Below are 57671 nucleotides of genomic sequence, written 5' to 3' on the forward strand. Positions count from 1 at the left end.
TGCGCCGTCGCGTCGAGCGCCTGGCGGATCGCTTCCACTTTGGGCGCGCCGGCCGGATCGGCGAGCGTCTTCTGCAGGTCGTTGAATTCGCTGGCGTGGGCTTCGAGCTGCTCGTACATGTCGATCTCCTGGTTGTCCTGGTTGAAGCGTGGCGGTGTGCCGTTGATGGGTCAGCTCGACGGACCGCGCGGCTGGGCCGGCGGCAGTGTCGCGGGATTGGGCAGCGGCACGACGCTGGCCGCGCTGCGAGTGACGGTGTCGTTGTCCACGATCGAGGCGTTGGCGGTGTTTTGCGTGTTGCTCGTGGTGGTTTTGCCGTTCGGCGCCGCGTTCGTGTTCGCGGCGGTTGTGTTACTGGCATGGCCGGCCGCGTTCGCATCCGCAAGCGCCGCGTCGCTTGCACCGCTTGCGCCTGCTGCATTCGCATTCGCAGCCGCATCGCCGTCCGACGCCGGCGTGTCGATTGCGTAGATGTGTTTGACGCCATCCGGCGTTTGCGCGTAACGGACGTCGTCGGAGGAAATCATTTCGGAGTACGACGCCGCCGCTGGCCCGGCCGCCATGACGTTGGAGTTTTCCGCGGCCTGCACCACGATGTTCTTCACGTTCGGATCCAGATCGGCCCGCACGCGCGCGAGCGCCGTATCGAGATCCGCGCGGCTGCTGACCGCGCCGGTCACCGCGAAATTACCGTCGCCGAGATAGCGCACGTGCGCGCCCGCCACGCCGAGCGAATCCTCGATGCTGCGCGCGTCGTTCTGCGCGACGTCGTAATTGCGCGAGATGCCGGTCGGCGAAATGCGCGCGAACAGATTGCGCACGGCGTCGTCGTCGGCGGGGCTCGTGACCATGCCGGTCACCACCACCGTGTTGCCGACCGCGTGCGCCTGCAAGCCGGTCACATGGGCCGCGGCCAGCCCTTCGTTGACGCGCTGCGCGCGGTCGTCGGCATTGCGCGGCAGCGCGGCGCGGCTCATCTGCGTCGTGGTCAGCAGCGAACCCGCGACGATCACGATGCCGAGCACGAAGCACGCGACAACCGCGCCCACATAGCGGCGGCGCTTCTTGCGTTCGGCGGCGAAGCGCGCTTCGGCGGGACGCGTCAGCAGCATCGACAGCAGGTCGAGATCGGACGGCCACACGGCGTCGTCCGCGCCCACGCACAGAATCATGTCGTCGAACTGCATCGGCACGAAGTCCACCAGCAGCACCACTTCTTCGCCGGCCACCGGCGGCGCGGCCTGCCCGTCCGCGGTGTCGGCCATCTGCACCGCTGCGGCGACGCGCTGTGCGCTGACCACGCCGCTCGCGTCGACGTGCAGCAGCGCATCCGCGCCACGCCAGTCGGTGAGGCGGATGTCGGCATCGTCGTCGGCGCCGACGCGATGCGTGCCCGGCGTGAGCTGCAATTGCGCTCCCGCGTGGACGCCCGTCAGTATCCGCAGCAGTTTCATCGTGCTCGCACAGGGTGGGTGGGAGAAGCGCCGGAGAAGCGCGCGGCTTGCGCGCTCAGGCCGGCTCGATCGACCTTAAATGTAGCCGCGCGATGTGGCGTGTCAGCGAACGGATGCGAAGGCGCCGCATGCGATGCGAAGCCGCGCGGCAAACCGTTTAGCGACGATTGTCTGGAAAGGCGCGGCGTGGTCCAGGCGGGCTTCCCGGGGCGTCGGATAGGGACGGCGGTGCGTCGCCGGCGCCGTGCGGGCTCCCTTCAGCGGCGAGGCGACGGGATGCACCAGACGCACCAGACGCGCCCGAAGCCGAAGCCCGCCCAAGCACCCCGCCGCGCAGCCCGCACAACGTATCGATCGAGCGCCCGAGCTGCGCCGCGTTCGACGGCTTATCCGCATGCAGCCACAGCAACGGAAACAGCAGGTTGAAACGCTGCACGCGCTCGGGCGGCGGCAGACGCGTGACGGCTTGCCCGGACGCACTGCCCGCGCGCTCACGCAGCGCGGCCACGCCCGAACTCGCCCCCGGCTGCGCGGCGGCAAGACTGCCGATGCGCTGCTGCACACTGAGCAGATCGATCGACTGCTCGAGCACGCGCGCGTCGAGCGGCATCTGCGGATTGGCGGCCAGTTGCTCGCGCAAGCTCAGCATGTCGTTGCGCCATGCGTCGCGCACCGCCGCCGCGCGCGCGCTTTCCTCGCCCGGCTGCGCGTACTGCGCGGCGACCGCGTCGAGCCGGCCGGACGGCGGCGGTGGCACGGAGCCGCGATCGCCGCGCGCCTTGATCCCGGGCGCCGCGCCAGTGCCGTGCTCGTCGCTGTGATCGCCTTGCGAATGACCGCCGCCGCCCCCGCGTCCGCCGCCGTCGCGGTTGACCTTCTGGCCTTCCGCGTGATGCGCTTCGGCGTCGTCTGGGCCGTCGTCGTCGAGACCCGGGCCGTTGCTGCGCTGTTTCTTGGCGGCGCGCCGTTTGCGCGCCAACTGGTCGGCCATGCGCTTCGCGCGCACCGAACTCACCGAGGGTCCGCGTTGCGCGTCGCCGCCATAGGTGAAAGTGGTGGTGCCGCGATACAGCGCCGCGAATTGCGCGCCGTTACGCGCGCCTTGCGCGTTGGCCGATTTCTGCTGCGCCTCGGCCGTGCGCTGTGCGTGGGCCGCCGCTGTGTCGCTGCCCTGATGGGAGATTCGGCTCATGTCGCGCGCCTCGCAAAGTGGCCCGGTTCAACGGCGGGCCTGCACCGCTTCAGAGCGGCACGGCCGCCTGCATCAACTCGTTGGCGAAGTGCAGGATCGCCGCGCACGAGAGCGGCGCGGCGACCACGATCACCACCGTCACCGCGATCAGCTTGACCGCGTGCGACAAGGTCTGATCCTGCATCGACGTGATCGCCTGCAGGAACGACACGCCGAGACCGACCACGGCCGCGACGATCACCGCGGGCAGCGACACGGTCAGGCACAGCAGCATGCCTTCAGTGGTGAAGCGGATCAGCGAATCGATTTCCATCTGGTCTCCCGCGCTATTTGTAGGACATCACGAGGCCGTGAATCAGCGTCGACCAGCCGTCCATCACCACGAACAGCAGCAGCTTGAACGGTATCGCGACGTTGGTCGGCGTGACCTGGTTCAGGCCCATTGCGAGCAGCACGTTCGCGATGATCAGATCGATCACGATGAAGGCGATGTACAGCAGAAAGCCGATCTTGAACGCGTCGGTCATTTCCGTCAGCGTGAAGGCGGGCGCGAGCACGATCAGGTCGTCTTCCTTGATCTGCGCGGCTTCTTCCTTCGGCCACACCACCGAAGCCGAGCGCAGAAAGAAGCGCTTCTCGCGCTCGTTGGTGTGCTTGACGAGAAACGCGCGGAACGGCTCGCGCGCCGCGCCGAACGCCTGTATCAGCGCCTGCGATGGTTGCGAGGCAAGTTGCTGGCCTTCGAGCGTCTTCGCGGCGAGCATGCCGATCGGCGCCATCACGTAGATGGAGACGAGAATCGCGATGCCGTTGAGCACCATGTTCGGCGGCACCTGCTGCACGCCGAGCGCATTGCGCAACAGACCCAGCACGACGACGATCTTCGCGTACGAGGTGACCACCATGGCGACGAAGGGCAGCAGGCTGATCGCGACGACGACCAGCAGCAGCCCGGTGATATCACTGAATTGGACCATGCCTGTGCGCCATGCGAATGATGCGGATACCGAGATGTTCGCCGACCGTCACCAGCTCGCCATAGCCGATGGTCTGTCCATGCGCGACGAGCCGCAACTGGGCATCCGCCACGGGAACGGGCAGTTCGAGCACATAGCCTGGGCCGAGCGCCGACAGTTGGGCGAGCGGTAGGGCCACCGTGTCGATCTCGAACTGCACCGGCAGTTCGAGTTCTCCGATCCGGATCGGATCGGCGGGATCGTCGATGGCGAGCCCGGCGTCGGCGCTCGCCGGGTCCAGCTCTTCTGACATGTTCGGCTCCTTGACGATGACGAGCGCGTGCCCGTCGATTTCCACAGCGGCGCACACGCGGGTGAGCCCAGGGGTGCCCCACGCGGCGACGGCACGCGGCCGAGCGTGAGACGCGGATGAGTCGTCCGATGCGCCGAGCAGCGCCGCATCGAGCGAAGGGAAGGCGGCGCGCAGCAGCACGTCGCCGGGTTCGAGCGCATTCAGCGTGTCGACCGGCAGGCGCTTCACGCCGAGGATCAGGCTGCCCGGCACGTCGAGGTCGGCGCTCGCGTGTGCCGACGAATCGTTCGATGCGAATGCGCCTGGTGTCGGGTTCAGCGCCTGGGTCGCGTCGGTATCGCCGCGCAATAGCCGGTCGAGCAGGTCGTAGCATGCGGGCTCGGCGAGAACGGCAGCCTGATAGCGGCGCTCGGCGAGTACGAACGAGAGCGCGACGACCGGTGGCATAGTGGCGTGGGCTTCGCTCGTGAGCTTGCGCATCGAAGCCGAAGTCGAAGCGATATCGCACAGGCGCGCCCGGCGCACGGCAACCACACGCGGATCCTTGAAGCCGGCGCCGGCGAGCCGCTCGAACAACGGCGCGAGCACGACGCCCGCGACGGCCTGCCGCAAGGCGACATCGGCGGGCGGTTTGGTGCTCAGCGCGTCGCTATCCGGCCATGCCGCGATCGACAGCGCCGGATAGGCGCGCAGATCGAGCGCCACACGCAGACCGGCTGTCGTGCCGCCGTCAACCGGGGCGAGCGTGAGTTCAATGACGCCGGGATCGGCGCAGGCGGCATCGAACGCATGGGCATCGGTCAACGCCGCGCGCCATTCGGTGATGCCGAGCGTCGCACGCAGATGATTGGCGACGCGCGTATCGCAGATCGTGCGCGTAATGCGCGCGTCGCTGTGGGACACGACCGGCATGCGGAACGGCACGATCATTCGCCGATGCGCGAGCTCCGCCGCGCCGCGCGACGGCTCGCTGACCGATGCGCGTTCACGCACCGCGCGCGGGTCGGTCACGGCTTCGTCTTCAGTCGTCGGCTCGTCGAGCGGATAGGTCATGCGCAGGGAATCTGTCACCAGACAGTGAGTTCGATTTCGCGGGCTTCACCCCACGCGCGCAGCAAGGTGTCGAGTTCTCGTTCGAGCAGTGCGCTATGTTCCAAGAGTAATTGCCGCGCCGCCGTATCCGTCGTGTCGAACCGAAGCTGCAGACTGAAACGCGAAAGCGTCAGATACAGCGTGGTGTGCGGCAACAGTTTCTGATCGAGCGGCAGTTGCACTTCCCAATTGCCTGCTTCCGCGATCGACGGATCGCCGCAGAACGCACCGATCTCGCGCGCCAGCGAGCCGAGCAGCTGCACGAAGCGCTGTTGTTGCCGATACACGGCGGACACGACCGGTTGCGCGGCATCGGCGACACGTGCGCCGATCGCGAGGCGTTCGGGCGAAAGCGTGAGTTCGGTATTTACGCCTGAGCCCGTGCTCTGTTCAGCAGCATCGTGACCGGCGTCGCCTTCGTGCGGGAAGAACGGCTGCGGCGCGGCGGGCGCCGATGCGGTCTCTGCGTCTTCATTGGCATCCGCATGACTGCCGCCTTGCGAGCCCGCGTGGGCATCGGCATCCGCGTTGTTGTTCAGCCGATGCAACGCGCGGCGGCGGCCGAGCAACGACGCGTAGTCGAAGCCGCGGCCACGTGAAGCGGAACGCGAAGCGGCGTCTTCCGGTGTGTCGTTATCCGCTTCGCCCGGAATCACACGCACGTGGCGCGAAGCGATATGCGTCATCGCCGCCGCCTCAGATCGACACGCGGCCGAGCGGCCGCAATTCGACGTGCTCGCCGAGTTCCTGATACGAATACACCGCGAGCCAGCTGAGACGCGCCTCGATCATGCGCCGCACGTAACGGCGAATATCCATCGAGGTCACGAGCGCCACGCCCTCGCGCGGCACCGCGCCGACGAAGGACTGGATCTTGTCGATCAGCAGCGCGGCTTCATCGGGCGGCAAGGCGAGAAAATTGCCGGTCGGCGTCTGTTTGATCGACTGCCGGATATGCTGCTCGACCGGCATGTCGAACAGCACCGCCGACAAGGTCCGCTCGCCGCTTGCGGCCCGATGCGCGAGAAAGCGCGAGAGATCGCCGCGTACGTACTCGGTCAGCATCAGCATGTCTTTCTCTTTCGGTCCCCACGCGATCAGACTTTCCATGATCGTGCGGACATTGCGAATCGAAATCTGTTCTTCGAGCAGACGTCGCAGCACGTCGGCGATACGCTGCGGCGGCAGCACTTTCTGCACTTCGGCGACCAGCCCCGGATAGTCACTCGCGAGCTGGTCGAGGATCCATTGCACTTCCTGAATGCCGAGAAAGAGCGGTGCGTGGCGCCGCATCAGCGCGACGCAGGCGTGTGCGATGGCCTGCTCCGCGCGCCATACGGGTGTTTTCGGCGGCACCGAGCGTTCTTCCAGCCAACGCGTCGGCGTGCCGCTCGTGTCGATCGGCGGCCCCGGCTCGCATTGCGCGACGAGCACCTCCAGCGCCTGGCTCTCTTCGCTAGTGAGCGTCACCGGTGCCGCCGAATGCGCGAGCCGGCTCGCTTCGGGCAACATCACTTTGCCGGCGGGGAGTTCAATGGTGAGTTGCGGAACGTCGTGAACGAGGATCTGGCAAGTGGACGCCGGCAATGCGGCATACGTCCACATCGTGATGCCCGGAAACGGCAGGCCGAGTTCTTCCTGAAGCCGCGCGCGTTCGGTCTCGAACGACTTGTCGAGCGCGGGCATGGTGAGCCGCGCGACGAGATCCGGCGCGATCCGCACGCCGAGCGGGCAGGTGAACTGCGGCGCACGCGCCAGAATCGCGGGCACGTCGATCTTCGCGCCCGAGCGTTGCATGGCATGCAGCGACTCGCGTTCATGGCTGCTCTGCTGTGGCTTCCTCGTGTTCAAACGCCACGCGGTAAACGCCAGTGTGCCGGCGAGCAGCAGGAACAGTGCTGCGGGAAAACCAGGCACGGCAGCGAAACCGAGCAGCAGGATGGCCGCGAAGTACAGCGCGCGCGAACTGGAACCGAGCTGGCGGCCGATCTCGTCGCCGAGCGAACCGGGCTTGGCTTGCCGCTCGTCGGCGACGCGCGTGATCATCACACCGGCTGCCACCGAGAGCAACAGCGATGGAATCTGCGACACCATCGCATCGCCCACCGAGAGAATCGAAAAACGGTTTGCCGCTTCGCCCGCGCTCATGTTGTGATATGCGACGCCGACCGCAATACCCGCCACGATATTGATCATCGTGATGATCAATCCGGCAATCGCATCGCCCTTGACGAACTTCATCGCGCCGTCCATGCCGCCATGCAACTGGCTTTCGACGGCGAGCGTCGCGCGCTTGCGGCGGGCTTCCTCGGCGGTCAGCAGATTGGCGCGCAGGTCCGCGTCGATACTCATCTGCTTGCCGGGCAGCGCGTCGAGCGTGAAGCGCGCGCCGACTTCCGCGACGCGTTCCGAACCTTTCGCGATCACGATGAACTGCACGGTCGTGATGATCACGAACACCACCAGCCCGACCACGAGATTGCCGCCCACCACGAGTTCGCCGAAGCTCTCGATAATGTGGCCCGCCTCGGCATGCAACAGAATCGACTTGGTCGACGCGATGTTCAGCGACAAGCGGTACAGCGTCGTGAACAGCAGCAGCGACGGGAACGCGGAAAGCGACACCACGTCCGGCACGTACATCGTTACCATCAGCAGCGTCACGCTGATCGTGATGTTCACGCCGAGCAGAATGTCGATCAGCGTCGGCGGCAGCGGCAGGATCATCAGCGAAATGATCGCGACGATCAGCGCGACGATACCGATTTCACCGCCGGCAGGGAGTTTCAGCGTCTTCAGCATGGTGGGTCTCGTCAATGGAGGGCGGGCGGCGGAGTCGTGGTGTGGGGCGAAGTGCCGTCGTCGGGTGCGAGTGCGCCCTCGTTGCGCCGCGCGCCGATCGATTCGACCCAGCGCAGAATGGCCGCGACCGTCTCGAACAGTTCTTCGGGAATCGGCTCGTCGAGACCGACCTTGTACAGCGCGCGCGCCACCGGCGGGTTGCCGATGATCGGCACGCCCGCATCGCGCGCCGCGCGCCGCAGCGCGGCGGCGCTCTCGTCCATGCCTTTGGCGATCACGCGCGGCAGCGGGTGTTCCTCGGGGGCGTAGCGCACCGCGACCGAATAGTGCGTGGGATTCACCACCATCATGTTGGCCATGCCCACTTTCGACTGCGGCGGCGCATTCAGCATTTCGCGCGCGAGCCGCCGCCGTTCACCCTTGATGCGCGGATCGCCTTCCTGATTCTTGTGTTCGCGTTTGACCTCGTCCTTGGACATCTTCATCTTCTTGAGGAACATGAAACTCTGCAGCTTGACGTCGGCGGCGCCGACCAGCACGAACACAGCCGCGGCCACCATGAAGACCTTGAGCAGCAGATCCCAGAACATGCGCACCAGTTCCGGCAGCGGCTGATAGAGCGAACCGACGATCAGCGGAAACAGCCACTTGATGGTCTGCCACATTACGCAGAACACGATCACCGCCTTGACGATCATCTTCGCGCACTCGATCAGCGTGCGAACCGAGAAAATCCGCTTGAGGCCCGCCATCGGGCTGACGGCTTTCGGGTCCGGCGTTACCGGCTTGGTGGCGATCTGCATGCCGACCTGGCCGATCGAGCCGGCAATCGCGGCGAGCGCCGCGATGCATACGCACGGCACGATCGCCGACAGCGCGAGGCCGCCGATCTTGTACAACTGCGTCTGCATATTGGTGAGCGAATGATCGCCGTTGACGAAGCCGGTGGCGATCGTCACCGCCTCGCGCATGGCGTCGCTGAAGTGGCTCGCGCCCGCCATCAGCAGCAGCACCACCGCCGACATCGAGATCGAATCGGTCAAATCGCTGCTGCGGGACACCTGGCCTTCCTTGCGCGCGTCCCGCAGCTTTTTCTGTGTTGGCTCTTCGGTCTTTTCGTCGCTCATGTCGGCTCGGTCGCGATGTGAGGAGGGCAGCGCCTCATAGTCCGCCTGACGATAGCGCCCGCACCCGCCTCGCGTGCCGGGCGAGGCGAAGCGGGCGCCCGCATTACGAAGCGCTTTGATTCGCCGCCGGCACGCAATCCGCACCGGGATCGCGCCGTTGACGCGCGAGCATGGACAGCGCTGTTAGGCAACCGGCACGGCTTCGCATCCGTTGCGGCCACTTCGCATTCGACGGCTTGCCGCCGCGCGGCGGTTGCTATGTTTGCGTCATCCTTCCCGACCGGCTGCGAACGGCACGGTCGACCTCAACGCTTCTGTCAGGAGCCCATCGCCATGACCGTCAGCACGCCGGATTACCTGAATTGCAGCCCCGATGTCGTCGGCGGCCTGATCGAAACCGTCTCGACCGCGTTGCTCAGCAACTTCCCGAAGGTGTCGGCCGACCCGTACGACATCGAGCTCGTGCTCGACGCGCTGCGCGTGCTGCGGCCGCGCGTCGCCGAAATCGATACGCTCGACGGCATCCTGCACATGGTGCGCGGCCATTGGGACGACGCGATTCACGTGCTGCGCCAGGTCGGCGAAAACGCACCGCGCTTCGGCTATGCGAAGGCGCTGCTCGCGTTTTGTCTGTCCGCGAAAGGCGACCCTGACTGGAAACAGTGCGCCGCCGAAGCCATGGAAAACAATCCGACGCGCGACACTCAATCGCTGGTGCGCGCGCTCGAAGCTCGCGAAGACCTGCTCAACGCGATGAAGGTCAAGCGCGCGGGCGGCCAGTTCGTCACGCCGAAGTCGTGCGAGGCGCTGGCTGAATTCGACGCGGAAACCGCCGAGGGTGCGCAGTCCGCCGAACCCGCGACCGCAGCGGCGCCCGCACCGGCCGCGGCCGCGCCGGTCGATTATGCGCACCAGTCGTTCCTGCGCGCCTGACCACGGAGCCGCCCATGACCGTCAATGCCACCACGACCGCCTTGCAGGCGTCGCTCGAGCAGATGTCGCAAAGCGCGGGCGCCGCGCCGGCCGCGCAAACCACGCCTGAACTGGCGGACAAGTTTCAGTCGCTGATGCAGAAAGGACAGATGAGCGCGCCCGCCACGCCGCAGCAGGACGGCACGGCGGTTGCCTCGAAACTGGTGGCGGCGCAGGACGCCGAGTTGCAGCACACCGTCAACGACGCGCTGCAACTCGCGCAGCAGGCGCCGACCATGTCGATGAACGAGATGAGCGCGGGCACCATCCGCATGACGCTCGAACTCGCCAGCACGCAGCTCGATCTGGAAGCGAAAATGGGCGTGGTGGATTCGTCGAAGTCGGCGATCGAAACGCTGATGAAAAACCAGTAACCCGTCATTCAACTTCGTCACGGACGCCGTCACCATGTTCGACCGATTGCCCGCTGTGCAGCCCGCCGTGCCGCCTGTCGCGCGACCGGCCCGCCGAGCCGCGCCGCTGCTCTGCGTGCTGGCGCTGTGCGTCATGCTCGGCGGCTGCAAGAAGGAGCTGTACGGCAATCTCTCCGAGCAGGATGTCAACGAGATGGTGGTCGCGCTGCTGGAACGCGGCGTGGATGCGTCCAAGGACACGTCGGACGCGGGCAAGACATGGTCGCTCGATGTCGACGACGCGCAGATGGTGCGCGCCATGGAAGTGCTGCGCGCGCGCGGTCTGCCGCACAGCAAGTTCGACGACCTCGGCGGCCTGTTCAAGAAGGACGGCCTCGTCTCGACGCCGACCGAGGAGCGCGTGCGCTTCATCTATGGGACCTCGCAGGAGTTGTCGTCGACGCTCTCGAAAATCGACGGCGTGCTGGTTGCGCGCGTGCAGATCGTGCTGCCGAATAACGATCCGCTTGCGCAGACCATCAAGCCGTCGTCGGCGGCGGTGTTCATCAAGTACCGGCGCGACTCCGATATCGGCGCGCTGGTGCCGCAGATCAAGACGCTGGTCATGCACAGCGTCGAAGGGCTCACCTACGATCAGGTCAGCGTGACCGCGGTCGCGGCGGATCCTGTCGAATACTCGCAACTGCCGCAAAGCAACAGCATGCCGGCGTGGTGGTTCGGCGTGCTGGCCGGGGTGATCGTGCTGGCCGCGACCGGGCTGCTGGTGCTCGCGCGCCGTGGCGTGATCGCCGGACGGCCCAGGAGCGGCGATGCCGCCGGCAACGCGGATGCCGCGGCCGGCGCGAGCGGGCGCTTCGCCGGATTGCTGGCGCGCTTGCGGCGTCTGCGTCCCGCGAACTGATCCGCCGACGCGGCTACGATGAACGCGCCGACCGATCTACCCTTCATGCGCGTGGCCGCGGCGCTCGATGCGTATCGCCGCAATCTCGCGAGCGCTGCCCGCTGGGCCGATCCCTCATGGAGCGCCGCGTTGCTCGGCGCGGATGCCGTGCAACTCGAAAGCTGGCGCATGGCGCTCGAACGCGCGAACAGCGCGGCGGTGGAGAGCTGTTCACACGCGCTCGCCGATGCCGCCGCTGTCAAGCTGCCAGCCTTCGCGTCCCTCACGTATAGCGCGCTCAAACCGAGGCCGTCCGGCGCGGCACAGCCGAACGCCGTGCTGCTCGACGTGCTGCCGGTGCGTCACGCGCTGCAGGTGCTGCGCATGCGCGCCCTGTCGTTCCGCCGTGCCGAAGCGCGGCGTCTGATCGACAAGCGCACCCGTTCGCAGCTTTCCGAGTGGACCGGTGTCGGCGTCGACCGTCTCACCCAGGACGCGCATCTTGCCGATGCCCCCGATATTGCGCGCCTCGCCGCGCGCGCCGCGATGCCGCCGCTGACCGCGCTGGATGCCGGCACCCTCGCCGTCGAAGGCTGCGCGTTGCTGCTGCGCGACCTGGGCCATGTGAACGGTGCGAACGGCGCCGGCGACAGTGCGCGCGTGCCGTTTCCGCTGCTGCGTCTCGCCTTGCCGCGCGTGCTGCCGACACCGGCGTGGCTCGCGTCCGTTCCCGATTCGATCGACGCGGCCGGCTCGGCGCGCCTGTTCGCGCGGCTGTCCGATCTGCTACCGGAGTTTGCATGGCTATTTGGTTGAAGCGCGCGCGCTCCGCTTTCGGCGAAAGCGACGCGCACGGCTGGTCCGCGCGCGTCGGCGTGGTCAGCGATGTGATTCCGCGCGCGACCTTCGGCGAACTGCTGTCGATCGACGAAGCCTACGCCGCGCTCGCCATCGAGCGCGAGGCCCTGCTTGCCGACGCGCGCGACGCAGCGGCGCGCATCGTCGATGCGGGTCATGCTCAGGCCGCGGAGATCGCCGCCCAGGCGCAGCGCGACTACGACACGGCCAGCGAGCAGGGCTATCGCGACGGTTGCGACCGTGCGCTCGCCGACTGGATGGAGCGTCTCGCCGATGTCGCCGACGCGCAGAACCAGTTGCAGATGCGCATGCGCGAGCGGCTCGCGCAGATCGTGGCGTCGGCGGTCGAGCAGATCGTGCGCGTCGAGCGTCACGAGGCGCTGTTCGAGCGGGCGCTCGCCACCGTCGACCGGATCGTGGAAGGCGCGACTTATCTGCGCGTGGCCGTTCATCCCGACGACTACGCCGAAGCCAAGGCCACCTTCGACCGGCTCGCCTCGCGCTGGCGCGATCTTGGCCAGCCGATCCCGCTTTCCGTGATCGCCGACAAGCGGCTCGATCCGGGCAGTTGCGTGTGCGAGTCCGACTTCGGCACGGTGGATGCGAGTCTCGACACGCAATTGCGCGCCATGCGCAGCGCGGTGTCGCGCGCGTTGAAGCGGTCCGTGGAAGAGGCCGATGCCGGCGGCGAGGAGCCCGTCACGCCCGCGGCGCCAGACGGCGAGGAAGCCGCATGAGCACGCCGTGGCTGACCCGCACGGTCGATTTCGACCGTCTCACCGACGAGATCGAGCGCGAAATCCTGGCCGTGCCGGGGGTGGCGCGGACCGGCAAAGTGCTGGAAGTGATCGGCACGCTGATCAAGGTGGCCGGGCTCGATCTGTCGCTCGGCGAGCTTTGCGAACTGCGCGCGCCGAACGGCACGCTGCTGCAACACGCCGAGGTGATCGGCTTTACGCGCGACGTCGCGTTGCTCTCGCCGTTCTCGCGCCTCGAAAACATTTCGCGTTCGACGCAGGTGATCGGGCTCGGACGTTCGCTCGCCGTGAAAGTGGGCGACATGTTGCTCGGCCGCGTGATCGACAGCCTGGGCGAACCGGTCGACGGCGGGCCGCCGATTCATTCCGACACCTTGCGGCCGATCTTCGCCGCGCCGCCCGACCCGATGAGCCGCCGCATGATCGATGCGCCATTGCCGACCGGCGTGCGCGTGGTCGACTCGATGATGACGCTCGCCGAAGGCCAGCGTATGGGCATTTTCGCACCGGCCGGCGTCGGCAAGAGCACCTTGCTCGGCATGTTCGCGCGTGGCGCGTCGTGCGACGTCAACGTGATCGCGCTGATCGGCGAACGCGGCCGCGAAGTGCGCGAATTCGTCGAGCTGATTCTCGGACCTGAAGGCATGGCGCGCTCGGTGGTGGTGTGCGCGACTTCGGATCGTTCGTCGATGGAGCGCGCCAAGGCAGCCTACGTCGCCACGGCAATCGCCGAATATTTTCGCGACCGTGGCCAGCGCGTGCTGCTGATGATGGACTCGCTCACGCGCTTTGCGCGCGCCGGCCGCGAGATTGGCCTCGCCGCCGGCGAGCCGCCGGCGCGGCGCGGCTTTCCGCCGTCCATCTTCGCCGAATTGCCGCGCCTGCTCGAACGCGCGGGCATGGGCGAAACGGGTTCGATCACCGCGCTCTATACCGTGCTCGCCGAAGACGACAGCGGCAGCGATCCGATCGCGGAAGAAGTGCGCGGGATTCTCGACGGCCACATGATCCTGTCGCGCGAAATCGCGGCGAAGAACCAGTATCCGGCGATCGACGTGCTCGGCAGTCTGTCGCGCGTGATGCCGCAAGTCGTGCCGGACGGCTACGTGCAGGCAGCCGCGCGGATTCGCGAATTGATGGCGAAGCATCGCGAAGTCGAGATGCTGCTGCAGATCGGCGAATATCAGCCCGGCACCAACGCGCTCGCCGACGAGGCGATCGCCAAGGCCGACGCGATCAAGGCGTTCCTTTCGCAGCGCACCGGCGACTATGCCGCGCCGAACGACACCGAGGCGCAACTCTACGACCTGAGCGGGCTCGGCTGATGAGCGCGGGATCGAAGGGCCTGCAGCAACGGCGCATCGTCGCGCTGGAGCGATCCTGCACGCGGCGGCGCCGTCTCGACGAGACCTTGCGCGTCACGCTCACGGCGCAGCGCGGCGCGCATGCGCCGCTCGAAGCCGCACGCGATGCGAAGGCGGCACAAGTCGCGCACGAAGCGGGCGTGCTGCAGTTCTACCAGCATCGAGTGGACGGCATGATGACGGGCACGGAAGCCTTCTCGCTCGACGACCTGAACAACTGCAGGTTGTATATCGGCGTGGTGAACGACCGGCTGCGCGTGTTCGAAACAGAACTCGCGCACGCCGAAGCCGCGGTGCAAGCGAACCTCGCCGCGATCGCGCAGACCCAGCGCGAGATCGCGTTGAATCAAGGCCGCATCGATCTATGCGGCGAGCGGATTCGCGACATCCGGCGGGTTCAGGAGAACGCCGCCAGCGACGCGAGCGACGAAGAGGCCGAGGAAACCGCGCTGGCGCGGCGCTTCCAGGCGCGCGGGGCACACGCATGAACGACATCGCATCGGCGTTGCCGCAACTCGGCTCGCTGCTGGTCGGCTATATCACGTTGATCGGCGTGTGTTCGCTGCGCCTGTTCATCGTGATGTTCATTTTTCCGCCGACCGCCGACGGTCTCCTGCAAGGCGTGGTACGCAATGCCATCGTGCTGCTGTTCAGTTCGTATGTGGCCTACGGCCAGCCTGTCGCGTTCATGCAATCGCTGCACGGCGTGCTGCTGCTCGAAGTCGGCTTGCGCGAGGCGTTGATCGGACTCGCCATCGGCTTCGCGGCTTCGGTCGTGTTCTGGGTCGCGGAAAGCGCGGGCACGTATATCGACGATCTGACCGGCTACAACAACGTGCAGATCACCAATCCCATGCGCCAGGAACAGTCGACGCCGACCGCCACCTTGCTTAGCCAGATTGCGTCCGTTGCATTCTGGGCGCTCGGCGGCATGACGTTTCTGCTCGGCACGCTGTACGAGTCGTATCACTGGTGGCCGATCATCTCGGCGGGGCCGAACGTGTCGAACATTCTCGAATCGTTCGTGCTCACGCAAACGGACTCGCTGATGCAATCGGTCGCCAAACTCGCGGCGCCGATGATGTTCATTCTGCTGCTGATCGACTTCGCCTTCGGCTTCGCCGCGAAGTCCGCTTCGAAACTCGATCTGATGACGCTCAGTCAGCCGGTCAAAGGCGCAGTCACGGTATTGATGCTCGCGCTGTTCGTCGGCATCTTCGTGGATCAGGTGCGAGACCAGGTGACGTTGCGCGGTCTCGCCGCCGAGTTTCGCGTGCTCTCCGATACGACCAAGACGCCGGCCGCGAACGATGCGCCCAATGCATCCGCGCCCGTAGCGAAGCCTTGAGGTTATGTTGAGAATGCATGCGCAACGTACCGCATTGCAACGGCCTCGCGGCAAAACTCAAACCTTCTCAAATGCGCCGCGAATATCAGATTAATTGAAACTTCGCTTGATGCGAATCGTTACATTGACTCCACCGAACGCAACGCGCGTGCCGCGTGCGACGCGTTCCTGCACTCAGAGGAGTCGCCCATGTTCTCGATGCTTTACTTCCCCGTGGTGTCCGCACTCGCGACGCCCGCACCTTGCCAACACACTCCACTGTCCGGCCGTTTCCTCGACACCTTGCTCGACGGCAAGGTGAGCGCCGCGAGCCAGCTCGCGAGCCGCTGGGCCGACGAAGCGGGTCACGCCGATGCCGCGCCGCATGCACTGCAACTGCATGCCGATCTGCAACTGATGCTGGGTATCGAAGTCGAGGCGGAGGAGAACTACCGTCGTTCGCAGAAACTGATTCGTTCGTCGAAGCATGCGATCCGCACGGCGTCCTGCCGCAATGCCGCGTGGCAGGCGTTGTTCCGTCACCGGCTCGGCACCGCGCTAGCCTGTTTTTCGCGTGTCGCGGACGAACCCGAGATCGAGCCGGCTCGCGCGGTGGAAGCGCACTTCGGGATCGTCTGCGTGCTCAATGAATTGGGCCGCACCACCGAAGCCGCCGACGCGCTCGACGATCTGTTTGAACGCGTGGAGCGCGATATCGACGATGCAGCGGGCCATTGGCACGCACTGCTTGCCACGATGCGTTTCGACCTGGCCGTGCAGATGGAAGTGCGGGCCGCGACGGCGCTGCGCGATCACGTCTACTGGCATTCGGGTTTGTCGAGCGAACACGCGCCGCGGCCGGGCCAGGGCGTTGACATGAGCGTCGACGGTCTCGCGCGCGCGGTGTTCGGTGTGCGCTCGCCATTGCTGCGCGCGCGCATCGACTATCTGCAGCAGTTGCGTCTCGCCGCCTGCGCGGATCGCGATGCGATCGGCGAATTGCAGCGTCATTTGCAATGGTCGCGCGAGCAGGGGCTCGGCGACTATCAGCGCACGCTGCGACTGGAAATCGCACTCGCGACGCTGGCGGGCGCGGCGCCGCATCTGGCCTGCTCGATTCTGGAGCCGCTGCATCAGATCGGCCGCAACGGCACCACCGGCCACCGTCAGCTCGAATACCTCTACTGCACCGCGAAAACGCGCCAGGCCGAAGGTCGCGCGCAGGAATCGCTGCAACTGTATAGCCGCTATGCGCTGGTCGCGATGCAGTGTCTGCGCGAAGACTCGCAGGCGCGCGCGCCGTTCCTGCAACGCAGCGCAAAAGCCTCGCCGCAACTCGACGATGTGGGCGCGCGCCTGCCGGCCAAGTATCGCCGCGCATACAGCTATGTGCTCGACAACCTGGACCGGCGCGATCTCTCGGTGCGCGAGGTGGCCGCGGAAATCGGCGTGACCGAACGCGCGCTGCAAAGCGCCTTCAAGAATTTCCTCGGGCTGTCGCCCACTGAATTGATCCGCCGTCAGCGCATGGAACGGATTCGCGCCGAACTCACCGACCGTTCTTATTCCAGCGATCGCGGCGTGCTAGGCGCGGCGAGCAAATGGGGCGTGCAGAACCGCTCGACGCTCGTCAACGGATATCGCAAGCAGTTTCATGAAGCGCCGTCCGAGACGCTCGAACGATAGCGCGTTCGCTGCCGCTCGCCGCGGCGGCGTGCGACTTGACTCGCGGTTTCTTTCCTTCACCTTCACTCAGTCGACTCCATGAAATCGAAGACGCTCTTCTGCGCCGCGTGGCTCGCGGCGTCCCTCACGCTGGGCGGGCTGCAACCCGCCAGCGCGGCGCCGGTGCGATGGCGCAGCAACGCGGTGCATATTGCCGTCGAAGGCAAGGACCTGAAAGACGTGCTGCGCGATTTCACCGCAAGCCAGGGCGTGGCCGCATCGATCGCGGGCAACGTTCAGGGCACGGTGACCGGCCGCTTCGACACATCGCCGCAGCGCTTTCTGGACACGCTCGCCTCGACCTTCGGCTTTGTCTGGTTCTATGACGGCAGTGTTTTGTCGATCAGCAGCGCCAACGACGTCACGCATCAGGTGATCAAGCTCGATCATGCGTCGGCCGCGGATCTGCGCGCGGCGCTGCACACCATGAGCGTCGACGACTCGCGCTTTCCGGTGGTGTACGACGAAAGCGCGGGCACGGCCATCGTCAACGGGCCGCCGCAGTATGTGCAGATGGTGAGCGAGATCGCCCGTCGTCTGGATGACAACGCGAGCCGCCGCAGCGGTTCGGTGATTCGCGTGTTCAAGCTCAAGCATGCATGGGCCGCCGATCACAAGGTGCAGATCGACGGCAACACGATCACGGTGCCGGGCGTGGCGACCGTCCTGTCGAACATGTATCACGCGAAACAGGGGAGGGGCGGTGGTGGTGGCCAGTCGCAGACTTCGATGTCGCCGAACATGCAACGCGTACCGCCGATGACCGACGTGGGTGGCGGCGACAGCGGCGGCGGCCAGGTGTACAACCCGCCGTTGCCGCCCAACATGGCGGACGGGCAGGGCGCGACGCTCGGCGGCCTGGTCGGCAATGCGCAGCCGTCCAACTACGGCAGCCCGGGCAATGTCGGCTATGCGAATGCGCCGGGCGGTTCGCCGACGAGCCCGCCGAGCGGCGGCGATCTCTCGTTGCCGATCATGCAGCCGGACCCGACCACCAACTCCGTGCTGATTCGCGATACGCCACAGCGCATCGACCAGTACGCGACGCTGATCGATCAGCTCGATACGCGGCCCAAGCTGATCGAGATCGAGGCGCACATCATCGAAATCGACGACGACGTGCTGGCGCAGATCGGGGTGGACTGGCGCGCGCACAACAGCCATCTCGACTTCCAGACCGGCACCGGCACGAATCAGCAGAACAGCTTCGCGAACGGCTCGATCAATCCGAACTTCGGCACCACGACGCTCGCCGACGGCACCACGGTCGTTTCCGCGACGCCGGTGGGCGCCTCGATTACCGCCGTGCTCGGCGACGCCGGGCGCTATCTGATGGCGCGCGTCAACGCTTTGCAGACCACCTCGAAAGCGAAGATCGATGCATCGCCGAAGGTCGCGACGCTCGACAACGTCGAAGCGGTGATGGACAACAAGACCAAGTTCTTCGTGCGCGTATCGGGCTATACGTCAGCGGATCTGTACAGCGTGTCCACGGGCGTCTCATTGCGCGTGCTGCCGATGGTGGTGCAGGAAAACGGCCAGATGCGCATCAAGCTCGAAGTGCATATCGAGGACGGTCAGCTCACCGGTCAGCAGGTCGACAACATTCCGGTGATCACCAGCAGCGAGATCAATACGCAAGCCTTTGTGGGCGAGGGGGAGAGTCTGCTGATCGCCGGCTATAGCGTGGACAACGACTCGAACGGCGTGACCGGCGTGCCGGGTCTGTCGAAGATTCCGCTCATCGGCGCGCTGTTCCGGTACAACAACGACCAGCGCTCGCATATGGAACACGTCTTTCTGTTATCGCCACGGGTGCTCGATCTGTAATCGGCATGCGCCGGAATTCGATGTGAAGGCAGGGGCAAGGGCGGTTTGAACCGCGCTTGCCCCTGCTTGCGTTCGATGCGGTGCGCGGCCTCGTTAGCCGCGCGTCAACTTTAGCGCCGGCGTGCATTGCCTCTCAATAGCGCCGCGGGCACCGAGAACGACGTCAGCGCCGGCGAAGCCTCGCTGCCTGGCAACTCCTCGCCGTGCGCCGCGAAGCTCGCGACCGGGTGCACGAGGTGCGCCGTGCCGCCGTGCCACATCGCGGCATACTGGCCCCACGGTTGCGCGTTGCGCGCGGCTTCACTGTCTTTCGCATGCACGTCCAGCGTCATGCATGGTCGGGCCGTCGGCGCGATGCATTTGCCGGCGGCTTCCTTGCGATCGATGTCGACGGCCTGGGTGATTGCCGCAATCGCATCGGCGGTTTGCGCGGCCGGCTGGATTTCGGGCAGGCCGGCGATGATCGCTTCGCTCTCCGTCTTGCCGTCGCACAACTCGACGCGATATCCGTGCGCATACATCGTGCGAAGCTGAACGCCGGATGCGCCGTTCAATCCCAGTTTCTTGCGCAGCTTGTAGATATGCTGTTCGAGCGTGCGCCCGACGATATCTTCGGTGCTGCTCCAGATTGCGCCCGCAATCTGGCGGCGGCTCACGTACTCGCCGGCGCGTGAGAACAGCAGCCACGCAATTGCGAATTCACGCACCGTCAGGCGGATTTCGCGTTCGTCGATCAAGACCGTGCCCGTGCGCCGGTCGAGACGGTAAGGGCCGAGTTCGGCCCAGTCTTCGGCTTGCACCGGCGTCGGCGACTGGAACCGGCGCAACGCCTGGTAAGTGCGGACTTCGAGTTCGCCACGGTCGATCGGCGAGAGCACGACGTCGTCGGCGCCCACTTCGAAAGCGCGCTCGATGCTGTCGCGATCGGCGAACGCGCCGATCACGATCAACGGCGCGCGGCGGTCGCCGTAGCAGGCGCGGCGCGCGAATACGGCGCGCGTCGCGTCGATGCCCGTGGCGGCGTCGACGAGGATGGCGTGATAGTCCTCGCGATAGATCGCCCGCGACAGCGCGACGTCATCGAGGAAGCGGCAGCATTCGATCGTATCGTCGCGAAAGCATTGGCAAATCAGATTGAACAGGCTGCTGCTGGTGGTCATCACGGCGAATTTCAACATGCCCTCCCGGGACAGATGCTTAAGGTTGCTTCCTGAATCGCATTGCGTGTCCCGCAAATTACGGCCCTTAAAATATCAGGGCTGTAACGAATTGTTTCGCCCCAAGATGTATTGAAATAGCATGAAAGGTCGCTAATTGGTTTGGCATGGCTTTGTTCAGGTGAATAAGCGTGCAGATCGCCGGTATTAGCCGCGAGATGCGCGGCGGTATGCAATTACGGTAGCAATTTCCGTTACCTTTTCCAATTCCGGTAAAAGAGACTTAAGCCGCCCGGAATCGCACGCGAAGCAAGGTTCGCAGCACCTTTCAGCGTTGCAAGGCATATTTACCTTTGTTGAGAATCTGGAAAGCCCAATTTAAGGAAGATGGCTTCGCGTCGCCATGAGCTTTGTTGAATCTGTGAGACGGCCGGCTAATTAGACTCGCACGTGGCGGGCGCAAAAGCGGCGCCGGGCCGTATTTCTTTCTCCGACGATTCCATTGCGAGTGCGTTCATGTCCTTTCTGTTAAACGCCTGGTATGTCGCCGCTTTCGCGCACGAGGTTCACGCCCGCAAGCCATTCGCACGCACGCTGCTCGGGCGGCCCGTGGTCTTGTATCGCGACGCCGAACAGCGCGCAGTCGTGCTCGACGATCGCTGTGCGCATCGCTTCGCGCCGTTGTCGCAAGGGCGGATCGTCGACGGCGCGCTGGAGTGTCCTTATCACGGGCTGCGCTTCAGCGCGAGCGGGCAGTGCGTCCACAATCCGCACGGCGACGGCCGGGTGCCCGCGGGCGCGAAGGTGCGCGCCTATCCGGCGCTCGAACGTTACGGTGCGATCTGGTTCTGGCCCGGCGATCCCGCGCGCGCCGACGCCGCGTTGCTGCCGCCGTTTCCGTTCGTCGATCCCGCGGTCAACATCACGCACGACGGTTATCTGCACACGCGCGCGCACTATCAGTTGAGCGCCGACAATCTGCTCGATCTGAGCCACTTCCAGTTTCTTCATCCCGACACGCTCGGCAGCGAGGCGATTGCGCGCGGCGACGTGCAGTCGGGCAATCTCGACGACATTGTCTGGGTGCGCCGCAGCGCATACGACGAAGCGTTACAGCCGTTCGTCGCGCAAGGCTTCGGCATTGCGCCCGGCACGCGCGTGGATCGCTGGATGGACGTGCGCTGGACGCCGCCCGGACTGCTGTCGATCGTGGTCGGCGTGACGGCGGCGGGCATGCCACGCGAAGCCGGGTTGATCGCGCCGTCGGCGCATTGGCTTACGCCGGAGACCGAACGCACGACGCACTACTTCTTCGCGTTCGGCTTGCCGAACGAGATGGGCGAAGCCGCGCGCGGACTCGTGCGCTATGCCGTCGAAGGACTCATGAAGCCGTTCGAATGCGAGGATCTGCCCATGCTCGAAGCGCAGCAGAACAACCTCGGCGACAACGACTTCTGGGCGATGCAGCCGGCGCTCCTGCCGATCGATGCCGGTGCGATTCGCGCGCGGCGCGTGATGGAGCGGCTGATCGCGGCCGAGCGCGGCGATCAGCCCGCGCCCGCGCGCACGATCGCGATTACGCCGGTGGCGGTTGCTTCGCGCGTGGTGGCTTGATGGCCACGATACTGGACGTTGCAACCACGGGCAGCAGCGGATTGCGTAGTGCGGCTGGGGTCGTGGAGGGCGGATCGCTCAACGCGGTGTGGGTCGAATGCATCGTCGAAATGCTGAGCGCGGCCGGTGTGCGTCATGCGGTGCTGTGCCCCGGTGGACGTGCGAGCGCCATGTGCCTCGCATTCGACGCGCATCCGCGCATGGCCGTCGAGATGGTGTGCACCGATGAACGCAGCGGCGCTTTCGTCGCACTCGGCCTGGCGAAGGCGAGCGGTTCGCCGGTGGCGCTCGTCACGACGTCCGGCTCGGCGATTGCGAACGTGCTGCCTGCGCTGACCGAAGCGGACGCCGCCGACGTGCCGCTCGTCGTGCTCACCTGCGACCGTCCGCGAGCGTTGCGCGGTGCGGGCTTTGGACAGATGGCCGATCATCTCGGCGCGACGCGCGCGTTCGTGCGCGCGCAGGCGGATCTGGCCGATCCGGTCGATTCGGCGCACGCGATGTCACAGGCGCGCGGTGCGCTGGCAGTTGCGCTTGCCGCAATGGTCGAGGGCGTTGCGGATCGCGAGGGCACGTTGTCGCGCGCCGATGCGCATCCGCCCGCACGGCGGCCGACGCGCGGGCCGGTGCATGTGAATGTGCCGCTGGCGGGCGTCTACGATGCGGTGGAGACGCAGCCGGTTTCGGTGGAAACGGTGCGTGCCGCGCGCGCGCCGATGGCGTCGTGCGAAACCGCCGTCTCTTCGCAAGCTCATACGCCCGATACGCGCGCGGTCCAAATAGTCGAGCGCATCATGGCGCGCGTGTGCGCGAAGCGCGGCGCCCGTCCGCTCGACGACGGCCTGGACGGCCTGATCGTGGTCGGCCCCGAACCCGGCGTGCCGCTCGACGCCATTTTCGCGTTGGCGGCCGCGACCGGTTTTCCCGTGCTCGCCGATGCCGGCAGCGGCTTGCGGTCGGGGCCCGCAGCGCTGGCTCCGCAAGCGGCGTCGCGTGGCGCGGCGGGTGCGTTGATCGTCAACGCGTTCGATGTGTTCGGCGGCGCCGCGCGGCTCGCCGCGGCGCGCGCGGAATTGATCGTGCGCTTCGGCCTCGCGCCGGTGATGCCGGTGCTGCACGCGTACCTCGAAACGCAGGCCGACGTGCCCACCATCAAGATCGCGCCTTGCAGCGTGGCGCATGACTATCTGCATCAGGCGCTCGATCCGCGCGACGTGTTGGCGGCGCCTTCAGTGGGTGCGTTGTGTAAGCTCGCCGAAGCGCTGTGCCGTATTGCTCCACCTCCACGCGCCACACCCGTCGCCTTCTCCTGGCGCGACCGCTGGGCGAGCGTCGCGAGTTACGGCGCACGCGAGCGTCGCGCTTGTGTCGCGTCGCTCGAATGGGGCGAAGTGGCGGCGGTTCATCGCGTGCTGGCGGCGCCGGGTTTTGCCTTCGTCCATCTCGGCAATTCCATGTCGATGCGGCATGCCGATATCGGCTACGACGTGCGCGCGATACGACAGGACGTGTATGTCAACCGCGGCGTGAGCGGCATCGACGGCACGCTGTCGACCTTCATCGGCGAGGCGCTCGCAAGGCGCGATGCCGGCTTGCTGTTGCTCGGCGATCAGGCTCTGGTCCACGATCTGGCGGCGTTGGCGAGCGCGCAGCGCTTGAGCACACCGGCCTGCGTCTGCGTGATCGACAACGGCGGCGGCGCGATTTTCGACTTCTTGCCGATTGCGCAGGCGCCGGCGTATCGGCGCACGATCCGCAATCCGTACCGCCTCGACATCGGCGCGCTGGCGCAGGCTTTTGGGTTGGCGCATCGGCGTGTCGAGACACGTGACGCACTCGACCATGCGCTCGCCGAAGCCGCCGCTCACGCGGGCGTGACGCTCGTCGAAGTCGCCGTCGAACCGCATTCCGGCGCGATGCAGATGCATCAGCTTGCACAGGCACTGGGAGCGGCATGATGGATTGGGGCATCGTCGAGAGTCCGCTGGAGCGTTCGCTCGCGGCGTTGAACCGCTATGCCAGTGCAAGCGCACCGGACGAAGTCTTTCTCGACGACATGCAGCAGCGCATCGGCGCCGCGCGTCGCGCGCCCGATCGCAACGGCTCGCGTGCGCGGGGTGACGCGCCGCGCGTCCTATTACTCGGCTACAGCGGCGCGGGCAACACCGGCGCCGATCTGCGCACGATCGAGACGATCGCGCAACTGCGACGCCTGCTTGCGCCGCGTGAGCCCCGCATCACGCTGTTCGCGCTCGGCGACTGTTTCGATCATCCGCTATTGGCCGGCACCCCGCGTCTTACGCCGGCGCTCCCTTATTTACCCGATGCGCTCGACGCCGCAGTGCGTGACGCCGATCTCGTGCTGAACGTGGAAGGCTCGACTTATACCTCGAAGTTTTCCGATTCGCTGGCGGGCGTGCTGATCGGCGGGATCGCGCTCGCCCATGCGCATGAGCGGCCGGCGATTGCCTATGGTGTCGACAGCGGCAGGATGAGTGTTGCGCTCACCCGCTTCGTCGAGCGTAACGCCGAGGCCGGCGAGATCATCTGCCGCAACGAGGCTGCGCGCGCGCAACTCGCTTCGCTCGGCGTGCGCACGCATGCGGGCGCCGATACGGCGTGGACCTATCGGGCGCCGCCTGAAGCAGGCAACGTGGCGCAAGGTGCGCGTCGCGTCGCACTGTGTCCGAACAATCCGTTCTGGTGGCCGGTGCATGCCGACGCCGGGCGGGCCCGCGAACTCGACGCGCGCGGTGAGGCCTCGCCGTTTCGTTATGGGCCGCTGCACTTCCACACTTGGGACGCGGCGCGCGCCGAAGCCTATCACGCGTATCTCGACCGCTTCGCGCGGATCGCCATCGAATTGAAGGCGCAGGGCTATACGCCGGTGCTGGTGGGCATGGAGCAACTCGATCGCAGCGTGTGCGCCGATCTGGCGGCGCGTGTGCCGTGCGCCATCGACACCGTCGCGCGCGGCCCGCATACGCTCGACAAAGTGGCCGCCACGGTCGCGCATGCCACGTGCGTGGTGACGACGCGCTATCACGCGGCGGTGCTGGCGATGTCGCACGGCGTGCCGGTGTTCGGCCTTTCGATGGACACGCGCATCGAGCGCTTGCTGAGCGAAGCGGGCTGCGCGCAATGGAGCGCGGCATGCGATCACGAAGACGGCGCCGATGCCGCGCTCGAAGCAATCGCATCGCTGCGTAACGGCGAGGTGCGCACCGCGCTGATCGCTGCTTACGATGATTACGCGCGAATACAACGCGACCGTTTCGACGCGATGGGCGAGAGATTGCGCGTCGTGCTCGGGGGTTGAGCGCGATTTCATGCCCTTGCATCTTGCACGTTTGCGTGTGATCAATGCGACCAGCAAGCACTTCATGCGGGCTGCATGGAAATAATCCGGCCTCTGTCATCAGCGTGACAGAAACTTCGTTTTGCCGTTCGGCAGTTCCGGTTTGTCGCGGATCGCGGTGCCCCTTTCCGATGTACTAATGGATCGAGCCCCGAAAATCCCGGAGAACGCCATGTCCACACCGTCGATTCCAAGCTCTCATCACGGGGGGCACGTGCCGGGCGAGAACAACGGCGAGCACGGCTCGAATGATCCCGCCACGCAATCCTCTTCTTCAACGACACCGACGCCGACCGGCGAAGGCAATGCCCAATTGTCCAGGCTCGGCAAGCTGAATGCGAAGCTGTCGGGCGTGGCCAGGCGCACGGGCGAGGGCGTCGCGTCGATCGAGTCGCCGCTCGGCTCGACCGCATCCGGCGGCTATCTGGGTTGGGGCGCGAATAATACGGTGTCGTCCGGCGGCGGGGTGGCGAGCGCGTCCGGCCACGTCTCGGAAGGCACGAAAACGGTCGCCGAAGTCACGGGTGCCCTTGGCGCGGTGCCGCAGGCACTGGATATCGTCTCCACCGCAGTCGGCACGGCGCATAAGGCTTTCACCTTGTCGAAACATGCGCAGGCAGTGAGCACCACGGAAAAGGGCACGCTCGAAGGGGATGAAGCGCGGCGCGTGCTGCCCCAAAGCAAGGGCAATCTCGGACGAGCCGTGCCCGGCGCGATCCGCGATGTCGGACTCGGTTCGCTGAATATGGCGAGCCGCATGCAATCGGTGGCGCATCCGGGCACGTCGCTGTATGGCAAGCCGCCCCATCCGGTGAACGCGGACGGCGGCCTCGCCGTCGCCTCCGGTGCGATGTATGTGGCGGCCGGCGCACTGCAGAGCAGAAAAGTCGATCGCGGCGTGCAGCGTACTCATGCGTTCGGCGCCGCGCTCAACCATCCCGCGAGCGCGCGCGAGGACACGACGAGCGAGACGATGCAGGCGCTCGACGATTTGCACAGCAGGCGCGATATCGACCCGAACGTCTATTCGATCTTGCGTCAGCGCAGCGAAGGCGACGTGCGGAAATTCGTGGAGAATTTCGACGCGCTAGGTCCCGACGGACAGCGGGCGTTGAACAAGACGCTGCATTTCGCGGGCGAGCAGAACAAGCTCAATGTGCTGAACTTCGCCCGCAAGACGAATCTGAACACGGCGAGCACGCGCCGCGCGATTCGCGAGGACGTGATCGATGCGTTCATCAAGTCCGATCTGAATCAGGGCGGAGCCAACGCGGCGCTGGAGCAAGCCGGAACCAGCGCGGCGGCGGAGGAGGGCGGAACCGGTACGGTGAGCGAGCATGGCGGGGCCGGCGCGGTGGCGGACCCGGCGCGAATCAACGCGGTACTCGACGAGATGAAGACGGTCAGGAAAGAGTCGCGCGGCAGGCGCGTCGGCCCGGACCTGAGCACGTTACCCGACGAACTCAAGACCGGCGAGCTCGACAAGAACGCCTTGTCGGCCATCGCCCGTTCAGGCAATCCGCAGGCCTTTCTGGCCCGCTACCAGAACCTGTCCGCCGCCGACAAGACGCGCGTGCGCGACACGCTGCACTTCGACTCGTGGCGTTTCTGGAGAAGCGATGCCACCTTGCCCACGACGAGATATCAGCGCAGCGATATCCGCGTGGCGCTGGTGAAGCATTTCTCCGACGGCGCGACAATCGAGCGGCTGCAAACGCTCAAGCGACGCTACAACGCGAAGGTCGTGCCGTTGAAGGCGAGCGGCATACCGGCGCAAACCGCCGAGCCGCCCGAGATGCTGAAGCATCACGTGACGGCATACCAGGGGCTCAACCTCGATAACCTCAAGGAAGAAAAGCGCCACGCCAAGGTGCAGATCGCGTACGGCGGAGTGAACATGGCGATGGGCGTCGCCGAACTCGCCGTCAATCCCGTGGCCGCCGCGACTGCCGGACAGCTGAGCGCGTCGCGCGCGGTGCTGAGTCCGGTGTATCTGATCTATGCGGGCCGCCGCGGCATCGTCAGCTATATCACGCAAAAGAACGCGCGGCCGATCGACTCGAAGATGCACGAGGAAGCGCTAATGCGCGCGATGCCACGTCTGCGTGAAAGAATCGAAACAGGCGGCGCGCCGACGAAGGATCTGAAGAACCGCGACATGTTTCTGCGCGGCGAACTGAAGCTCAGCGAAGCGGATATCCGGAAGCTCAACGCACTGGAGTTGAGCGGCAACCATGCGGGCGCGCGGGAGTTTCTCGCGGCAAAGCATCCCGAGAATAACGTATTGATCGCGCTGCGCAAGCTGGCCGATGAACGCGGCGGGGTGAGCTCGGAGTTTCATCGCAACGAGGCGCGCAAGCTGATCGACGACGAGGCTCAGACATACGACTCCGACGAGTTGCGAGCTATCGCCGACGGCTCGAATCCGGATGAGTCGTTTGCCGCACTCAAGACCCACTTTCTCGAGCATGCGGCTTACCGGCCCGACACGGCGATCAGAACGTTATCCGAACAATTGTCCGCGGGTACGGTGAAGGGCGAGGTGGGTTTCGACAAAGCCCCATACCAGGGCAGAAATCCCGACGACATCGCCACGGAGTTCAGAACGCGCTTTGCGCAGGACAATCCGCCGTTCGCGATCCGGCAGTTTGTCGCGAGCTGGCGGGCGGGCGGCGAGGGCGGCGTGCAGGCGCGGAACATGTTGCGCGATTGCCGCTTCACCGAAAAGGACATCGCCACCCTCAATGACATGCCGGAGAAAGACGCGTGCAAGTGGCTCGAAGGTCATCTGTTCGGTGAGAACGTGCGGCGACGTTTTTCCACGGTCGCGCTCGACCAGCCGGGCCGCAATCGCGCGGCGAATGCGGCCCGGCATGTGCAGCTCGAACCGTCGGACGCAGCCGAGCCTTTGCAGTGGCGCAGTCATTTCGAAGAGGCCGGCGTCGACGTGATCGACAACCCCGGCACGCCGGGCCTCGATTCGATGTTGTACGCGCTGCATCAGAATTTCTCGGGTAAAAGCGACGCGTCTTCGAGCACGATGCATAAGCAGGTGATGCAGGCGCGCGAGGCGGTGATCGGAGAGTTGCGCAGACAGCGGACCGAAGCCGAGGCGGGGAATCAGAGTCAAGCCGAAGGTGAGGGCGAAGCCAGCCATGCTCGGCCGCTGCTGCCTGTCGATGTGGCGCGTGACGCGGAGACTATCGTGAACGTCGCGGCGGGCGTTTTTGGCAAGCCGGGTGCGACGGTCGCGCTTGTCGATACGGCGGCTGGACAGGGGCTTCGGCGTATTGGCGGCACGGGTGGCGCCCATGCGCCAATTGGCGCCGTGGTGTGCTACGACAGTCAGTCCAAGCGCACTTTCACGCTGCACGGCGGCAAGACTGACTTGGGGAACGCGCTGGGTCGTGCGCCTTCGAGAAGCGGAAGCGTCGCATCGTCGGGGGCGGGCAATGTTTTGCCGTCGAACAACGCTAGCGCATCGACGTCGAATAACACGGCGGCATCGGCTAACGTTATCGCGCCGGCAGTGAGCGCGGCAGAGGCATCGACGCCGGACAACACCACGACCTCGACATCCACGACGACTACACCTTCATCTTCCCCGCGCGCCAGCACCGAAAGCAATGGCCCACCGCAATTGCCGCCCATCGAGCCTGTAGGCGGCTTCCTGGGAGAAGTCCTCGGCAGGATGAACGAGTAGTCTCGCTCGAGCGGGGCCGCATTGCGGACCCGCGTGTCAACGCAACATCACCACGCTAGCGTCGACTCCCACGCATGGGGCGCTTTCTCCTCGCCCGAATCACGGTCACGCGCGAACGCCGGCATGACGTCCCGCGCGAACCGGCGCATCGACTCCATCGCCATGTCATGCGGCATCGAGCCGAACCAGAAGCTCGCGCTGAAGTAATCGCAGCCGAGACCTTCTTGAATCCGGCGCAACTGGTGAATGCATTCGTCGGCGGTGCCGATCACGAGAAAGTCGCTGCGCAGCACCGCGTCGGACGGTTCGTCGGGTAGCGGCGCCGCCGGCACGATGCCGTCGACCACCTCGCCCATGTCGTGACGCAGACGCAGCGTCGCGCGTCCATTCCAGCGCGCATGCTCGACGGCCTCGCGCGCCTGCGCCTCGTTTTGCGCGACGAACACGGGCCGCTGCGTGCCGATGCGCATGCTGGCCAGCGCGCCGGCAAGGTCCGGATAGTGGCGCCTTACGTCAGTCAGCTTCGAGATCGGTTCGAGCACGCCGGTGAAGAGATTGGCGCGCCGCTTCACAGCCTGTTCGACCGACGCCCGCCGGCTCGAATTGACCACCAGCCACAACGGGATTGCACGTTGCAGCGGTTGCGGCACGAGGCCCGTGCGCGGCACGCTGAAGTGCTCGCCGTGATGCGAGAACAGAGGCTCGCGCAGCGCTTTGAGCAGGACGTCGATCGCTTCGTCGTCGCGCGCCGAGGTCGTGCCTTTGACGAGCTGGAAGCGCTCGTACTGGTAGCTTTGGTAACCGCTGCCGAGCCCGGCTTCGACGCGTCCGCCGCTCAGCACGTCGAGCGTGGCGAGTTCTTCCGCGATCACCAGCGGATGATGCAGCGGCACCGGCACGATCGCCGGCCCAAGCCGCAAATGGCGGGTGCGCGCGGCGATATGCGAGAGCAGCATCAACGGTCGCGACGAGTGCGAGTAATTCGTGAAGTGATGCTCGGCGAGCCACAGATGACTGAAGCCGAGCATGTCGGCGGCTTCCGCCATGGCGATGGCGCGCTGGTAAAGCTCGGCGGCGGGCGCGGGCTCGGGAGCCGGCAACGTCATGAACAAACCGAATTGCATCGTCGACTCCTGCGCGAATGTCAGTGCGCGGCCTGGTTCGCCGACAAGGCGACCGGCGCGAGGCCTTTGGCGCGATAGAACATGTAGGTCGCGCCATACGGTACGAGCAGATGCGCGCCTTCGACCTCGCAATCCGGCTGCGGCGGCAGGCCGCCCGAGGTATCGATGCGCTGGATCGAACTGATGTCGGCGAAACGGCCCTCGCCGGGACGCGGCGCGGCGACGAAGCGCGCGGTGTAGCGCACCCACGTCAGCGCATTCGCGCCCACCTGGCTTTCCGCCGCGACCTTGCCGATCACATAGCTGCCGTCGTACGAGAGGAAGTAGCGGCCCGGCGCGACAGTGCCGGCGCTCTGGCCGTTCGAGTCGACGAGGATGGCCTCCGAACCCAGCGGGTCCCACAACAGTTGGGTGCCGTCGCGGGCGACGCCGGGCAGCGCCATGCCGGGCTGCGTGGCGGCTTTGATACGCCGGCACACGTAGGTTTCGTCGCCGTGCGTGGTCATCACTTCCTGCAACACTTCGTGCTGGCCGGCGCGCAGTTCCGTGGGCAAGGACGCGTCGGAGGTGGGCGGCGGCATGGGCGGCGTCGCGCAAGCGGCGAGCGCCAGCGCGCAGCACGCGGCGAGGCAGGTCAGCGACGGGCGCAGGGAGGGCGCGAGGCGGGGCGGAAAACCAGTCATCGGTGGCAAGGAAGGGCGAGCGATGCTGCCATCACACCTGATCCAGCGCGTGGATGGGGGCGTCGATACGAAAGAGCGGATTGAAAAGCGCACGTGGCGGATGAGGACGCGTCCGCGCTGTGAAGCTTGGCGGCGAGATAGCGCAGCAGCGGCAGGCGGTGGTTCGCGTGACCATGCATCCGTTCGCGATCCCGTCGAACGTCAGCCGGCGTCGGTCGATACTGGCTCAGGTTTGCCGCCGCGATCATCACGGCACACGTGACAGCGTCTTCGCAGTTCTCCTTCTGACAACGGCCCGCGCCCCCACCCGAACCGGCGATGGAATTGACTCACCCGACTCCCCCAGGCGTGTCCTTTGACTCCTTGCTCGATCCGGAACCGCGGTCATTCATGCCGCTTGCGCAAGACGTTCGCGCCGCCGCCTATCTGGCGATGATCCGCCGCTACATCGGCGGCGGGGCCGTCGAACCTGACGGGCTCGCGCCATCGGACAACACACGCGAGACCCCGCCGATCACCGCCGCCGATTGCAGCGCGCGTCTCGCCGCTGCCGACCGCATGTTCGCCGACTGGCTCGCGCCCCTGCAGCGCACGGCAGCCGAAGTCGCAGGCGTTGACCCGGCGCGCATGGCGGATGCGCTCAACCACATGCACCACGAGTCGCGCCGTCTGACGATGTGCGACGACGTGCTGCTCGATAACGTCGTGGCATTGGCGCGCGGGGTGATCGATCAGCAGGTGCCGGGCGACTTCATCGAAACCGGCGTCTGGCGCGGCGGCGTGACCATTCTGATGCGCGCCGCGCTGACCGCGTTCGGCGATCGTGGCCGCAACGTATGGGTCGCGGATTCGTTCGCGGGGCTGCCCGCGCCGGACCCGGCCAGCGATCTGCGCGAGGCTATCTGGCATCACCTGATGGGCGCGGTCAGTCTGCTGCGCAGCGATCTGGCGACCGTGCGCGAGTCGTTCGCGCGGGCGGGGCTGCTCGATCGCCGCGTGCGCTTCCTGCCGGGCTGGTTCGCCGACACGCTGCCGGATGCGCCGATCGAGCGCCTCGCGTTGATGCGGCTCGACGGCGACTGGTACGAGTCGACGCGCGTGGCGCTCGACGCGCTATATCCGCGTTTGTCACCGGGCGGCTTCGTGATCGTCGACGACTACGGTTTGCCGACGGGTTGCGCGCGCGCCGTGGACGAATATCGCGCGCTGCATCGGATCGATGCGCCGCTGGTGCGCGTCAACGGCCAGGCGGTCTACTGGTGCAAGCCATGATGAACGCGCTGTTGCACGCGCGGCTCGCAGAGCATTACCTGGCGCCGCCGCAAACGGTGGCCGTCGATCTGATCGTCAGCGATTGCACGGACGACAGCCGCCGTTTCGTGCTCGGCCCGATGATCGATTCGACACCGATTGCCGCTCGCAATCCGTATTGCGCCACGGCGCGCATCACGTTGAACCGCACGCTGTTGAGCGCCATGCTCGACGACCCGACCGGTTTCGACCCGCGCAGCGCCGCGGCCATGGCGCTTGGCGGCGTGCGGATCGAGGGCTCGGCGCGGCTTGCCGCGTACTGGCTGCAATTGCTCAAACGTCCCTCGGCGGCGGGCCGCGCGGCGCTCGAACGCGCGCGGCGCGCGCCGGCCTCACTCGACGATGTGCCGACTTTACGCGCAAGCGATGGCGACGCTCATGACCTGTACGCGGTACTTGCCGACACGCTCGATGCTTGCGTGCCGCTGCTATTGCGCGACATGATCGACTGGCCGGAAGTCGCGTGGACGCTCGATGACTGGCGCGCCCATGAAGGCGCGACCGTGTTGCGTGCGGACCCATCGAGCGGCGGCGCGCAGAGCGTCGCCGATTTCATCGACGGATTCGCAGCGCATCACGCGTCCGACGCGGGCGCCGCGACCTATACCGAAGGCTGCCTGTTGCCGCCCGCGTGGGAAGCGCGCTTTTCCCTGCCGATGCTGCCGGCCCGCCTGTTCGGCGCGGGACAACTGTGGTTCGGGCGAGCGAGCGCGGCTGCGCTGGTCACGCGTTTGCACTGCGATCTGGCGAACTCGTTTCTTGCACAGATTCACGGCCGCAAACGCGTGCGGCTTTATTCACCCAGGCAAGAAAACGCGGTCTATGCGCTCGATGCCTTCAACACGTACCGGCCGTGTCGGGTCGATGCGGCAGTGCCCGACTTGACCCGCTTCCCGCGTTTCGCCGATGCGCAAAGTGTCGACGTCGTGCTGGAACCAGGCGACCTGCTGGTGATTCCAACCGGCTGGTTTCACTGCGTGTGGGCATTGGATCACGTGCTGTCGATCAGCCGGTTTGCCGACGACGCAACGACTGCGGCGCTGCTACGCGAAGCCGCGCCGTCACGAACGAATCTATCCAACACAGCGACTACATCGAGGACCGGATGAACGCAGCAAACCGAAGCGACCCGCGGCATGTCCGCTATCTGCCATGGATACGCCGCGTGTCGGCGGCGATGGTGTTGACGTCGGCGGCGCTGTCGACCCCGCTTGCCGCATACGCGCAGGCCTCGTCGGCGATGACGCAGGTCTGCACGATGCGGGCGAACAATGCGAAGCTGATCGCGCAGGACCGCGACGCCGGCGTCAGCAAAGCGGACGAACTGCACAAGGCACAAGGCGTGGCCGCGGCGATGCCGATCGAACGTCAGGTCTATGCGCAGGCGGAGTTGTCGATTTTCATTGAACGTCTGTACGGACGCTACGCCAAAATGCCGCCGCAAGAGGCCTACGACAAGTATCTGGCCTACTGCGAAGCACAAGCCGCGCGCGGCGCCGCGCAGTTCCAGTGACGGCCGGCGCAGCGGCTCGTCTGCTTTCAACGAGCTGAACGTCGATCTGTCGCTGGGCGCGTCGAACAATCCGAACTACCCGCAGACGCTGTCAGCCTGATCGAAAGCCAAGTTGCGGCGATCCGCCCCCCCGCAGGGCATTTTTAACCAAGACGGCCTCCCACGGGACTGGTTATGCTAGGCATACTCAGTCAATTCCTGCGAGGACATCAAGGTGCCGCATTATCTTTGCCATGAGCAGCCGGACCTGCTGGACTTTGAAACGGCCGTGATCGCCGCGCGGCCCGGCGCGGTCGTGCTGGGCCGTTCCGCCCTGCATCCGGGCGGCGGCGGCCAGGTGTCGGACGCGGCCACGCTGACGCACGCGCACGGCGCGGTGCGCATTACCGGCGTCGCGGCGGAAGGCGACCTACTCTGGCATCTGCTCGACGAACCGCTGGAGCTGGCCGGCAACGTGCACGTCGCCATCGACGCGGCGCGCCGCGCCACGGTCGCCCAGCTCCATACCGGTACGCATATTCTCAACGCGCTGGTGTATCAGCGCTTTGCCGGCGCGCTCGTGACCGGGGCGCAGATCAATGCCGACGGCACCGCGCGCATGGACTTCGATCTGCCGGACGCGGATAACGACGCGCTGCGCCTGCTGGAAGAACCCGTCAACGAGGTGATCCGCAACGCCATGGACGTGCGCGCCTACTATGTCGGCGCCGATGAGGCGAAAGCGACGCAAGGTCTGATCCGCAGCCTCTCGGTGGCGCCGCCGCCGACGCCGGACGGCACGGTGCGCATCGTCGAGATCGGCGATCTGGACCGGCAGGCGTGCGGCGGCACACACCTGACCAATACCGCGCAGTCGCGGCCCATCCGCATCGCGAAGATAGAGAACAAGGGCCGCCGGAATCGCCGGGTCAGAATCGAGCTGGTTTGAGGGGCATGGGGGCGCGAGCTATGGAGACATCGGATAAAAGCGAGCCGGAAGTGGTCTGCTGGCGCGACGGCGCACTCGACGGCGCATGTCTCGCGAGCGCCCGTTATGGCAATCACAAGTTCGACCGGCATCTGCATGACGAACTCGTCATCGTCATGACGGAGACCGGCGCGGGCCAATGTCATACGCGCGCGGGCAGCGAGGTGGCCGGGCCCGGCAGCGTGCTGGTCTTCGGGCCGGGCGAATACCATAGCGGCGAGGTCTGGGAAGGCCGCGAATGGATTTATCGCGCGATCTATCTCGACATGGAAGGGCTCGGCGCGCTCAGTGCGGTTTTCTCTCCCGACGCGCGCGCCGACAAACCGCTGCTGATTCCGCCAGGGCTGTATCAGGATCCGCATCTCGCGGGCCTGCTCGTGAAGGCGCATGCGAGCCTGGATGAGCACGGCGCCGTCTCGCTGATGGAGCGCCAGGCGAACTGGTGGGCGGCGATGGGGATGCTGGTCGGGCGCTATGGACGCTCAGGCGAGGAGGCGGGCGAACCGCGGCGCGAAGCGCGCAAGATGGAACTGGTGCGTGAGTACGTCGCCGCCAATTTCGAGCGCGATATCTCGGTCGATGAGCTGGCGGAACTGGTGGGGCTGAGCCGTTATTACCTCACGCGTGCGTTCTGCAAGGAATTCGGGCTGCCGCCGCACGCCTACGCGACGCAGGTGAGGTTGCTGGCGGCGAAGCGCATGCTTGCCTCGGGCCAGAGTGCGGCGACCGCTGCGGCGGCCGTGGGCTTTTATGATCAAAGCCATCTCAACCGGCTGTTCAAGCGGGCTTATGGGATCACGCCTGGGGTGTATGCGGCGTTGAAGCCGGGGCATTAGGCGGGTTTGCCGCGTCGGCGGTGCCGCGTGCGGATTTGCAGCCCGCGATGCAGGATAGTCCGATTTCTGAGCAGGGATTGCACGCGCCTTTTAAGCCCGTTCAATAGCTCGATACGAGTTTGAGATATGTTTTGCTATCCGAACTATATGTAAGTTGATTTCTTGACCAATCTTTACAGTTGTCCTATATGCGATTGCCGCTGCCCCCCGGATAATTGGCAGGCAATTTCTAAAAAGGATAGCCGCAGTGAAGAATGGGAGTAAGCATCCGCCCGTTGGCTTGGGAGACGAGGCGCAATGTAGCCAGACGTTGATCGAAGCCTCGTTCAGTCTGGCAAATACGTTTCACGTCGGGCCGGGGCGGGTTCATGTATAGCCCCATTCAGTCACGCACCCTCAGCGTGATGTGCGATGCCTTCCCCACCGAGTACGGCGAACCGATCCTGTCTCCGGTTCGTTTGCGTGGCACCGAGGCGCTCGGCAAGCTATACAAATACACGCTCGACATGGCGACGAAGTACTCGCCGAGAATTTCCCAGATCGACACCAAACTACAGGTCGTGCCCGATAAACTGATCGGCAGGGACATCAACATCTCGATCGAGTTCGACGGGAAGGGAACTTTCATTCCCGGCTTGCCCGGGAACCGGAGCCAGAGCAACCTGGGCGCGGGCACCCGCCTGATATCGGGTGTCATCACACGTATGCAGTTCACGGGCGCCGACGACCGCCACGCGTACTACCGGTTCGTCGTGCGTCCCGCCTTGTGGCTGACCACGAAGAATTCGCGGAGCCGCATATTCCAGAATAAGAGCGTGGTGGATATTACGCGCGAGGTGCTGCGCGATTAACGGCAATCTGTGGCTCTTCAATGATGTACTGCCCTGGCATTACGGTTATGCGGCGGGGGCGACGACGTTCAGTGAATGTGTAGCCACGCGTGACAGCCGGCAATTCGTCGACGCGGTCGGAAGAAACTTGAGTAATCAGAAAGGCTTTGAGAAGTCGGTCGATAAGGTCCCTTATGAGATCGATGGTGAGACTGGAGTCAAAAAGCAGAAGCTGGGTTATTTACGTGCCACGCCGCTGGTGGTCGAGGGGTTTGCTAAGGTGGCGGATTGGGAGACGGCGTCGTCGTACAAACGACCTGGAATCGCGCTCGACCATCTGCTCTGCATTGCGAAGCATGAACAAGGCGAGGTTCTTCAAGGCCTGATCTACGACGAACCCGATTTCGCCTGGTGGCTGAACCGTCAGCATGACGGGCTCGCCGCATCCGACGACACGTCATTCAATGACCGGATGGAATCCTCGCGCTACTTTCCATCGGACGGATCCGATCTGGCTGGAATGGCACTGATTCGGGCGCTAGTGCCAAATCTGCAACTGGTTCTGACTTCCGACGATACGACCGATGACCCGGATTTCCTGTCGGTAGCACCGGACCGGACCGTCTTGCAAGATTATCGGCAGCGGATGTTCTGGATTAAGGGCGTTGCCAAGAAATATCATGGCCTTATGCAGGGAGCGTACAAACAGAAAATGCAGGACTCGCTCGCCACGATTGCCCAATGGGGTGGTTTGCCGGATAAGTGATGAACTCAAAAAAACTAGCTTACTTTTCTGTGTGCCTCGGCGCCATTGCAATATGCATTGCTGCCGCAACACACTTTCTGAACTTCAGTTCGCTCTCTTCAAAAGGTACCAACATGCCTCCGACCCTCACGCTAGTTCGTCTCGGGGATCCGAAAGGCTTCGATCTGGCCGGCGTCGGCTCCTCCGTCGACAATCATCCGACTGGCGCGATGTTCTACCAGCGGGAATGGACTGGCGGGAAACTCGGCGTGGTGGAATATGAGCAAGGCAAACACAGCTTCACAGTAGAGAACGTACTAGGTGCCATTGGCTTTGCCGACAAGGACGAGCCCGAAGGGATCTACAGTTGGGACATCAGTTTCGGTGTCAGTGCTGAGCAGGCTGACGCGCACCAGCTTGCCCGTGATCGCGTCATGGAGGTCCTTGCCAAATTGCGGGCAGCGGGCTGGAAGCGATATATCGACGTAGAAGACCCACGCCTTACTGGCAAGCAGGCTTGGAATTTCGCCGCTTCGCGCGCAGCAAACTGGGCGTACTCGCTGGATTCTACCTACACGCCAACGATGGATGAATGGATCGAAGCAAAGGGGAAATTTCCAAAGTGGGTTTTCTATGCGGATGGCGTATATCTTGAGTTTTCGATTTTTGAGAGCAACATGGGAGGCTTCGTCGGTAAGAGTACGTATCTTCTGGGTGTGAACGTAAAGAACGAGTACGCTTTTTATGGTCTTGGCTACTTCCCCGGCGACGCCGACAAAATTCACAACTGGAAAACCCTCCTTCCCGCCGAACTCGAAAAATACCACGCGATGAGACTCAAGACGGAAGCCGCGCTCAAAGCCCAGGGCTTCACGATCGACACGACATATCAGGACCCGCCGATCAAAGCGCTCCAATCGCTTTCCGGTACGGCGACCCAATAGGCAAGAACTCGCAATGGAACGGGCAAACCTGCAAGGTAAAGCGCAGATTGTCGTAGGCGACACCACCAGTCACGGCGGCAAGGTGATTTCGGGCAGTCCCTCACGACCTGGAGCGCAGCGGAAATTCCCATTGCCCGGAAGGGCGATCGGGTGACGTGTCCGCTGTGCGCGCCACATCTGTTTGAAATCGCCGAAGGTCTGGACGGCTGCGATGATTTCGGTCAGCCCATGGCGGTAGAAGGTCACAAAACGACCTGCAACGCGATCCTGATTGCGCAACCTACGCCGCACGCTGATTGACTTCACGGCAACAAGGAACAAGTAGTGGCAGCCAATCTTCAGGCAAACGGGCAAACGAATCCGCAGCCGGACACGTGCGAGGATGCGCAGTACGACTGCAACATCATCCGGCCGCTCGTTCGACTCGGCCCGCCCCCCATCACCCCGGCAAAGGCACATCCTCAATCAACTCCACCCGCACCGCACGAATCCTGCGGTCGACGAAATACCCACCACCTTCCACATACCGCAGATAAAGCCGCCCGCACGACGAGCATTGCCACACGGCGCAGCGGTTATACGGAAAGTACCGCGGCGCGATAGGCGCATCCGCTGCCCAGTAACTGGTCTTTCCCGGCAGATACTCGCTGAACGTCGGCTCCGGATCGTCCTCCGGCAACAGCGTGCCGATTTCCTCGAACTGCGTTTCATCGAGCGACAAAGGCTGCGATTGCCAGCCGTCCAGCGGCGTCTTCGTGCACGAGCAGGGCGCAGTGGCGCGCGTCTGCGCATCGCGCGCGAGTTCGAGGAGTGTTGCAGCGGTCAGATATCGCGCCATGAAGTCCACTATCAGTTGTTCATCATCCGTTCCCGGTGCGGAACGACCCACGAGCGGTCGAACTTGCCGTCGGCAATCGACTTCAGCGCCGCCGCTTCCTTCGCGTGCTGACGGCGCGCGCCTTCGATCACCGCCTCCACATCGGCGGGGGCGATTGCGAGCAAGCCGTCTTCATCGCCGACAATGATATCCCCTGGATGCACCACCATGCCGCCGACCGTGACCGGTACGTTGATTTCCCCCGGTCCGTTCTTGTACGGACCGCGATGCGTCACGCCGCGGGCATACACCGGAAACTCCCGCTGACGCAACGCACCGACGTCGCGGATCGCGCCGTCGATCACGAGGCCCTGCACGCCGAGACTCTCCGCGTAGCTCGCCATGATCTCGCCCATCAGCGCCTGCGTGAGGTCGCCCGCGCCGTCGATCACCAGCACGTCGCCGGGCCGGCAAAAGTCGAACGCGCGATGAATCGCGAGGTTGTCGCCCGGCCGCGTGTGGACCGTGACGGCGGTGCCGGCCATCGGACGCGGCTGATGATAAGGCCGCAAGCCCACCATGCCGCTCGCTCGCGCCATGTTGTCGCTCAGCAGCGAGACGGCCAGCTCACGGAGTGCTTCGAGTGTGGCCGGGTTGGCCTGCTGTGCGGAGTCGTATTCGCGCCATCCGATTGGATTCATACCGTTGCCCCTTGAGTTCCTTGTGCTGCGAGTTGTCGATCGAGTTGACGCGAGAGCCGCGGATACACGGCGCGCGCGTTGTCTTCGTAAATACGCTGGCGGTCCGCGTCGCTGAGCCATTCGATGGCGTCGATATAACGGCGCGTGTCGTCGTAATAGTGGCCGGTCTCCGGATCGATGCCCTGTACCGCACCGATGGTTTCCGACGCGAACAGGATGTTGTCAACCGGAATGACCTTGGCGAGCAGTTCGGCGCCGGGCTGGTGATACACACAGGTGTCGAAGAACACGTTCTTCAGCAGGTATTCACTGAGTAGCGGACGCTTCATGTCCTGCGCGAGTCCGCGATAGCGTCCCCAGTGATACGGCACCGCGCCGCCGCCATGAGGGATGATGAAGCGCAGTGTCGGAAAGTCGGCGAACAGGTCGCCCTGCAGCAACTGCATGAACGCCGACGTGTCGCCGTTGATGTAATGCGCGCCCGTCGCGTGAAAATTCGGATTGCACGACGACGAGACGTGGATCATCGCCGGCACGTCGAGCTCCACCATCGCTTCATAGAGCGGATACCAAGAGCGGTCCGTGAGCGGCAAGCCGGACCAGTGGCCGCCGGACGGATCCGGATTCAGATTGCAGCCGATAAAGCCAAGCTCTTCGACACAGCGCCGCAATTCCGCGATGCAGTTTGCGGGCGGCACGCCGGGCGCCTGCGGCAACTGACACACACCAACGAAGTTGCGCGGGAACAGTTCGCATACGCGATGCACGAGGTCGTTGCATTCGCTTGACCAGAGCGCGTTGGCTTCGGCAGTGGCGAGGTGGTGGCCCATGCCGGCCGCGCGCGGCGAGAAGATCGTGAGGTCGGTCCCACGTTCGCGCTGAATTCGCAACTGGCCGCCCTCGATGCTCTCGCGGATCTCGTCGTCGGTAATGACAGGGCGCGGTGGCGGCGTGCCGCCGTCCTTCAGCGCGGCGATCTGCTGCGTGCGCCAGGCTTCGTGCTGACGCGGCGAGGTCGTGTAGTGACCGTGGCAATCAATGATCATGGTGTGCAAATCCTGTGAGTTGTCCTTGCGCGCGCACATGGCGCGCGCGCAGATTCAGTCCGCTGTTTTTCCAAACTGTGTGTGCGGCCGCTTCGCTTCTCAGGCGCGCGGGGCGGCGTCGCCGGTGGCGAGCGAATTCGCTTCGTCCTCAGCCGGTGTGGCTCGCATGACCAGCGCGATGATCGTCGCGACAATCAGAAAGGCGGCGATCGTCAGCAAAGCCAGCTTGAAGTTGCCGGTGGCGTTGCGCACGAGGCCGATGCTCCACGGACCGACCAGCCCGCCGAACTGCGCGATCGTGTTGATCAGCGCGATCGTCGCGGCGCCCGCCGCGCCGGTTCTGAACGACGACGCAAGGCTCCAGAACAGCGGGTTGCCCGCATAGATGAACAAACCGGTCACGCACAGCAGCGCATAAGCGATCACCGGGTTCGGCGCATACGCGCTGCCGGCAATGGCTAGCGCGCTCATGCCGTACACGAATGCGAGGTGCTTCTTGCGATCGCCGGTGCGGTCTGAACTGCGGCTGATGAGGAAGGTGCCCAATACGCCGAGCAAGGGCGGCGCGGCCGACAGAAAGCCGACTTCGAGATTGCTCAGATGGCCGAGACTCTTGACGATCTGCGGCAGCCAGAGGAAGAGGCCGTAAATACCGACCAGCGCGCAACCGAACAGACACGCCAGGCTCCATACGCGGATGTCGCCCGCCACGCGCAGAAGCGGAAAATGCGTGTTGCCGCCCACGGCCTCGCGCTCGGCGGCGAGCGTCGATTCGAGCCAGCGCTTTTCGTCGTCGGAGAGCCAGTCGGCGTCGGCGGGGCGTTCGGTCATGATGCGCAGCGTCAACAGGCCGAGCAGCATGGCCGGCACGCCTTCGAGGATGAACATCCACTGCCAGCCCTGCAAACCGAGAATGCCGTTCGCGTAGGTCATCAAAGCGGTCGAGATCGGACCGCCCAGCACCGCCGAAAACGAACCGGCGATGATGTATCCCCCAACCGCACGCGCACGGTAACGCACCGGAAACCATTTCGTCAGATAGACCGCGACGCCCGGCAGAAAGCCCGCTTCCATCACGCCGAGCAGAAAGCGCAGCACGTAGAAGCTCGAATCGTTGAACACGAAGGCCGTCGCCGCGGCGACCGCGCCCCACGTCAGAAGAATGCGCGCGATCCAGCGGCGTGCGCCGACGCGATGCAGCAACAGGTTGCTCGGCACCTCCAGCACCATGTAGCCGACGAAGAAGATGCTGCCTGCGAAGCCGAACACGGCCGGGCTGAAACCGAGCTGCTTGTTCATGTCCAGCGCGGCGAAACCGATATTGATCCGGTCGAGATAGTTGAAGAACATCATCGCGAAGAGCAGGGGCATGAGGCGCCCGTAAACTTTTCGCATGGTTACGGCTTCGTTGATCGCGGTCATCCTGTCTCCTACCTTGCGGCGACGGCCGTAGCCGTGGCTGCGTTCTAATCATGTGTGAGGTCAATGATACGAACGCGCGGACAGGGAGTCCAAGACCGGTTGCTTATGCTTCTATAATTTTTTTCTTATAGTGTGCGTCGGTGAGCGGGGCGGGAAGGCAAGCCAGAAATGCCCGCAGATGAGGCGAAGCATCGTCGGTGCGAAAGGTGGCCGCGAGCGTGGAGCGGTACGACGAGCCCGGTCCCGTAAGGTGACGGTAAACCACGTCGGTGCGTCCGTGCCGCGCCACCGATTCGCCAATAAACGTCACGCCGAGACCCGCCGCAACCAGGGCAATCGCGGTCTGGATTTCGTAAGCCTCATGCGCGACGAGCGGTGTGATTCCCGCATCGCGATAGAGCGACTGCACCGAGCGTTTGAACTGGGCGTTCTGATGCTTTGGATAGAGAATCAGCGGCGTATCGGCGAGATCGGCAATGCTCACCTTCTTGTGCGCGGCAAGCGGATGGCTGGGTTCGAGCGCGGCCACGACGCGCTCGCGCAGCAGCGGATACGACGTGCAACCTTCAACCGTCAGCGGCTGCCGGCCGATGCCGATGTGAATGCGCATGTCGCGCAGCGCATCGGTCTGTTCCTCAGTGAGCATCTCGAAGAGTTTGAGTTCGACTTGCGGATACGCCTTGTGAAATGCCTTGAGCGCGGGCGGCAAAACGCTGTACATCGACGAACGGGTGAATCCGACGCTCAGCCAGCCGCGCCGGCCGACGCCGATTTCCTGCGCGACGAGCGTCACCTGTTCCAGAGAGCCGAGTATCTGACGCGCCTCGCTGCACAGATAATGGCCCGCCTCGGTCAGACTCAGCGGACGTCTTGCCCGATCGACCAGTTGCGTGCCGAGCCGTTCTTCGAGTGAACGGATCTGCTGGCTCAGCGCGGGCTGCGCGATATGCAGACGCTCGGCGGCACGGCTGAAATTGAGCTCCTCCGCGAGAATCACGAAGCACTGCAGGGCTCTGATGTTCATATCGGTTTTCCTGGTCTCCTGTTCAGGTGGCGGGGCAATCCTTGCGCCTGAAATAAGCCACTAGCCGCGACTCGGCCTGACGCCCTCACGATTCAGCCGGCGCTCGCGTCTTTGCGGTAATCGACGGTTGATGGAACATGCCGTAAATCTCATCGAGCAGCCAGGCAATGCCCGGATCCGCTGAAAATTGCGAGTGCGAGTGGACCTGAATTTCGATGGGTGGCAGCGCGAACGGCAAGGGCAGGATGCGAAATGCCTTGTTGCGGTTGAAGCGCTGCGCAATACTGCGCGGAAAAATCACGGCAAGGTCGGTATGCTGAACGATCTCCGGCGCCACCACGAAATGAGGCAGGCGCAGCACGATATCCCGGCGCAGATTCAATTCTTCCAGCCACTGTTCCACCATCCGGTGACCGGTCGCGTTGGTGCTGGCATACACATATCGCAAGCTGGCGAGGTCCTCCTTGGTCGGCTTCTGTTTGCGCAGCGGATGACCGGCGCGCACCACGCAAACATGTTCGTCGACAAAGAGCGTCTTGCTCACGCAACCTGGATCGAGACCGGGCACGTAGCCGAGCGCCAGATCGATCTTGCCGCTGCGCATGGCCGAACTCACCGAATCGACGGAAACATTCGCAATCTCCAGGCGAATGCCGCGCGCGCTGCGGTCGAGCATCGAAAGAAGCGGCGGCAGGAAATAGAACTCCGACATATCCGACATGGACACGCGAAACACGCGCTGCGCCGTGGCGGGATCGAACTTGGCGATTTGCTGGACCGCGTCGTTGATGATGCCGAACGCCTGCGTGAGCGGCGCGTGCAAGCGCAGGGCGGCGTCGGTGGGGACCATGCCGGTGGGCGTGCGAACGAACAGCGGATCGTCGAATAAAATGCGCAACCGGCGCAAGGCGTGGCTAACCGCCGGTTGCGTGAGTCCGAGACGCTCGCCCGCGGCGGTCAGGCTGCGCAGATCGGAGATGGCCAGAAACACGCGCAGCAGGTTCAAATCCGTAATGCCGGGGTGCGACTTGGTCATGACGTTCGGATCGCGGCGAGGGAGGGCATTTATTTGGGTTTCAGATTACCGTAAATGCTGCGCATAGGGAAATGCAGCGTCGCGCCGCTGTAGGGCGGAAAGGTGTTGAAGTCCTCCTTCATGCTGGCGCGAATCGGCGACGCCAGGGCAGCCGCTAGCGACGCGGGATCGTCGAAGACGACTTTGTTGCGTTGCATGGCCGTGGCGCGTTCGATGCCGAGACCCGAGCGGTAATCGAGCCGCGTGTAGATTTCGAGTTCGCGAATGCCGGGCAATTGCGCCATTAGCGGTGGATGATGCGCGAGGTAATGCGAGAGCCATGCGTTGAAGTCCTGCGCTTCGCCTTCGTAGCTGACGAGGTAGGTGCAGCGGACGGCGCGAGTGCCGAAGTCGCCTGGATCCGGTGTGGTGAATCGCCTGACCGCCATCGCTTGCTGGGTGAAAGTGAGACCCGTGCTCGAAGATTCGTTTACGACGTCGTGTATTGCGCCCTTAGGTTGCAGCGCTTGTTCAAGCAGGTCGAGGTCGTCGAAGTACCCTTGCAGCACGCAGCGAGGTCGCGCGGAAGCGTCGGACTTCGACAAAGGATCGCAGTCGTCCGATTCCGCGGGCAGGTGGATCACGAAACGGCGTAGTCCCTCTACGTCTCGCTGTATAAGTTCGAACCGCGACAGATCGAAAGACCGCGCTTCACGCGCAGGCTTACCGTGGCCAAAGAGAAAGAAGCAGACTTCCACATTCACCTCGCGCCTTGCGCGGCAACCGACGGCGACGCCGCCGCTTGCGGCCGCGTCAGCCGATGAAACTGCCTGCCGAAATAGATCAACCCATCGCCATCCGAGCGCAACGCAATGTGGTGGATCTGCGCGAACATGACCGAGTGCGAGCCGACCGTCTTGATGTCGACGATCTCGCCTTCGAGACTGGCGATCGCATCCGCGAGCACCGGCGCCGCCGACGCGCCGCTCGTCCATGCATGGCGCCCGAAGCGCTCGTCCATCGAGCACGTAGTCATGCCGGCGAAATCACGCGCGAGTTCCTGGCACTCGGCGGCAAGCACGTTGATGCACACGCTGCGGTTGCGATGCAGTACGTCGTGCACATAGCTGGCCTGATTGATACAGATGAGCATGGTCGGCGGCGCGTCCGTCACCGAGCACACCGCGCTCGCGGTGATGCCGCAGCGGCCGCCGGGTCCGTCCGTGGTGATGATGTTGACGGCGGCGGGCAGGCACGCCATCGCATCGCGGAAACGCTTTCTGGTGTCTTCGATCGTCACGTTCTTTTCCTGTTGCATGGCTTGAGGCAGGGCGTGCCGAGTCACGGAAAAGGCGTGACGGGCGGCACGCCGGCGAACAATGCGCCGGATGCGTCGTACGTGCCTTCGCCCAGAAACGCATGCTGCGTCACCACGATCGAATCCCGCACGAGACGCTGCAACCGGTTCTCGCGATAGATCGCGGCGATGCCGGCCATCTGATAAGCCTGCATCACCACTTCGGCGCCGATCTGCGCGGCGTGCGTCGCGCTGAGGCGCAACAGATTGGCCTGTTCCTGCGACACGGGATCGCCGTCGATAATCGTCCGCCACGCGGCTTCGGCGGATTCGTAGAAGAATGCACGGGCACTGCGCCAGTTGGCCTCCGCTTTCGCGAGGCCCGAGCGGTAATAGCCGCGATCGGCGAGGCGCGGCGCGCCGGTGGTGGTTTTGGTCGAGCCGGACAGGCCCGTCAGCAGATCGAGCGCCGCGCGCGCGAGTCCGATGTTGACGGCCGCGTGCACCTGCGCCTGATAGGCGACGGCGGGGTAGCGGTAGAGCGGTTCGTCGATCAGCGCCGCGCCGCCGCGCACGAAGGTCCATTGCGCATCGACGAATTTCTCGCGCAGCCGCAAATCGTGGCTGCCGGTTCCCTGCATGCCGACCACGTTCCAGTTCTCGACGATCTCGACTTCATGCGCGGGGAATACGGCGGTGAACGGTTTGCCCGCGCCCGCATCGCCGGAATTGGCGGGCGTGCCGCCGATGCCGACGCCGATCCAGTCGGCGCCCTTGCAGCCGCTCGCGAAGCGCCACTGCCCGCTGACCACGAAGCCGCCCGACGCTTTGGTGGCGGGTTGCAGCGGATAGAGGCCGCCCGAGAAAACCTGGTCGGGGCCGGTGGCGTAAATCTGCTGCTGCGTCTCGATGGGCAATGCGGCCAGATAGGTGTTCGCCGAGCCGAATGCGGCGACCCAGGCGGCCGAGCCGTCGGCGATCGCGATGCGTTCGAGCATTCGCAGGAATTGCGCCGGCGGCAGCGCGTCGCCGCCGAAACGTTGCGGCGTGCTCGCGCGAAAGATGCCGGCGCGCTTCATCTTCGCGATCATGTCGCGCGGAACGTGGGAGAGTTGATCGAACTCGTCGCGGCGGCGCTCGATCTCGCCGATCAGCGCGTCGAGTGTGATCGGGCCGGCGTAGTCGGGATACGGATCGGCGTGATCGATTGCGCGAGGTTCGTAGGCGTAGGTCGAAAGACTGCTCATCTGAAGGCTTTGCATGATTCTGGCTTGGGAATGGGAGTGAATGAGTGCGGACGAAGTGACGTCGATAGAGCGTTAAGCGCTTTCGTGCTCGACGTGCTCTCTGGCTTTCGCCTGAAGCCGCAGCGCCTTTGGAAAGGTCTCCGGTGCGAAGCAGGTGGCGAGCACTGTGATCAAACCGAGCACGACAAGATAAATCGCCACCGGCGCGGCGCTGCGGTAGTGCGCGAGCAGCGCGGTCGCCACCATCGGCGAAAGTCCGCCGCCGAGTACCGATGAAATCTCGCGGCCGATGCCGAGCCCCGAGAAGCGCAGATGAACGGGCAGCAACTCGCTGATGAAAGCGGGCTGTGCGCCCTCCAGAATGCCGAGCGTGATGCTGTTGGCGAGTACGAGCGCGGTGATGACTTTCCACAGCACGCCCGAGCCGAGCAACGTGAAATACGGATAGGCGACCAGCACCATCGCCACGGCGCCGGCGAGGTAGACCGGCTTGCGGCCGACACGGTCCGTGAGACGGCCCATCAAGAGGGACACGGGAATCATCAGCAGCATCGACACGGTCAGGCCGCCCAACACCCAGCTCGATTTGAGGCCGATGAACTGACCATACGCAATCGAGAACGCGAAGAAGATGTATGACGCCGCGCCTTCACCGAAGCGCAGGCCGAACACCGTCAGCACCTGGCGCGGACATTGGCGCAGCACCTCGACGATCGGCATACGGGCATCGCGGCGAGTCGCCTTGACCTCGGCAAACTCCGCGCTTTCGTCGACGGAGCGGCGCATCCACAGACCGAGCGCGACCAGCACGGCGCTGCAGAGGAACGGCACGCGCCAGCCCCAACTGTGGAAGTCGGCGGGCGAGAGCGTTTGCACGAGCAGAAACGCGGCGGTGGACAGCACGAAGCCGAATGCAGCGCCGCACGGACTCCAGGCTGCCAGCCCACCGCGCCGGGAGGCGGGCGCGCTTTCGTGAATCAGCAGAATGCTGCCGCTCCATTCGCCGCCGGCGGCGAGACCTTGCAGAATGCGCAGCAGCACCAGCATGACGGGCGCCGCGAGGCCGATCTGCTGATACGTCGGCAGAAGACCCATGCAGACGGTGGCCGTGCCCATGACGAGCAGCGTCAGCATCATGACCGTCTTGCGGCCGTAGCGGTCGCCGATATGGCCGCACAACACGCCGCCGATGGGCCGCGCGATGAAGCCCACCGTAAAGCCACCAAATGCCGCGATCGTACCCGTCAGCGGATCGCTGCCGACCGGAAAGAACAGCTTGCCGAATACGAGAGCGGCAGCGGTACCGTAGAGAAAAAAGTCATACCATTCGAGAACCTGCCCGAGCACGGCGGTCGTCACTGCGCGACGAACCTTGCTGGTGGGCCGAGTCGAGGTTAGGGATGTCAGAGCGGCTGTCGCGTCAGAATTCATGGCGGGTCATGGCAGGTGGAAGGTCACGATGTGGAGGGTCGCGCGTTCTCGCCATGTTGTTCGGCAGGAGCGGCGAGACGAGCCCGGCAGGCATGATCGAACGATAGGACCGGGAAATAACGCGGTCAAATTCGGGCCAAAAATGGCCGTCATGAATCGTGTGCATGACGGTTACGGTATTTCGCGCGAGGCCGTTGCGGCGACGGGCGTGTTGGCGTTCTCTGGATAGGGGAACGGGTTTTGATTCGGGGGGCTGAGATTTGGCGGAGTGCAGAGCGAGCCGCTGAACGGCGGTCTTATCCTGCGAACAACGGAGGGGATCTGCAATGCAGCTGACCGACTTCGATACGCTGAGCTTCGACTACTTGCTTCTTTCACGACCGTGAACCGGCGAAAGCGTTTGGGCCGGCGTCGTGCTGGATTTATCGCGGGCAAATGAGAACTGCCGCCTCGGCGCAGCGCCTCTTACGAGTGAGAAGCGATGGCGTTCGGCGGCAGAGCATTCGGGCATCAAGACATCAAAGCACGGGCAACGAGAGGCTCGTCAATCAAGCCCGCCCTGGCACATGTACTTGATCGACATGTAATCGTCGAGTCCATATTTCGACCCTTCGCGGCCATAGCCCGATTCCTTCACGCCGCCGAACGGCGCCGCTTCGCTCGACACCGCGCCTTCATTGATGCCGATCACGCCCGCTTCGAGCTGCGCGGCCACGCGATTGATGCGCCGCACGTCCTGCGTGTAGAAGTAGGCGGCGAGACCGAACGGCGTGTCGTTGGAGAGGCGGATCGCTTCGGCTTCGTCGTCGAAACGGAATAGCGGCGCGACCGGGCCGAAGGTTTCTTCGCAGCAGACGAGCATGTCGTCGCGCGCGTCCGTCAGCACAGTCGGCGCGTAGTAGTTCGGGCCGAGTTCCGTCAAACGCTTGCCGCCGACCAGGATTTTCGCGCCGTGTTTGACGGCATCCTCCACGTGACGGGCAATCTTGTCGATCGCGCGTTCGTTGATCATCGGGCCGATCTGCGCGTCCGGGTCCGTTGCGGGCGCAACCTTCAAAGCGGCGACGCGTCGCGCGAGCAGTTCGGCGAAGCGCTCATAGACGCCAGCTTGCACATACACGCGGTTCGGACACACGCACGTCTGACCGCCATTGCGGAACTTCGCCGCCATCAGGCCGACAACAGCCGCGTCGAGATCGGCGTCGTCGAACACGATGAAGGGCGCGTTGCCGCCCAATTCCAGCGAGAGCTTCTTTAGCGTGCCCGCCGATTCTCGCGCGAGATGCTTGCCGACCGGCGTCGAACCGGTGAACGTGATCTTGCGCACGCGCGCGTCGGCGAGCCAATCGGCCACGGCGGCAATGCCCTGTTCACGCGACGCCGACAGCATGTTCAACACGCCATCCGGCAAACCGGCTTCCTGTGCGAGCGCGGCGAGGGCGAGCGCGGTGAGCGGCGTGTCTTCGGCGGGCTTGGCGACCACGGTGCAACCGGCCGCGAGCGCGGGCGCGATCTTGCGGGCGATCATGGCCAGCGGGAAATTCCACGGCGTGATCGCGGCGACTACGCCGACCGGTTCCTTCACCGCGCTCATGCGCTTGCCGCGCTGCTGCTGCGGAATCAGATCGCCGTAGATGCGGGTCGCTTCGTCGGCGAACCACGCCACGTACGACGCGCCGTAAGCGACTTCGCCGCGGCTTTCCGCGAGCGGCTTGCCCTGTTCCATCGACATCAGCTTCGCGAGGTCGTCGGTATTGGCGACGATCAGCGCGTGCCAGCGGCGCAGAATCTCGGCGCGCTCGCGCGGCAGCTTGTCGCGCCATGCGGGGAAGGCGCGGGCGGCGGCGTCGGTGGCGGCGCGCGCGTCCACGGCGCCGCTGTTCGCGACTTCGACGATCGTTTCGCCGGTGGCCGGGTTGGTGACGGCAAAGCGGGCGCCGTCGGCGGCGCCGGTCCATGCTCCGTCGATCAAATTCTGCGGGCGGATCAGTTCATTGCGTGTCAATGCGAGAGACATTCGGTTGCTCCTTCAGGTTGCCCTTGACGTAGCGAGGCTCGCGGCCGCGTACGCGCGTCGATTGATGGATCGATGCTACGCCTCTACCGCAATCGATGAAATTGCCAATCGAGGCGCCGGCGGTTTGCACGCCGTTTTTTTTCGGCGATGACAGCATTTTCTGCTGATTACCCTGCAAATTCATTTCAGCCGTCGCGGGCCGGTCGACGCGCGCACCACTAAGGTGGGCGGCGGCGCCAGCACCATCGACGGCTGCTGATGCGGCGTCTGGATCAGCCGGATCAGACTTTCGATCGACAACTCCGCGATCGCCGCCGTCTGAATTGCGACTGTCGTGAGGGCAGGGTGCACCTGATGGGCGAGTTGAATGTCGGTAATGCCGATCACCGACACGTCGTTGGGTACCGAACGGCCCAGCGTGATCAGGGCCTGCGCCGCGCCGATCGCGAGCAGGTCGTTGGTCGCGAAGATCGCGGTGAGGTGCGGCCGGTTCGCCATCAGTTGCATGCAGGCGGCGTAGCCGGCGTCGATCGAGTCGCGGATCTGCAGCACCGCGGCCGCATCGGTCTCGATGCCGGCGGCGCGCATCGCCGCGCGAAAACCGTTGGAGCGCGCGTCCTGCAAGCCGCCGCAACCGTCGCCGATCAGGAGGCCGATTTCGTGATGGCCGAGTTCGAGCAGATGCCGCGCGGCCAACTCGCCCGCGTGGGCAAAGTCCACGGCGATGCAAGGCAGCGCGGGCGGCGCTTCCGGGTGCTCCCACATGGCCAGCAGGATCGGCGCGCTGTGCGTGGCCGAAGCGCACAGGTCGTTGATCGTGATGTCCGTGTTCATGACGAGCACGCCGTCGGCCAGCGTGCCCGCGATCTGGTTCAGATAGGCGCGGCCGATCTCGGCGTCATCGTCAGTATTGCAAACCATCAGGAAGTGGCCGGCTTTGCGCGCGGCGCGCTCGGCGGCCAGCACGAACTCAGGATAGAACGGGTTGGAGATATTCGAGAGCATCAAGGCGAGCGTCGACGAGCGGCCCTCGGCCAGCGCACGCGCATTCAGATTGGGCCGATAGCCGAGATCGGCGATTGCCTTGAGCACGCGTTCAGCCGTTTCCGGGCGCACTTTCTCGCGGTTGCGCAGCACGTTGGAGACGGTCGCGGCGGTAACGTGAGCGCGTTTCGCGACTTCGGACAAAGTGACCATATGCGATTTATCCCATATTCAGGGAATGCGATTCAAATGTTGCAAGCTGAGGACGACGTTGATAACTTGCTGGAAAACACAGCGGAGACACCCACCATGACTTTTTCCCTCGAACTCGAATTTAAGCGATTAAATGCTTGCCGCACAAGGGCTAGCCACTTATTTTTCACAGAAATTTAAGCGGTTAAATCCGAAGGAGGCAGCATGGCAGGGATTCGCTTGACGAATGTGCAGAAGTCGTACGGTGACCATCCGCCGGTGATCCGACGCGTAAATCTGGAAATCGCGCAGCACGAGTTCTGCGTCTTTCTTGGGCCGTCGGGTTGCGGCAAGTCGACCCTGCTGAGAATGATCGCCGGCCTCGAAGACCTGAGCGAAGGCGAGTTGCACATCGGCGGCCGTCTCGTGAACGACGTGGCCGCCGCGGCGCGCGGCGTGGCGATGGTGTTTCAGAGTTACGCGCTGTTTCCGCACATGACCGTGTTCGACAACATGGCATTCGGACTGAAACTCGCGAAACAGCCCAAGGACGTGATAGACAGCAAGGTCCGCGAAGCCGCGCGCATTCTGCAATTGGATGATTATTTGCAGCGCTATCCGAAGGCGCTTTCGGGTGGTCAGCGGCAGCGCGTCGCGATCGGCCGGGCGATCGTGCGTGAGCCCGGCGTGTTTCTGTTCGACGAGCCGCTCTCAAATCTCGACGCTGCGCTGCGTGGTCAGACGCGAGTCGAAATCGCGCGCCTGCATCAGCGCTTCGCCAACGCGAGCGTGGTGTACGTGACCCACGATCAGGTTGAAGCGATGACCCTCGCCGACCGGATCGTGCTGCTGCACGCCGGCGCGGATGCGGAGCGCTTCGGCAGCATCGCGCAGAGCGGCGCGCCGCTCGAGTTGTATCACCATCCGAAGTCGCGCTTCGTGGCGGGCTTCATCGGTTCGCCGCGCATGAATTTCATCGACGCCGTGGTCGACTCGATCGAACCAGGCAGTGTGACGGTCTCGTTGCTAAAAAGCGGCGAGCGTTTGAGCGCGCACGTCGACGGTCAACGCTTGCAGCGCGGCCAGCCGGTCACGCTCGGCGTGCGGCCCGAACATCTGCGGCTCGATGGCGACGGGCAATTCGTGCAGTGCACGACGGTGCTCTCGGAACGGCTCGGCGAGCACAGCTATATTCACGCGGATCACGCGGCGGGCACGCTCATCGCCAAGGCCGCGGGCGATACGCCGATCGGTTCCGGCGAGCGCATCGCCATTCATGTTCCGCCTTCCGCGTGTCATCTGTTCGACGCGGATGGATTGGCATTGCGGCGAAGCACCTTCGAACCCGAGCGGGCCGCCGCTTGAGTTTTCATTCGTGAGCGCTGAAAACACCCACTGATTCATCAAAGCCGAATTCCGCCACAGAGCGGGTTACATCGCCGGCAGCCACACGCTGCCGGTCAACAAGGTATCAAGGAGACACAAGATGATTGCTCTTCGCCTTCGCCGTCTTGCACAGGTGTCGATCGCAGCCGCGCTGGTTGCCGGCTCGCTCTGCTGTGCCGCCGTCGACGCCGCCACGCTCAACGTCAACGTATCGGCGCGCGGTAATCAGCGCTCGACGTGGCAGGACGCGTTCGACAAGTTCAAGAAAGCCAATCCCGATGTCGATCTCAAGGTGACCTACATCACCGAGGAAGCGTACAAGGTGCAGATGAGCGGCTGGCTCGCCACCGATCCGCCCGACGTCGTCTCGTGGCACGACGGCGAGCGCATGGCGTATTACGCGCAACGCGGCCTGCTCGAAGACCTGTCGTCGGACTGGAGCAAGAACGGCTGGTCGCAGCAGTACGCGTCGGTGAAGGAAGCGTCGACATATAAGGGCAAGCAGTACGCGGCGCCGCTCGGCTATGACGCCTACGGTTTCTTCTATCGCAAGGATCTGTTCGAGAAGGCCGGCATCAAGAGCGAGCCGAAGACGTGGGACGAATTCCTCGATGCCTGCAAGAAGCTGAAGGCGAGCGGCGTGGCGCCGATCGCCGTGGCCGCGCGCGATAGCTGGACGCTCGCCGCCTGGTTCGATTACCTCGATTTGCGCATCAACGGCAACGCATTCCATCAGCAATTGATGGCGGGCGAAATTCCGTACACCGATGCGCGCGTCAAGAAGGTCTACACCGCGTGGAAAACGCTGATCGACGATCACTACTTCATCGACAACGCGCTCTCCTACGACCTCGATTCGATCGCGCCGTTTCTCGTGAACGGCAAGGCGTCGATGATGCTGATGGGCACGTTCTTCTCCGCGAGCATTCCGGCGAACCTCAAACCGCAAACCGGCTTTTTCCGCTTCCCGGTGATCGACGCCAATGTGCCGATGGCCGAAGACGGTCCGGTCAACGTGCTGCTGATTCCCGCGAAAGCGAAGAACAAGGCCGACGCGCGCAGGCTGCTCGCCTTCATGGAACAGCCGCAGATCAACGCCGATCTCGCGAAGGGCTGGGGTCAACTGCCGTCGAATAGCCAATCGGCGGAACCTGAAGACGCGATTTCGAAGGTCGGCTTCCAGACGCTCGCCAACACCAAAGGCGGCATTGCGCAGTTCTACGATCGCGACATGCAGAAGGAAATGGCCGACGAAGGCATGAAGGCGATGCAGCAGTTCTACAGCGATCCGTCGCAACTCGACGCCGTGCTCGTGCGTCTCGAAGCGACCCGCAAGCGCATCTACCAGAAGTAAAGAAATAAGCCCTGAGCGCCGGCGACGTAGCAACGGCCGGCGCTCGTCCTCGATTCGTCTTCGATTTTCCGACGAGGCCCGATCCATGTCTCATTCCGCAGCGCGCCGCCTACCCGCGGCTTCGCACCGTCACGTCTCGACGACGCGCCGTCACCAGCACCGCGCCGCGTTTTTCTTCCTGTTGCCGGGCTGCGCGTTGTTCTGCCTGTGCGTGGTGTATCCGATCATCAGCAGCATTTCGCTCAGCTTTTACCACTGGGACGGCATGACGCCGAAGACCTTCGCGGGTTTCGACAACTACATCGAGCTGTTTCATGCCGACACGTTCTATACGGCGCTCAAGAACAATCTCATCTGGCTCGTGCTGTTCCTGCTCGCTCCGCCGCTCGGCCTGCTGTTCGCGTTGTATCTGAACCAGCATATCCGTGGCATGCGCGTCGTGAAGTCGCTGTTCTTCGCGCCGTTCGTGCTCTCCGGCGTGGTGGTCGGTCTCGTGTTCAGCTGGTTCTACGACCCGGGCTTCGGCTTGCTTCGTCTGATTGTCGGCCACGGTATTCCCGTGCTCGGCGATCCGCACACGGTGACGTTCGGCATAGTCTTCGCCGCGCTGTGGCCGCAAACACCGTTCTGCATGGTGCTGTATCTCACGGGCTTGACCGGTATCAACCCGGAAGTGGTCGAGGCGGCGCGCATGGAAGGCGCCAAGGGCGTGAAGTTGCTGTGGTACGTGATCCTGCCGCAACTGCGGCCCGCCACGTTCATGGCCGTGGTGCTGACGGTGATCGGCGCGCTGCGCAGCTTCGATCTGATCGCGGTGATGAGCGGCGGCGGTCCGTTCGACAGCTCCACCGTGCTCGCCTATTACATGTACGACCAGGCCATCAAGTACTACCGCGAAGGCTATTCCGCGGCGATTGCCGTGGTGCTGTTCGCCATCATGCTCGTCTACATCGTGTTCCATTTGCGCCGCATGCTGCGCGAAGAACGCTGATCTCCAGGAGTTACGTGTCATGTATCCGCTTCCCGTCGAACGCTGGAAACCGCTCAATCGCACGCTTTACAAAGTGTCGCTGCCCGTCGCGCTGCTGATCTGGCTGCTGCCGATGCTGGCCGTGCTCGTCACGTCGATCCGTTCATCGGACGAGCTTTCGCAAGGCGATTACTGGGGCTGGCCCAAACACTTCGCGCTGATCGAAAACTACGGCGCCGCGCTCACGCAAACGCCGATGCTGCATTACTTCACCAACAGCGTGCTGATCACGGTGCCGTCGGTGATTGGCGCGATCGTGCTGGCGTCGATGGCGGGTTTTGCTTTGGCGACCTATCGGTTTCCGGGCAATACGGCGGTGTTGTTCGCGTTCGTCGCCGGCATTTCGTGCCGATCCAGATCCTGATGATCCCGGTGCGCGACATGGCGCTGAAGGTCGGACTCTTCAACAGCGTCTGGGCGCTGGTGATTTTCCACGTGTCGTTTCAGACCGGGTTTTGCACACTGTTTCTGCGCAATTTCATCAAACAGTTGCCGTTCGAAATGATCGAGGCCGCGCGCGTGGAAGGCGCGAGCGAATGGACTATCTACCTGCGCATCGTGCTGCCGCTGATCCGGCCCGCGCTCGCCGCGCTCGGCATTCTGGTGTTCACGTTCGTGTGGAACGACTACTTCTGGGCGCTGTGTCTCACGCAAGGCGACGACGCCGCGCCGATCACGGTGGGCGTCGCGGCGCTCAAGGGCCAATGGACGACCGCGTGGAATCTGGTCGCCGCCGGTTCGGTGCTGGCCGCGTTGCCTTCCGTGCTGATGTTCTTCGCGATGCAAAAGCATTTCGTCGCCGGTCTGACCTTCGGTGCAAGCAAGGGCTGAGCGCCTGTTCGACGTCATCCAACAACGAGACTTTCTCATGCAACTTGGTGTCTGTTATTACCCGGAACAATGGCCGCGCACGATGTGGGCCGACGACGCGAAACGTATGGTCGATCTCGGCATCACGCATGTGCGGATTGCCGAATTCGCGTGGAGCCGAATGGAGCCGCGCGCCGGCGAATTCGTGTGGGAATGGCTCGACGAAGCCGTCGCCACGTTGGCGGCCGCGGGGCTGAAGCTCGTGCTCGGCACGCCGACCGCTTCGCCGCCGAAGTGGCTGATCGACGCGTATCCGGAAGTGCTGCCGGTGCGCGCCGACGGCACGCGCTGGAATTTCGGCTCGCGCCGTCACTACGATATATCCAGCGAAACCTATCGCCGCGAGTGCTTGCGAATCGTCACGGCGATGGCGCAACGCTATGGAAGGCATCCTTCCATCGTCGCGTGGCAGACCGACAACGAACTCGGCTGCCACGATACCGTACCCAGCTATTCGCCAGCAGCGCTCGGGCGCTTTCAAAGCTGGCTGCGGCGGCGCTATGAAACCGTTGAGGCGCTCAACGACGCGTGGGGCAACGTGTTCTGGAGCATGGAGTATCCGTCGTTCGAGGCGATCGGCTTGCCGAACCTCACGCCGACCGACGCCAATCCGATTCATCTGCTCGACTTCCGCCGCTTCATGTCGGACGAGGTGGCGAGTTTTCATCGCGAGCAGATCGATGTATTGCGCGAGCACGCGCCGAAGGCGGACTTGCTGCACAACTTCATGGGTTTTTTCACGACCTTCGATCACTACCGCTTCGCCAAAGACAATGCGCTCGATGTCGCCGCGTGGGACAGCTATCCGATCGCGCGCACCGAATCGATCGCGCTGCCCGACGAGCAGAAGGCGCGTTATGTGCGCACCGCGCATCCCGACGTTTCCGCGTTTGACCATGACCGCTACCGCGCGATAGGCAACGGACGCTTCTGGGTGATGGAGCAGCAGGCCGGGCCGGTCAACTGGGCGCCGTGGAATCCGGTGCCCGCGAAAGGCATGGTCCGGCTGTGGGCTTACGAGGCGTTCGCGCATGGCGCGGAACTGGTGTCGTATTTCCGTTGGCGTCAGTGTCCGTATGCGCAGGAACAGATGCATTCCGGGCTCAATCTGCCGAATAACGAATTGTCGCCGGGCGGCCTCGAAGTGCAACAGGCGGCGCGCGAGATCGCCGCTTGCGCCGCGCTGTCGGAACTCGCCGCGCCGTCGCGCGCATCTGTTGCGCTCGTATTCGACTACGAGACGCAATGGATGTTCGAGATTCAGCGTCATGGCAAAACCTTCGATTATCAGACGCTCGCGTTCGACTACTACGAGTCGTTGCGCGAGCTCGGGCTCGACGTCGATATCGTGTCGAGCCGCGCGGATCTAACGGGCTATGCCATGGTGGTAGTGCCCAGCATTGCGGTGATCGACGACGCGCTCGTGCATCAGATCGAGCGGAGCGAAGCGCAATGGGTCTTCGGCCCGCGCAGCGGCTCGAAAACCGACAGCTTCGCCGTTCCTTCCACTCTGCCGCCCGGCGCCTTGCAACGCGTTCTGCCGATGCAGGTGCTCGAAATCGAGACGTTGCGGCCCACACTGGCGCCCGCGGTGTCGATCGGCGGCATGCATGGTGCGGCGATACATTGGCGCGAGCACGTGCGGGCCAATGGCGACACGCAGGTCGACGCGCAATTCGACGACACGTGGCCGGCGATTCTCTCGCACGGCAAGGTTCGCTATGTGGCGGGCTGGCTGTCGCACGCGTTGCATCGCACGGTATTGCAACAGGCGGCGCATGAGGCCGGGATCGACACGCAGCTATTGGCGGAAGGCTTGCGCATTCGGCGACGCGGCGATCTGACGTTTGCGTTCAATTTTGGCGCAGAGCCCGTGCATGCGCCGGCGCCGACAGACACGACGTTCGTGCTCGGTAACGCGCTGTTGAAAACGGGCGATGTCTGCGCGTGGAAGAACGTCTGAGGCCGTTGGCTGTTCGACGGAATCGAATCGAACCGAGTCGAAAAAGTGTGTGTTTGTCGGAGGGTG

51 protein-coding genes and 1 pseudogene (1 of these 52 cut by a window edge) are annotated in these 57671 nt (G+C 64.5%); 28 read left to right on the forward strand and 24 right to left on the reverse strand.

Annotation, left to right across the window (positions count from 1 at the left end; translation table 11 throughout):
• The 9 genes from B0G74_RS37510 to sctU form a co-directional block, all read right to left on the reverse strand.
• On the reverse strand, positions 1 to 119 hold the start of the coding sequence (locus B0G74_RS37510) for a type III secretion protein (RefSeq protein WP_132381791.1). The gene continues 130 nt to the left of window position 1, outside the view; 119 of the gene's 249 nt are visible here — the first part of the coding sequence; its start codon is at positions 117 to 119; its stop codon lies beyond the left edge, outside the window.
• Positions 120 to 170: 51 nt separating this feature from the next.
• On the reverse strand, positions 171 to 1454 hold the full coding sequence (locus B0G74_RS37515) for a secretion protein (RefSeq protein WP_132381793.1): 1284 nt from the start codon (positions 1452 to 1454) through the stop codon (positions 171 to 173).
• 157 nt (positions 1455 to 1611) lie between these two features.
• Entirely contained in the window at positions 1612 to 2646 is a 1035-nt protein-coding gene (locus tag B0G74_RS37520) for a hypothetical protein (RefSeq protein ID WP_132381795.1), read from the reverse strand.
• A 49-nt stretch (positions 2647 to 2695) separates the two neighbouring features.
• Positions 2696 to 2959 carry a type III secretion system export apparatus subunit SctS gene (sctS, locus tag B0G74_RS37525; RefSeq protein WP_132381797.1) on the reverse strand — a complete coding sequence of 88 codons (264 nt, stop codon included), beginning with the start codon at positions 2957 to 2959 and terminating at the stop codon, positions 2696 to 2698.
• A gap of 13 nt (positions 2960 to 2972) precedes the next feature.
• Entirely contained in the window at positions 2973 to 3623 is a 651-nt protein-coding gene (gene sctR / locus B0G74_RS37530; protein WP_132381799.1) for a type III secretion system export apparatus subunit SctR, read from the reverse strand.
• Complete coding sequence (gene sctQ, locus B0G74_RS37535; protein ID WP_165924011.1) at positions 3607 to 4986, reverse strand: type III secretion system cytoplasmic ring protein SctQ; 1380 nt, start codon at positions 4984 to 4986, stop codon at positions 3607 to 3609. Before sctQ ends, sctR begins: the two co-directional genes overlap by 17 nt.
• Entirely contained in the window at positions 4983 to 5693 is a 711-nt protein-coding gene (gene sctP / locus B0G74_RS37540; protein WP_132381801.1) for a type III secretion system protein SctP, read from the reverse strand. The genes sctQ and sctP overlap by 4 nt, the downstream gene beginning before the upstream one ends.
• Before the next feature lie 10 nt (positions 5694 to 5703).
• A complete protein-coding gene (gene sctV / locus B0G74_RS37545; protein WP_132381803.1) occupies positions 5704 to 7809 on the reverse strand; it encodes a type III secretion system export apparatus subunit SctV in 2106 nt (701 codons plus the stop codon).
• An 11-nt stretch (positions 7810 to 7820) separates the two neighbouring features.
• Entirely contained in the window at positions 7821 to 8936 is a 1116-nt protein-coding gene (sctU, locus tag B0G74_RS37550) for a type III secretion system export apparatus subunit SctU (protein WP_132381805.1), read from the reverse strand.
• A 333-nt stretch (positions 8937 to 9269) separates the two neighbouring features.
• On the opposite strand from sctU, the gene B0G74_RS37555 reads away from it, so the two are divergent.
• From B0G74_RS37555 to sctC, 10 genes are all read left to right on the forward strand, one after another.
• A complete protein-coding gene (locus tag B0G74_RS37555; RefSeq protein WP_132381807.1) occupies positions 9270 to 9869 on the forward strand; it encodes an HrpB1 family type III secretion system apparatus protein in 600 nt (199 codons plus the stop codon).
• 14 nt (positions 9870 to 9883) lie between these two features.
• Positions 9884 to 10282, forward strand: coding sequence for a type III secretion protein HrpB2 (locus B0G74_RS37560; RefSeq protein WP_132381809.1), 399 nt, complete (start codon positions 9884 to 9886; stop codon positions 10280 to 10282).
• Positions 10283 to 10415: 133 nt separating this feature from the next.
• Positions 10416 to 11183, forward strand: coding sequence for a type III secretion inner membrane ring lipoprotein SctJ (gene sctJ / locus B0G74_RS37565; protein ID WP_243658559.1), 768 nt, complete (start codon positions 10416 to 10418; stop codon positions 11181 to 11183).
• Positions 11184 to 11201: 18 nt separating this feature from the next.
• Positions 11202 to 11978, forward strand: a complete 777-nt coding sequence (locus tag B0G74_RS37570; RefSeq protein WP_132381813.1) for a type III secretion protein HrpB4 — start codon at positions 11202 to 11204, stop codon at positions 11976 to 11978.
• Positions 11963 to 12757 carry a type III secretion system stator protein SctL gene (gene sctL, locus B0G74_RS37575; protein ID WP_132381815.1) on the forward strand — a complete coding sequence of 265 codons (795 nt, stop codon included), beginning with the start codon at positions 11963 to 11965 and terminating at the stop codon, positions 12755 to 12757. The genes B0G74_RS37570 and sctL overlap by 16 nt, the downstream gene beginning before the upstream one ends.
• Positions 12754 to 14103 carry a type III secretion system ATPase SctN gene (gene sctN / locus B0G74_RS37580; RefSeq protein WP_132381817.1) on the forward strand — a complete coding sequence of 450 codons (1350 nt, stop codon included), beginning with the start codon at positions 12754 to 12756 and terminating at the stop codon, positions 14101 to 14103. Before sctL ends, sctN begins: the two co-directional genes overlap by 4 nt.
• Positions 14103 to 14630, forward strand: coding sequence for a type III secretion protein HrpB7 (locus B0G74_RS37585; RefSeq protein ID WP_132381819.1), 528 nt, complete (start codon positions 14103 to 14105; stop codon positions 14628 to 14630). Before sctN ends, B0G74_RS37585 begins: the two co-directional genes overlap by 1 nt.
• A complete protein-coding gene (gene sctT, locus B0G74_RS37590; RefSeq protein WP_132381821.1) occupies positions 14627 to 15490 on the forward strand; it encodes a type III secretion system export apparatus subunit SctT in 864 nt (287 codons plus the stop codon). The genes B0G74_RS37585 and sctT overlap by 4 nt, the downstream gene beginning before the upstream one ends.
• A gap of 189 nt (positions 15491 to 15679) precedes the next feature.
• Complete coding sequence (locus B0G74_RS37595; protein WP_132381823.1) at positions 15680 to 17155, forward strand: helix-turn-helix transcriptional regulator; 1476 nt, start codon at positions 15680 to 15682, stop codon at positions 17153 to 17155.
• Between the two features lie 78 nt (positions 17156 to 17233).
• Positions 17234 to 19024: a type III secretion system outer membrane ring subunit SctC gene (gene sctC / locus B0G74_RS37600; protein WP_132381825.1), complete on the forward strand. Its 1791-nt coding sequence runs from the start codon at positions 17234 to 17236 to the stop codon at positions 19022 to 19024.
• A gap of 110 nt (positions 19025 to 19134) precedes the next feature.
• On the opposite strand, the gene B0G74_RS37605 is transcribed toward sctC, so the two are convergent.
• Positions 19135 to 20202 carry a response regulator transcription factor gene (locus B0G74_RS37605; RefSeq protein WP_243658512.1) on the reverse strand — a complete coding sequence of 356 codons (1068 nt, stop codon included), beginning with the start codon at positions 20200 to 20202 and terminating at the stop codon, positions 19135 to 19137.
• Positions 20203 to 20697: 495 nt separating this feature from the next.
• Between B0G74_RS37605 and B0G74_RS37610 the strand changes: the two genes are divergently transcribed.
• From B0G74_RS37610 to B0G74_RS37625, 4 genes are all read left to right on the forward strand, one after another.
• Positions 20698 to 21795 (forward strand): aromatic ring-hydroxylating dioxygenase subunit alpha, encoded by a 1098-nt coding sequence (locus B0G74_RS37610; protein ID WP_132381827.1) that lies wholly within the window; start codon positions 20698 to 20700, stop codon positions 21793 to 21795.
• Positions 21795 to 23753: a 2-succinyl-5-enolpyruvyl-6-hydroxy-3-cyclohexene-1-carboxylic-acid synthase gene (menD, locus tag B0G74_RS37615; protein WP_132381829.1), complete on the forward strand. Its 1959-nt coding sequence runs from the start codon at positions 21795 to 21797 to the stop codon at positions 23751 to 23753. The genes B0G74_RS37610 and menD overlap by 1 nt, the downstream gene beginning before the upstream one ends.
• A complete protein-coding gene (locus B0G74_RS37620) occupies positions 23753 to 25114 on the forward strand; it encodes a polysaccharide pyruvyl transferase family protein (RefSeq protein ID WP_165924012.1) in 1362 nt (453 codons plus the stop codon). The genes menD and B0G74_RS37620 overlap by 1 nt, the downstream gene beginning before the upstream one ends.
• Positions 25115 to 25325: 211 nt before the next feature.
• A complete protein-coding gene (locus tag B0G74_RS37625) occupies positions 25326 to 28856 on the forward strand; it encodes a hypothetical protein (protein ID WP_132381833.1) in 3531 nt (1176 codons plus the stop codon).
• A 47-nt stretch (positions 28857 to 28903) separates the two neighbouring features.
• On the opposite strand, the gene B0G74_RS37630 is transcribed toward B0G74_RS37625, so the two are convergent.
• Together B0G74_RS37630 and B0G74_RS37635 are read right to left on the reverse strand one after the other, a co-directional pair.
• On the reverse strand, positions 28904 to 29980 hold the full coding sequence (locus B0G74_RS37630; protein WP_132381834.1) for an LLM class flavin-dependent oxidoreductase: 1077 nt from the start codon (positions 29978 to 29980) through the stop codon (positions 28904 to 28906).
• Between the two features lie 20 nt (positions 29981 to 30000).
• Positions 30001 to 30663 (reverse strand): DUF3455 domain-containing protein, encoded by a 663-nt coding sequence (locus B0G74_RS37635; RefSeq protein ID WP_132381836.1) that lies wholly within the window; start codon positions 30661 to 30663, stop codon positions 30001 to 30003.
• A 390-nt stretch (positions 30664 to 31053) separates the two neighbouring features.
• Between B0G74_RS37635 and B0G74_RS37640 the strand changes: the two genes are divergently transcribed.
• From B0G74_RS37640 to B0G74_RS47165, 9 genes are all read left to right on the forward strand, one after another.
• Positions 31054 to 31935: a TylF/MycF/NovP-related O-methyltransferase gene (locus tag B0G74_RS37640; protein WP_207915770.1), complete on the forward strand. Its 882-nt coding sequence runs from the start codon at positions 31054 to 31056 to the stop codon at positions 31933 to 31935.
• Complete coding sequence (locus B0G74_RS37645; RefSeq protein WP_132381838.1) at positions 31932 to 33083, forward strand: cupin-like domain-containing protein; 1152 nt, start codon at positions 31932 to 31934, stop codon at positions 33081 to 33083. Before B0G74_RS37640 ends, B0G74_RS37645 begins: the two co-directional genes overlap by 4 nt.
• On the forward strand, positions 33080 to 33487 hold the full coding sequence (locus B0G74_RS37650; RefSeq protein WP_132381840.1) for a hypothetical protein: 408 nt from the start codon (positions 33080 to 33082) through the stop codon (positions 33485 to 33487). Before B0G74_RS37645 ends, B0G74_RS37650 begins: the two co-directional genes overlap by 4 nt.
• Positions 33488 to 33701: 214 nt before the next feature.
• Positions 33702 to 34415, forward strand: coding sequence for an alanyl-tRNA editing protein (locus B0G74_RS37655; protein ID WP_132381842.1), 714 nt, complete (start codon positions 33702 to 33704; stop codon positions 34413 to 34415).
• A gap of 20 nt (positions 34416 to 34435) precedes the next feature.
• Positions 34436 to 35290, forward strand: a complete 855-nt coding sequence (locus B0G74_RS37660; RefSeq protein ID WP_132381844.1) for an AraC family transcriptional regulator — start codon at positions 34436 to 34438, stop codon at positions 35288 to 35290.
• Positions 35291 to 35658: 368 nt separating this feature from the next.
• The gene (locus B0G74_RS37665) at positions 35659 to 36141 is read left to right on the forward strand and encodes a contractile injection system protein, VgrG/Pvc8 family (protein WP_132381846.1); all 483 of its coding nucleotides are present in this window, start codon (positions 35659 to 35661) and stop codon (positions 36139 to 36141) included.
• A 127-nt stretch (positions 36142 to 36268) separates the two neighbouring features.
• On the forward strand, positions 36269 to 36886 hold the full coding sequence (locus B0G74_RS37670) for a hypothetical protein (RefSeq protein WP_132381848.1): 618 nt from the start codon (positions 36269 to 36271) through the stop codon (positions 36884 to 36886).
• Positions 36886 to 37809 carry a hypothetical protein gene (locus B0G74_RS37675; protein WP_132381850.1) on the forward strand — a complete coding sequence of 308 codons (924 nt, stop codon included), beginning with the start codon at positions 36886 to 36888 and terminating at the stop codon, positions 37807 to 37809. Before B0G74_RS37670 ends, B0G74_RS37675 begins: the two co-directional genes overlap by 1 nt.
• A 150-nt stretch (positions 37810 to 37959) precedes the next feature.
• Complete coding sequence (locus B0G74_RS47165) at positions 37960 to 38109, forward strand: PAAR domain-containing protein (protein WP_243658513.1); 150 nt, start codon at positions 37960 to 37962, stop codon at positions 38107 to 38109.
• A 139-nt stretch (positions 38110 to 38248) separates the two neighbouring features.
• Here the strand turns inward: B0G74_RS47165 and B0G74_RS37685 are convergent, their stop codons facing one another.
• The 12 genes from B0G74_RS37685 to B0G74_RS37740 all read right to left on the reverse strand — a co-directional run bounded on the left by B0G74_RS37685 (position 38249) and on the right by B0G74_RS37740 (position 51023).
• On the reverse strand, positions 38249 to 38647 hold the full coding sequence (locus tag B0G74_RS37685) for a hypothetical protein (protein ID WP_132381852.1): 399 nt from the start codon (positions 38645 to 38647) through the stop codon (positions 38249 to 38251).
• An 11-nt stretch (positions 38648 to 38658) separates the two neighbouring features.
• On the reverse strand, positions 38659 to 39327 hold the full coding sequence (locus tag B0G74_RS37690) for an RraA family protein (protein ID WP_132381854.1): 669 nt from the start codon (positions 39325 to 39327) through the stop codon (positions 38659 to 38661).
• Positions 39324 to 40373, reverse strand: a complete 1050-nt coding sequence (locus B0G74_RS37695) for an amidohydrolase family protein (RefSeq protein WP_132381856.1) — start codon at positions 40371 to 40373, stop codon at positions 39324 to 39326. The genes B0G74_RS37690 and B0G74_RS37695 overlap by 4 nt, the downstream gene beginning before the upstream one ends.
• A gap of 99 nt (positions 40374 to 40472) precedes the next feature.
• The gene (locus B0G74_RS37700; RefSeq protein WP_132381858.1) at positions 40473 to 41795 is read right to left on the reverse strand and encodes an MFS transporter; all 1323 of its coding nucleotides are present in this window, start codon (positions 41793 to 41795) and stop codon (positions 40473 to 40475) included.
• 103 nt (positions 41796 to 41898) lie between these two features.
• Positions 41899 to 42819, reverse strand: a complete 921-nt coding sequence (locus B0G74_RS37705) for a LysR family transcriptional regulator (RefSeq protein ID WP_132381860.1) — start codon at positions 42817 to 42819, stop codon at positions 41899 to 41901.
• Between the two features lie 85 nt (positions 42820 to 42904).
• Positions 42905 to 43855 (reverse strand): LysR family transcriptional regulator, encoded by a 951-nt coding sequence (locus B0G74_RS37710; protein WP_132381862.1) that lies wholly within the window; start codon positions 43853 to 43855, stop codon positions 42905 to 42907.
• Positions 43856 to 43884: 29 nt separating this feature from the next.
• Complete coding sequence (locus tag B0G74_RS37715; protein WP_132383246.1) at positions 43885 to 44592, reverse strand: EthD family reductase; 708 nt, start codon at positions 44590 to 44592, stop codon at positions 43885 to 43887.
• 2 nt (positions 44593 to 44594) lie between these two features.
• Entirely contained in the window at positions 44595 to 45152 is a 558-nt protein-coding gene (hpaC, locus tag B0G74_RS37720; protein ID WP_132381864.1) for a 4-hydroxyphenylacetate 3-monooxygenase, reductase component, read from the reverse strand.
• 23 nt (positions 45153 to 45175) lie between these two features.
• Complete coding sequence (locus B0G74_RS37725; protein WP_132381866.1) at positions 45176 to 46393, reverse strand: acyl-CoA dehydrogenase family protein; 1218 nt, start codon at positions 46391 to 46393, stop codon at positions 45176 to 45178.
• A 57-nt stretch (positions 46394 to 46450) separates the two neighbouring features.
• Complete coding sequence (locus tag B0G74_RS37730; protein ID WP_132381868.1) at positions 46451 to 47809, reverse strand: MFS transporter; 1359 nt, start codon at positions 47807 to 47809, stop codon at positions 46451 to 46453.
• A 544-nt stretch (positions 47810 to 48353) separates the two neighbouring features.
• Positions 48354 to 49826 carry an NAD-dependent succinate-semialdehyde dehydrogenase gene (locus tag B0G74_RS37735; protein ID WP_132381870.1) on the reverse strand — a complete coding sequence of 491 codons (1473 nt, stop codon included), beginning with the start codon at positions 49824 to 49826 and terminating at the stop codon, positions 48354 to 48356.
• Positions 49827 to 50006: 180 nt separating this feature from the next.
• Complete coding sequence (locus tag B0G74_RS37740; RefSeq protein ID WP_132381872.1) at positions 50007 to 51023, reverse strand: LacI family DNA-binding transcriptional regulator; 1017 nt, start codon at positions 51021 to 51023, stop codon at positions 50007 to 50009.
• A gap of 204 nt (positions 51024 to 51227) precedes the next feature.
• Here B0G74_RS37740 and ugpC point away from each other — a divergent pair, with 204 nt between their 5' ends.
• The 5 genes and pseudogenes from ugpC (at position 51228) to B0G74_RS37765 (ending at position 57605) form a co-directional block, all read left to right on the forward strand.
• Entirely contained in the window at positions 51228 to 52367 is a 1140-nt protein-coding gene (ugpC, locus tag B0G74_RS37745) for a sn-glycerol-3-phosphate ABC transporter ATP-binding protein UgpC (protein WP_132381874.1), read from the forward strand.
• A gap of 121 nt (positions 52368 to 52488) precedes the next feature.
• Positions 52489 to 53742 (forward strand): extracellular solute-binding protein, encoded by a 1254-nt coding sequence (locus B0G74_RS37750; protein WP_132381876.1) that lies wholly within the window; start codon positions 52489 to 52491, stop codon positions 53740 to 53742.
• Between the two features lie 85 nt (positions 53743 to 53827).
• Entirely contained in the window at positions 53828 to 54733 is a 906-nt protein-coding gene (locus B0G74_RS37755) for a sugar ABC transporter permease (RefSeq protein ID WP_132381878.1), read from the forward strand.
• Positions 54734 to 54752: 19 nt separating this feature from the next.
• A pseudogene (locus tag B0G74_RS37760) lies at positions 54753 to 55603 on the forward strand (carbohydrate ABC transporter permease).
• A gap of 37 nt (positions 55604 to 55640) precedes the next feature.
• Complete coding sequence (locus B0G74_RS37765) at positions 55641 to 57605, forward strand: beta-galactosidase (RefSeq protein ID WP_132381880.1); 1965 nt, start codon at positions 55641 to 55643, stop codon at positions 57603 to 57605.
• Positions 57606 to 57671: the final 66 nt, after the last annotated feature.

It is taken from the genome of Paraburkholderia sp. BL9I2N2 (genome assembly GCF_004339745.1).
GTDB lineage: Bacteria > Pseudomonadota > Gammaproteobacteria > Burkholderiales > Burkholderiaceae > Paraburkholderia.

Bases quoted from the DNA above. Each gene is read 5' to 3' on its own strand.
- B0G74_RS37705 (WP_132381860.1), bottom strand. From the start codon at position 42,819: ATGAACATCAGAGCCCTGCAGTGCTTCGTGATTCTCGCGGAGGAGCTC.
- sctC (WP_132381825.1), top strand. From the start codon at position 17,234: ATGAAATCGAAGACGCTCTTCTGCGCCGCGTGGCTCGCGGCGTCCCTC.
- B0G74_RS37560 (WP_132381809.1), top strand. From the start codon at position 9,884: ATGACCGTCAATGCCACCACGACCGCCTTGCAGGCGTCGCTCGAGCAG.
- B0G74_RS37630 (WP_132381834.1), bottom strand. From the start codon at position 29,980: ATGCAATTCGGTTTGTTCATGACGTTGCCGGCTCCCGAGCCCGCGCCC.
- B0G74_RS37515 (WP_132381793.1), bottom strand. From the start codon at position 1,454: ATGAAACTGCTGCGGATACTGACGGGCGTCCACGCGGGAGCGCAATTG.
- B0G74_RS37675 (WP_132381850.1), top strand. From the start codon at position 36,886: ATGAACTCAAAAAAACTAGCTTACTTTTCTGTGTGCCTCGGCGCCATT.
- B0G74_RS37555 (WP_132381807.1), top strand. From the start codon at position 9,270: ATGACCGTCAGCACGCCGGATTACCTGAATTGCAGCCCCGATGTCGTC.
- B0G74_RS37635 (WP_132381836.1), bottom strand. From the start codon at position 30,663: ATGACTGGTTTTCCGCCCCGCCTCGCGCCCTCCCTGCGCCCGTCGCTG.
- sctP (WP_132381801.1), bottom strand. From the start codon at position 5,693: ATGACGCATATCGCTTCGCGCCACGTGCGTGTGATTCCGGGCGAAGCG.
- B0G74_RS37740 (WP_132381872.1), bottom strand. From the start codon at position 51,023: ATGGTCACTTTGTCCGAAGTCGCGAAACGCGCTCACGTTACCGCCGCG.
- B0G74_RS37570 (WP_132381813.1), top strand. From the start codon at position 11,202: ATGAACGCGCCGACCGATCTACCCTTCATGCGCGTGGCCGCGGCGCTC.
- sctN (WP_132381817.1), top strand. From the start codon at position 12,754: ATGAGCACGCCGTGGCTGACCCGCACGGTCGATTTCGACCGTCTCACC.
- ugpC (WP_132381874.1), top strand. From the start codon at position 51,228: ATGGCAGGGATTCGCTTGACGAATGTGCAGAAGTCGTACGGTGACCAT.
- B0G74_RS37765 (WP_132381880.1), top strand. From the start codon at position 55,641: ATGCAACTTGGTGTCTGTTATTACCCGGAACAATGGCCGCGCACGATG.
- B0G74_RS37640 (WP_207915770.1), top strand. From the start codon at position 31,054: ATGCCGCTTGCGCAAGACGTTCGCGCCGCCGCCTATCTGGCGATGATC.
- B0G74_RS37725 (WP_132381866.1), bottom strand. From the start codon at position 46,393: ATGCAAAGCCTTCAGATGAGCAGTCTTTCGACCTACGCCTACGAACCT.
- B0G74_RS37735 (WP_132381870.1), bottom strand. From the start codon at position 49,826: ATGTCTCTCGCATTGACACGCAATGAACTGATCCGCCCGCAGAATTTG.
- B0G74_RS37650 (WP_132381840.1), top strand. From the start codon at position 33,080: ATGAACGCAGCAAACCGAAGCGACCCGCGGCATGTCCGCTATCTGCCA.
- B0G74_RS37665 (WP_132381846.1), top strand. From the start codon at position 35,659: ATGTATAGCCCCATTCAGTCACGCACCCTCAGCGTGATGTGCGATGCC.
- B0G74_RS37660 (WP_132381844.1), top strand. From the start codon at position 34,436: ATGGAGACATCGGATAAAAGCGAGCCGGAAGTGGTCTGCTGGCGCGAC.
- B0G74_RS37710 (WP_132381862.1), bottom strand. From the start codon at position 43,855: ATGACCAAGTCGCACCCCGGCATTACGGATTTGAACCTGCTGCGCGTG.
- hpaC (WP_132381864.1), bottom strand. From the start codon at position 45,152: ATGCAACAGGAAAAGAACGTGACGATCGAAGACACCAGAAAGCGTTTC.
- sctS (WP_132381797.1), bottom strand. From the start codon at position 2,959: ATGGAAATCGATTCGCTGATCCGCTTCACCACTGAAGGCATGCTGCTG.
- sctV (WP_132381803.1), bottom strand. From the start codon at position 7,809: ATGCTGAAGACGCTGAAACTCCCTGCCGGCGGTGAAATCGGTATCGTC.
- B0G74_RS37685 (WP_132381852.1), bottom strand. From the start codon at position 38,647: ATGGCGCGATATCTGACCGCTGCAACACTCCTCGAACTCGCGCGCGAT.
- sctR (WP_132381799.1), bottom strand. From the start codon at position 3,623: ATGGTCCAATTCAGTGATATCACCGGGCTGCTGCTGGTCGTCGTCGCG.
- B0G74_RS37620 (WP_165924012.1), top strand. From the start codon at position 23,753: ATGGATTGGGGCATCGTCGAGAGTCCGCTGGAGCGTTCGCTCGCGGCG.
- B0G74_RS37750 (WP_132381876.1), top strand. From the start codon at position 52,489: ATGATTGCTCTTCGCCTTCGCCGTCTTGCACAGGTGTCGATCGCAGCC.
- B0G74_RS37645 (WP_132381838.1), top strand. From the start codon at position 31,932: ATGATGAACGCGCTGTTGCACGCGCGGCTCGCAGAGCATTACCTGGCG.
- B0G74_RS37610 (WP_132381827.1), top strand. From the start codon at position 20,698: ATGTCCTTTCTGTTAAACGCCTGGTATGTCGCCGCTTTCGCGCACGAG.
- sctT (WP_132381821.1), top strand. From the start codon at position 14,627: ATGAACGACATCGCATCGGCGTTGCCGCAACTCGGCTCGCTGCTGGTC.
- B0G74_RS37520 (WP_132381795.1), bottom strand. From the start codon at position 2,646: ATGAGCCGAATCTCCCATCAGGGCAGCGACACAGCGGCGGCCCACGCA.
- sctU (WP_132381805.1), bottom strand. From the start codon at position 8,936: ATGAGCGACGAAAAGACCGAAGAGCCAACACAGAAAAAGCTGCGGGAC.
- menD (WP_132381829.1), top strand. From the start codon at position 21,795: ATGGCCACGATACTGGACGTTGCAACCACGGGCAGCAGCGGATTGCGT.
- B0G74_RS37625 (WP_132381833.1), top strand. From the start codon at position 25,326: ATGTCCACACCGTCGATTCCAAGCTCTCATCACGGGGGGCACGTGCCG.
- B0G74_RS37730 (WP_132381868.1), bottom strand. From the start codon at position 47,809: ATGAATTCTGACGCGACAGCCGCTCTGACATCCCTAACCTCGACTCGG.
- B0G74_RS37695 (WP_132381856.1), bottom strand. From the start codon at position 40,373: ATGATCATTGATTGCCACGGTCACTACACGACCTCGCCGCGTCAGCAC.
- B0G74_RS37595 (WP_132381823.1), top strand. From the start codon at position 15,680: ATGTTCTCGATGCTTTACTTCCCCGTGGTGTCCGCACTCGCGACGCCC.
- B0G74_RS37690 (WP_132381854.1), bottom strand. From the start codon at position 39,327: ATGAATCCAATCGGATGGCGCGAATACGACTCCGCACAGCAGGCCAAC.
- sctL (WP_132381815.1), top strand. From the start codon at position 11,963: ATGGCTATTTGGTTGAAGCGCGCGCGCTCCGCTTTCGGCGAAAGCGAC.
- B0G74_RS37700 (WP_132381858.1), bottom strand. From the start codon at position 41,795: ATGACCGCGATCAACGAAGCCGTAACCATGCGAAAAGTTTACGGGCGC.
- B0G74_RS37585 (WP_132381819.1), top strand. From the start codon at position 14,103: ATGAGCGCGGGATCGAAGGGCCTGCAGCAACGGCGCATCGTCGCGCTG.
- sctJ (WP_243658559.1), top strand. From the start codon at position 10,416: ATGCTCGGCGGCTGCAAGAAGGAGCTGTACGGCAATCTCTCCGAGCAG.
- B0G74_RS37755 (WP_132381878.1), top strand. From the start codon at position 53,828: ATGTCTCATTCCGCAGCGCGCCGCCTACCCGCGGCTTCGCACCGTCAC.
- B0G74_RS37605 (WP_243658512.1), bottom strand. From the start codon at position 20,202: ATGTTGAAATTCGCCGTGATGACCACCAGCAGCAGCCTGTTCAATCTG.